This is a genomic window from Chryseolinea sp. T2 (assembly GCF_037203685.1).
GTDB lineage: Bacteria > Bacteroidota > Bacteroidia > Cytophagales > Cyclobacteriaceae > Chryseolinea.
This window is the reverse complement of the sequence record NZ_JBBCAU010000008.1, coordinates 230,686-288,356: the sequence shown is the minus strand read 5'-3', so window position 1 is coordinate 288,356 and position 57,671 is coordinate 230,686. Positions and strand designations below refer to the sequence as shown.

The following is a 57,671-nucleotide window of genomic DNA, read 5'->3' as shown; positions in this document are numbered from 1 at the left end:
ATCATTATCTATCGCGGTTCGCAGCAAAGACGAACGCGTAATTGCTTACGGCGAATGGACACTGGCACGGATGCTTATGGAGCAGGGCTCGTTTCACGAGGCGGGGAAATATTTCAAAAGCACGGAAAAGCGGTGGACAAAGCTGGGTGAATTGAGGTCATTGATACAGACCTATCAGGACCTGGCGGTGCTCTCGCGAAAGACGGGAGATCTTGCATCTGCAGAAAAATATCTGAAGGAAACACTGCGCATGTCGAAGCAGTTGCGTGTGCCCGATCTGCGGGTAACGACCCTGTTAGAATTTGCACGAATAGATTCGACACGTGGTGATTATAAGGGAGCCTTTAGATATTATACTCAGTCTGTACAGCTTAAAGACAGCGTGTATAACCTGCTAAAGTCAGATCAGATCGCTCGGGTACAGGCCATCTTTGAAAGTGAGCGACACGAGAAGGAAAATATTCAATTGCGTACTGAGACATCCTTGAAGGAAGCACAATTGAAATCTCAAAAGATTCTCATTGCCGCCATATTGGTGGGGTTACTGATAGCCGGTATCCAGGTCTACTTCCTTGTCCGACAGCGAAAGAAGATACTTTTGGTGAATCGCGATCTGCAGGAAAAGAATCGCGAGATCCATGATCAAAAGTTAGCTATTGAAAGGCAGGCGGAAGATCTTCAGCAACTCAATGACCGTCTTCAGGATCTGAACAAGTCTTTGGAGCAACGAATTGATGAGCGAACGCAGCAGCTGCGTCTGCAGAATCAAAGGTTAGCAGATTACACTTTCGTTAATGCACATAAATTACGTGCGCCTGTGGCAAGTATCCTGGGACTGATCAGCCTGTTGGAACAGGCCGATCAGCGGGAGCAGGAAGAGATACTCAGGCATCTCAAAACTTGTAGCTTAAGACTCGACGACACCATTCATAAGATCGGAAGAGATCTAGAAAGTGCAATGGTTAGCGATCATGATAGTCCGAAAGGTCCGCGTGATTGAGTCGCGTACCGTCCAAACACAACACATTGTTCGAACGTCAACAATAGAGTCGTACCTCAATTCTCATGACTAAGGACTCAGGACTAAATACTATCTAATCTTCCAGAATTTCTACCTCCACGCGAACATTCTCAGCCGCGCGTGGACTCATCTTATCATGTATGGGTTTCTTTCCACCCCAAGCTTTAATCTCCATGCGCGACGCTGGAATGCCGTTCTTTACGAGATAGTCACGGATAATTGACGCCCGCTCTTCAGAAAGCTGCTTGGCAGAACCAAAGCCCTCTTTAGTATCGGACAGTGCAAAGAAGGCATCGCTTTCTTTGCCCATGCTAATGATCTTACCAGCAGCGTTACCGTTGGTATGGCCATGCAGTCTGATCTTGTACTTGGGATTTTCATTCAGCATGTCGAGCAGACTGTTTACTTCAAATCTGGACTCCGGACGCATAACAGATGCATCTTTGAAGAAATACACATTATACATGATAGCGATGTCGCCCTTCTTTAATCGGGTGAGCTCGAACGGAACAACCACTGCGCCATTGGAATCGCGGATTATGTCACCACCAGATTCAGGATCACTGTAGCTAAGATCGCGCTGTGATTTCCGGTAACCAAACACGTCACAGATTATCGACATGTTTCCCGACTTGCTGGCAGGAGAAGCGACTTTAACAACGGTGTTACCTTTATAAGATCCCATCTTACGTGTACGGTCAACATCGATGATATCGACATCGCCCTGAAGTTTCTTTTGATCAGCCTGTCTTGTGATCTTGAAAAAGAACTTTGTTCCTTCTGTACCGTCATCGACAAAAGCGGTTGAAGCTTCTTCTATAGGAGGTGTGGTCGCAGCAGTTTCCGACGTATTTATTTCTGTCGATGCAGGAGCTGCTGAATTCACTGAAGAACCAGAAGCATCTTGCGGAGTGGCATCTGCAGGCGCCACGTAAGAATCAGTAGCATTAGCAGTAGCGATACCGTTGGAAGCTTGTGGCTGAGAAGAGGAAATTTCAGGCCGATTTGGAACAATCACGATGTCGTGTCCTGCTGAGGTCAGATCGGCGAAAGAACCGACGTACACCCACGTATCGGTAAATTCTGATTCAACGCGCAGACGCTTCGCCTCTTCGATTGCAATCGGTAGGTCGTGTGTGCTGAGCACGTATACATAATAGAGATTTCGCCTTTTGTTCATTTCGAACCTGGCGTCGAGTTTTACATCTCGTTTGGCGTGATTGGTAAAGCGCAAAGCATTTGACTGCTTGGCAAACGCGCCAATCACAACATAATTAGGTGCAGCATTATCGAGTTGTTGTGACTCGTAAGGAGCTGCCGTGGTAGGCTGCAAAAGACAAAGCGTAAAAAATAAGCCTACCAGTGCGAAAAAATTAGGGGTCTTCATACACTGGGTTTTAGATTAACCTCTAAATAAAGGCAAGATAAATAAACGATTAACAATAGTCAACTAAGAAACTACCAGCCAACGTGTTACATACCCGGAAGGGCCTCGAAATCCACCTGCACCGACGCCCCGTTTTCGTCGACCAGCGTCAGCCTGTGGCGTCCGGCGGCTGTATTGACAGGTAAAACGTGTTTAGATTTTGTCGCTCCAACATAAAAACCATCGATGTGCCAGTAGACCGCAACCTCAGGATTTCGATGTGCAAGCTCAAAAACCACCTGCCCCGGACGGCCATCCAGTTCCCGCGGGATGAGGAGTTTGGTGTTGGCCTTGGGGTAAATCAGGCTCATGACGGGCTGATTGTCGGGCACTGCGCAGTCTCGTCTGAACGGCGGCAATGGCTTGAACGAAATGTGTCTGTTGCGATAAAAATGCTCTTCCAGGGGTGGCAGAACAAACCACGTGCGCGAATCGATATCATGTTCAGAGGCGCATGAATTGTGAAGGCGATATCGTTGATCGAGTGAAAGGTGAATGCGCTTATGATAATTGCATGACTTTGATGCCAGGCCTGCCTTTACAACCCATGCATTGTACGCCGATGGGCAAAAGTCGTTACTTCGTTGCCCACTCTGCGAACAAACCTTTACCTGCTGCATTTCAGCTCCTGGTCGCTCAAACCAGGAATGGCCGTTCAACAAGGCAAATACATCAAACATGACGGGCGCTGCGGCATCCGTCCCTGTTAAACCTGGCCTACCCTCGCCATCAGCGTTGCCGACCCAGATTGCAACGACATGGGTAGGCGTAACTCCAACTGCCCATCCATCGCGAAAGCCAAAACTGGTACCGGTTTTCCATGCGATTTTTCTTGAACTGCTAAAGTTTCTCCAACCGGATTCTTCAGCGGGCCTGCTCAGCTCTGTGAGGGCATCGAAGGTTTGATATATGGATGCGGCACTAAGATATGATGAGGGACTGAGTACATGTGTCGTGCTGTCATTAACGGGATTTTCAAGATATCGCGGCGCGCGGAAGTCATTACTCAGATAACGATTGGAACCTGGCGCGTCGTCAAAGTGGTTCAAGGTCCTGGCCATGGAGGCATACATACCTGCAATGTCCCATAACGTCCCTTCGGCACCCCCCAGGATCAGTGATAAACCATAGTGGTCTGCGGGCTGATTGAGAGAGTGCATCCCCATGCCGCGCAGGAGGTTATAAAACTTTTCGTAACGATATGAACGCAGCAGATGTACGGCCGGCACGTTCAATGAACGAACCAATGCTTCATTTGCTGGTACAGCTCCGTCATATTGCCGCGTAAAATTGCGTGGCACAAAACCATTGATCATAGTCGGAACGTCGGGCAATAGAGTGCGCGGAAGAATTTGTCCATCGTCGAGCATTGCCGCATAGAGGAAGGGCTTCAGGATGCTACCTGTACTGCGAGGTGCTGTGATTACGTCGACTTCAGATTCATGGCTGCCAACGCCACCTGGAACATTCCCAACATAGGCAAGCGTGTTCCCGGACTCCACGTCAAGCACCAGTGCAGCCAGATTGTGAATCTCAGCGCCGCGCAGTCGTTGGTGATGATCTTTTACAACTGCCTCCACCTGAAGTTGCAGCTCGCGCTGAATCGTCGACTTCACAACGGTTCCGCTATGCCCATCCTGTTCGCTGCGAACCATAAGATGATGGGCCATTCTCGGCAGCGCCTGAGGAGCATCGGGTATGGTCTCAGCACTTGACAACCTCATTGTTTCATCGTCGATAAGCCCTGCAGCGTTCATCCTTGTCAGCAATCTGTTGCGCTTTAGCTTCAACACGTCACGATTCTTGCCCGGATGAATCATCGACGGAGCATTTGGTAAAACGGCAAGCAACGCAGATTCTCCCCATGATAATTGATTCGACGGCCTTCCAAAATAGCGCCAGCATGCAGCATCAAGACCGACTACATTACCCCCAAAAGGCGCATGACTTGCATAAAGAGATAGGATCTCTTCTTTAGAGTATCGCCACTCGAGCCGCGTAGCAAGAAGCATTTCAATCACCTTCTCCCAGGCTGTACGTGCCTTGCCCTTTCGCGACAGCCTGATCACTTGCATTGAAAGTGTACTTCCTCCGCTCACAATCCTCCGTGCAGCAACATCCTGCTTAAACGCCCGAAACAGAGCAAGAACGTCCACTCCGGGATGGTCATAAAATCGCTGATCTTCATAGGTTACTAACGCCCATGCAAACTTGTCGGGCACGTCGCGACAATCGGGGAAGCGCCATTGGCCATCAGGAGCAATGCTCGCACTTAGCAGTTCGCCCTTGCCATCCTCGAGCACGGTCGAGTATGGATCCCTGAATAATTGCGCAGGCAGGGAAAAGTAATAACCGATGCCCAACACTACAATGCCAGCGAACCAGCGGACACTCCGCCTCGCTCGTCTCGAAGGAGCAACGTCCGATCGGGTTGAAATCCAACGCGACACCACGCCAGGCGGCGACTCTGCCGATGCTCCTTCCTTCTTCAACTCGCAACTATTGGGTTACACGTTTAGTCACTTCAGCAACAAAGCCCTTCTTCCTTGCAAACACGCTTCGATCATACATCGCCTCACAACTGAGTGCCGGGTGATAGTACGAACCAGCATATGCTGCTGTCAGATATAGCTTGAATGTTTTGCGTTGACCCGCGGAAAGGTCAAAGAATGTGTTGACCCGATCGTCGCGAATGTCCTGGTAGTCCGGTTTATCGCCAGACAATTCATAGCTCACTTCGTCGAGTCGCGCATTGCCAATTTCCCATCCACTTGGAAAGATAGTTGTAAGCGCGAGGTTCTTATAGCTTCCACGCTGACCAGGATTCATGACTGATAACGTAGCGACGAACTCCTGACCTTGCTCAAGCTTGGAAGGATCAACTGGATTGCCCTCTGAATCTTCATAGCTTACTGTCAAATGCAAGTTGCTTTCTGCCTCTTCCTCGGCGCCGCGGGCGGGTGTACCCTGACGCACTACGTTCACAAAGAGAGTGCCACCGCTCTTACTTTTCACAGTGAGGGCATGTGCTTTGTCATCCATCAACAATGTAACCTGGGCTATAGGCAGTTCGGTTTGCGCCTGAGCCGTTTTTCCTTTGTATTGATATTCAAAACTCAACGGGCCTTTCTTTTCACCGGCGGCAAATGCGGCCGCGGACTTCAGGCACCACGCAACGGTCTGGGTACTCATCCAATTGTTCGGATTGCTGAGTGCTTCAGAGATGTCTTTCAGTGCCTGTAAACCCTTCGAGCGCTCATTGAGGAGCAATAACGTTTCCAGAATGATCGCTTTGTCGCGAAGATCAGATCCAAAACTGTACGCCATCTCCTGATAGGGCTTAGTTGTTGTGGATGCATTTTCAATCAGTTTGCGTGCCGCTTCCGGTTGTCCCGCTTTCGCATAGGCTGCAGCAAGCATCCACTTCGAAGCCAATGGCATTGATCCACTGCTTTCACGCAACCTGTTCATGGCACCCAGCTCTGCTTCATCTGCCAATGCCAATGCATAGAGACGATAGGCCTGGATGAGCTCGGAGCTATTGCCTTCATCGTTGGCTTTTCTCCATCGCTGCGCGCGCTGGCGCTCGTACTTTTTCCATGATCGTAACATATCGCCTGAAACCAGATAGCCACGTTTCTCTGCTTCAATTAGGAAATGACCAGCATAAGTAGAGGCCCAGCTTTGAGAATCCTCACCTCCGGGCCAGTAGGAGAAACCGCCATCGCGCGTTCTGAATTGAGCGAGGCGCGTAATTGCCGCTTTGATATTTGCGCTCATCGTGGCGCGTTCCGCGTCAGTAGTAACTTTAATAAGATCCACGTAGAGCTGCGGGAAGACTGCCGATACAGTTTGCTCGACGCAACCGTAGGGGTACTGTAAGAGATATTTGAGGCGCTGGTCCAGGTTGATTGGCGGGAGCGTAGACACCTCGAGCGTAGCGCGATTAGTTCCAGGCATGCCAATAGGAGCCACATCATAGTTCCAACTCTTACCTGCCTCAAGCACTACATCCTGAACAGCAGTAACAGGAGGGTTGGCATTTCGAACGTCGATCTCGATAATATCGGATGCAGAATGTTTGCCTGAGGTGGCCTTGACTTCCACTTTGCCTATGCCCAATCGATTCTTGACCGCGATTTCAAAATCGATGGTCATATCACTTCCCTTCATTACTACCTGCTGCACCGAGGACGTGACACCCAGCGGTCCTGTGGCAACGACCTCCACACGCACATCGCGTATCTGGGGATCCATAGTGAATAACGTCACTGGCAATTTCACGTTTTCGTCGGGACCTAACACACGTGGTAGTGTGGCCAGGACCATTAGCGGCTTCCGGACCGGCGTTGCCTTTTCGGCCTTTCCGTATGCACCTTCATGTGCTGCAACGATCATCGTTTTAACGGAACCAACATATTGTGGCATAATGAATCGATGTTCCTTTGTGCCTTTGGTTAATGTGAATGGGCCAAAGTATTTTACGACGGGCACAAAGCGGTTGGCTTTAGGATCATCTTCCTTGCTTTCAGCCTCGCCGTCGCCGCCTATGGCAAGAAGTCTCTCAAGGCGTGCACCAAAGGCTCCTATCACTTCGTCGTAAACATCCCAGGTTTTCACGCCAAGGGCTTCTCTCGCATAAAAACGATTCCATGCGTCGGGTGTCTTGAAACGTGTAAGGTCGAGCAGACCTTCATCTACAACTGCCAGGGTATACGTCATTTCCCGGTTTGACTTTTCAGATACTTTGATTGTCACTTCTTTTCCTGGCTCAAGCACGTCAGGCATGGCGATCTCGGGTTCCAGATGTGTCTTCGGATCTTCTACCGTCAAAGGAATCACTCCATACAATCGCATAGGCAGATCGTTGACGGTCTGAGCATGTGGTTGCACAAGCGTAATGTGAACAAAAACATTCGGCGTCATCTCAGGTGAGATGTCGAAGCTGTATGGTGTATTGCCTTTCGATGTTTCCACCCAGGCGGTATTCAGTACGCTACTGCCATTTTCGATGCTCACCAGTGCTCTTCCCTTGTCACTGCCTGGTATTTGGATGGTGGCTCGTTCGCCAATGGCGTACTTCGGTTTGTCGGAACTGAATGAGAGCATAGTGGCCCCTTCACCGCCCTGCTGCGCGCGGCCCGCCCATCCGGGCCAGTCCACATAAACAACCTTACCCGTAGCGTGCCCTGATACAGGATCATACGCTTTCACAAAGTAACGTCCCCAGTCCGGATACCTGATCTTAAATCCCCAGGTTCCCTTTCCATTCTTTGTATCGGTCTTTCCAGTTAAGATGGGTTCCGCGTAAGAGGCGGACATGAAGCTGGCATTGTCGGCGTCATTGTCCCACCACCAGCGCCAGTCGAGTTTGTAGACCGACATTTCAACGCCATTGCGACTCACGGGCTTTCCATCTGCATCCACGGTGACGACATCTACCCTATGCGTTGTATCCGTTAAGAGCATGCCTCTGGCTTTGTCACCAGGAGGCAACCTGATGCCGGCAAATGAAACAAAAGGGTAATAAGGAAGCGTGAACCTGTCAACACTGAAGTTGCCGCTCTCCTCGAAAGCTTTTCCGCGAAAGACTGCAGTAAGCATTCCCGGGGCGACGTCGGCAGTTTCAAGCGATGCACTTACACGTGCATGGCCATTGTCGTCGGTATAGTCATCAAACACCGGTTGTGCTTCACTATAGAATGGGCGCGACGGGTCGTCAAACGTATAGTCCGGGTATGCAGCGAACTTTGTCTCTGCACGCGTCAGAACCACTTCAAACTCGGCGCGCAGGTTTCGACCAGGCGCACCGTGAAGCCAATTTACCTGCAGGTCGCCGCTAATGTTGTTCTTACCCGCCGTGAGCTTGTCGACACCAAAATCAAGATTGATCTTCAACCGATTTGGTTTCACCGTTTCAATTCTCACAGGCTGCGTGAACTGCGCCCCACCGACCTTTACCGATGCCTTCCAAACTCCTGTAGGTGCATCTGAAGTTGTCGCTGTAGCGAATTTGTAAAACCCATCAACGCCACCAGACCTGACAATCCTGGAAGTTACTCTTCCCTGGGGATCGTTCAGTTCGAAGACAACGGGATGGGTACCTGGCAGAAGTTTGAGTTTATCTTCCAGAAGAAACGTCAGATAAAGGGAATCACCAGGTCGCCATACTCCGCGTTCACCATAGATCAACCCTTTGAGGCCGTTGTCTACACGCTCTCCTCCAACGTCGAAATTGCTGATCGATAAAGACTCTCCATCTGAAACCTTAAGATAGCCTCGCTGAGCACCCTGCTTCGCTACGATCATATAAGGAACCTGCTCGCTCCTTAGTGTTCCTTTGCCGCTGCCATCCGTGCTCACGCTTCCAATAAGTTGCTGCTGGAAATCGTAAACCTCCAGTGTCACTCCTTTAATCGGCTCAGTCGTTTTCAAATCATTGGCAAACATTGTTAGCGTGCCATCTCCGCCCCGCTTTGCCAGCAAGCCAAGGTCCGATGCAAGTATGTTCTTGCTGATGTTCCGGTTGCCTACATAGTAGGAATTATGACAAGGATTATCGCGTTGCTCCCAATCATAATCAGAACCATAATAGTAGTCATCATAAGAGTCCCAACTGCTGTCTTCTCCTTCCTGATCATTCCATTCTTCTTCCGTTGGAGTTGTTTCCGAAACTGCTTCAGCGTCTGGACATGCATAGGCCAGATAGTTACGCTTGAACGCCAGGTGCACCTGATAAATGGCACCGGGCTCAGGGGTTATTAGTTTGGAAAGGTCGAGCGTATACCGGTTCCAGCGACCAAGATCAGTGACGCCCATGTTCTCAAGTGAGATCGTCTTTTGCAGTATCGGACGCCCTACGCGCCGAAGTTCTGCAGCACCGTCGTAATTGTTCACCTGGAAAAATTGCAGCACGTTCTTTTCAAATATTCTGATGATCCGGACATCTACGGCCTTAAGGTTCACCGCTTCAAACGGCATCACCAATCCGTCGGTAGCAGGGAGAATTGATCCCTTGCCTGCAAAGCGTATCGCCGGATCCAGTTTTTCAAATTGTATCGTCAGGGTTGTGTCTGCTGAGAGAGCACGGTCCAGTATGTTTCGGATACCTTTGCTAATTGTCAGCACCTTTTCTCCCGCCTGCCGCACTGAGGGGTAGACATTCAATTCATTGTCGCGGACTTCAAGATCAACAGAGCCTGCTTCCTGGAGATCAACCAGCCCCGTCAGTGACTGCCTGGCAGCCAAAGGATCCGAGAATTGTATCACTATGTGCTGACTGGAGCCCTGATCAACTCTTACATTAACGATTTTGAAATCGCCAAGCCGCGGTATGGATACCGGAACATCATCCTTTTTATCAACCCCGATGCTTTTTCCATTTGCTGTGATCAATACTTCGCTGGCCTTGGCTTTCCGCGTGACTTTTTCTACGGTAAATGAGTGCTCCCTGTTGTCACCGCTATGGGACCATGCAATGGTAAGATCATTCCCCTCCTGCTGCGCTGACAATACCTTTTCCAATTGCTGAGGATCGGCAAAATCGGCCGTGGAAATAACACCTTCAACTTTCACCTTTGTCAATTCGGTGAGCACGTAGGGCTTAACGTTGCTTATAGTGATGTCATAGTTTTGAGGAATCACCTGGAAGCTATACTCAAATGTCTCCAGGCCCTTAGGCATGTCGCGGACTTTCGCAAGGTTAAAGGAAACCTCATATCGCTGACCGGAAATCAGTCTGCTTTCGGGGCGGTATTCGACGGTACGAGAATCAAGCCAGATCGCGTTACCCCGCACGGAAGGACTGAAATCAAATAACTTAACCGAAGTAACGCTACCGACACTGGTAGAGTCGACCATATCCTGAGCGAATGAGATCTTGATGGTAGATCCAGAATTGATTACACCGGACGTGTAGCTGCTTACATATTCAGCAAATGCTGGATTTATACTTAAGACGGGCGGCCGCTTGCCCTTCAAATTGACAGCATAAAAAATACCGGCCACGACGACGACCAGGGCTGCGGCCAGGGCTACAACCTTTGTCCAGGAACGCTTTTGCATAGAAAAGGGGATTTGGCGGGAAATATCAACAAAATAACGGTTCGTTGATACATTCCTTGTGAGGGTACGAGAGATAAAAAATAAAGCCTCTTTACCCAGTCAGAGGCTTTATTTATATCATGCTGCTAACGGTGTTAGGCGTGATGCCATGAGCTCTGCCCATGTTCGAATCATCCGAAGAATATCATCACATAGAACAGGATGACTTCCGAAATATTTAAACCTATTGGAGCCCAAGGTATTCGACATGAACGCAGATATGGACACCACACACTTAACGGCTAAATATAGTGCTGAAAAAATGTCTCATACAAGTACATCAAATAAAACCCCTGAAAACCGGGGGTATAATAGTGTGATAACAAACAAGATCGTCATAACAATTACATAAAAGGATCTTAATAAGTGTGATGTTGAATGTTACTCAATTACATTTGAAACACTCTCTGTATCGTTCAATCAACAAATCACCCGATCAATAAATCAACAATAATTTGAGCGATGTATATTTGATAAACAGCCCCGAAAGTTTCACCGATGTGAAGAAAACCATTTCCGTTCTTGTCGCTGACGATCATCTGTTCATGCGCGAAAGCCTTCGGGGCATGCTCGAGAAAACCAATCTCGTAAAAACCCTGTATGAAGTTGAGAATGGTCAACGCGCAATTGAGACGTTATCCAGTCATGCCGTTGATATTGCATTGCTCGATGTCCGCATGCCCGTTAAGGACGGATTTGAAGTGATTGAATTCATTCACAAACAGAATCTTTCTACGAAGGTAATTGCATTAACGGCATTTGATGAGGAAGCTATGATCTTTAACCTGATGCGGGCAAAGGTATCAGGCATCCTTTTCAAGAAATCGACTCACCAGCAGGAGATACTGTCTGCGATCACCGCCGTAATGGATGACAAGAACTACTACAACGAGAAGGTAAACATTGTTATCCACGCAAACCCCGACGGGATTAATCACCCTCCGAGAATCAAACTATCGGCTAGAGAATTCGAGGTGATCGTTTTGCTGTGTCATGGCTTAAGCACAAAAGACATTGCCGAGAAGTTATACCTGAGCGAACATACCATAGAGGGCTATCGGAAGGACATCATTCGCAAAACCAACACCCGTAATACCAATGAACTAATTCACTATGCATTAAGCAATGGCATAGTTCAGCCCTGACGCATCAGAATCAACTTAAAAGCTTCTCAACTGATAGTGGTAGGGTTGCTTCTCAGCGGGTATGAAACAATGAACAAGGTTCCTTTTGCGATGGGTTCTGTTGTAACCTGTGCCCCTATCAGCTCTGCCCGTTTCTGAATGCCTGGCAGGCCACGACCCTGACCACTTCGTGAACTCTTACTTGTTCTTTCGGTTGTAGCGGCCCGTTCTCTCCCAATTCCATCATCTTTTACTTCTATCTTCAGCTGGGTTTCCGTCCAGTACATTTTCATATTGATATTCCAGGCGAGTGAATGCCTCATGGCGTTGTTTACAATCTCCTGGACGATGCGGAAGATCAGCAACTCATCTGCAGCAGGAAGTCTCTTCGCCTTACCCATCTCCAGAAAATCAATGTAGAACGATCGCAGTTCTTTTAACTGGTCGCACATTTTCCATAGTGCGTGCGACAAGCCCTTATCTGAAAGTTCGGCCGGCGAAAGGTTCCAGATGATATTTTGAATTCTGTTTAAGAGATCATTGAGATCATGGTCAATACGTAACAACAGACTCTTGTTTCGTCCTGACAACGTAGGCTCTAAGCGAAGATTACCCAGGGCCAGTCGCGTTCCCGCGAGCAGTTGTGCAAGATCATCATGCAAATCGTGTCCTATGCGTACGCGCTCCTCCTCCAACAGTTCCTGCTGGTCCTTCATAATTTGTTTGAGCTGGTCGTTTTCTTTCATCAGCTCATCTTCTCTTTGCTGACGACGGGCTGCCTGCGAATAATACATGGACGCCAGCATGCCCATGAAGGCCATCACCGAAACGATCATGATAACGTAGTATCCCATAACTTAATATTCACCCCCTGCTTTCCGGGGTCTGTTTATCAAACAGGCCGTCGAATTTAAGACTATAATGTGCAGACTCAAGCGAAACTCGAATAATGCTTCTGTAACAAAGTTCTATGCTCTAAACGGTTTAACGATACATCGGATAATAAAAAATGATTCATGATTCAAAAATAAAAAAGGTCGCCCGTGAGCGACCTTTTCGAAAGCACTGCTAAACAACAGAATTTTTAAACGCGGGCTTCCGCCTGGTTCATCACCTTTGTCTGAATCTGGATTGATTCCTGGTGGATGAGTTTCAAAAGCTCTGTTGTGAAATCAGGGTTGAGGCCCATGGCCTTGCCCAATGTGATACGGGTCTGAATGATCTCCTCCCAGCGGTTAACCTGCAGAATGGTCACACCATTCTCTTTCTTGTATTGACCGATTTTCTCGGAGATCTTCATACGCTGTGCCATCTTCGACATGATTTCATCATCGAGCTGGTCGATCTGTTCACGCAAAATGCTGAGTGTATCTTTGAATGTCTTGTTATCGGAAGTAACGGTGCGAACAACGAGGCCATCAACGATTTTCGCGAGGACGGCAGGAGTTACCTGTTGTTTTGCATCGCTCCATGCCGCATCGGGGTTGATGTGGCTTTCGATCATCAGACCGGCCATATCGAGGTCAAGTGCTTTCTGGCAAATGAATGATATGAGTTCGCGATTACCAGCGATGTGGCTTGGATCGCAGATGATATCGAGTTCAGGGATGCGGGTTTTTAATTCGATCGCCATGTCCCACATCGGCGCGTTACGGAATGGGCCTTTCTCGAAAGAAGAGAAACCACGGTGAATGGCAGCCATCTTGGTGATACCAGCCTTATTCAGACGCTCCAAAGCGCCAATCCATAATTCGAGATCGGGATTGATAGGGTTTTTCACTATCACAGGAATATCAACACCCTTGAGGGAATCGGCAACTTCCTGAACGGAGAACGGGTTAACCGTTGTACGTGCACCAACCCAGAGGATATCGACACCAGCCTTAAGGGCCGCATCAACGTGAGCGGCATTCGCTACTTCGGTGGTGATTGGGAGGCCTGTTTCCTTCTTAGCAGCTGCGAGCCACTTCAAGCCTTCTTCACCTGCACCTTCGTATTGTCCAGGTCTTGTGCGTGGTTTCCAGATACCCGCTCTAAGTGCGTGTACCCGCCCCGTAGCAGCAAGCTGCTTCGCGGTGGCTATTGTCTGGTCTTCGGTCTCTGCGCTGCAGGGACCGCTGATGATAATCGGCTTACTGGCTGTTGGCAGCCATTTGCTGATTGATTCGAGTTGCAATGCTTTCTTCATATCTGTTGTTTGTTATTTTACGGTACTTGGTTTCGGTTGCTTAAGTTCTATTCCATTCAGAATCTCGCGAATGCGATTGGCCTCTGTCATGATCTTGTGCAGTTCCTTCGCGTCGCGCTTCATGAGATAGTATTGAAATTTCTGCAGGTGCATGATGTATTCAAGCAGCGCCTGGCTTAGGTACTCTGCATTCTGCTCAAATATCGGGGCCCACATGTCGGGCGAGCTCTTAGCAAGACGTACGGTTGAGGCAAAACCGCTGCCCGCGAGATCAAAGATGTTCTTTTCATCGCGCTCTATGTCGAGTACGGTTTGTCCTAACAGGAACGAGCTGACGTGAGACAAATGTGATACGTATGCCACGTGCCTGTCGTGTTCCTCAGGCTCCATGAAGATCGTGTTCATGCCGAGCGCATCGAATACCTTCAATGCGAGTTCAAGTGCTGCCGGGGATGATCGCTCACGCTCACAGATAATGTTCGTCTTGTTTTTGAACAGTCCGCTAAATGCAGCGGAAGGTCCTGAGTTCTCGGTACCCGCGATCGGGTGAGCGGCCACGAATTGTGATCGCTTTGTATGATTCGCCACCGCCTTGCAGATCTGACTCTTGGTCGAACCTGCATCGATCACAACGGTGTGGCTGGGCACCAGGTCCAATACAGCAGGCAATAACTTAACCAACGCACTCACCGGGATTGCCATGATCACGACGTCTGCGTCTTTTATAGCTTCGATTTGCACCACTTCATCAACGAGTCCAAGGCGGGCTGCTTCTTCGGCATGAGCGCTGCAGAGGTCGATACCTGTCACGCGTGAGACAATCCCCGCCTTCTTCAGGTCCAGGGCGATTGATCCGCCAATTAATCCAAGTCCGATAATCGTTGCGTTCATGATTCGTTATGCCTGAATAGATGCCTGTTTAGAAGACCTGCTCTTCACGAATGCGCCGATGCGGTTATGCGCTTCGTCGAGCATGGTTGCCGTGCAACAGAGAGAGATCCGAATATATCTTCTGCCCGCCTCACCGAATATGAAGCCGGGTGTAATGAACACTTTTGTTCCGTACAGGATCTCATCGATCCACTTCTCCACATCCTGAATGGCTGCAGGCGCTTTAGCCCAGACGAAAAGGCCAGACTGACGCGTAGAATAACTGCATCCCAACGTATCGAGTATGCGCATCGCGGCCTGCTTGCGTTCACCGTACATGCCATTGAGCTGAGTGAACCACTCTTCACCATTCTTCAATGCCTCTACTGCTGCGTGTTGCAAACCAAGAAACATTCCCGAATCCATGTTGCTCTTCACTTTAAGCACGGCATCGATGTATGTCTTGTTCCCGGCAACCCATCCAATACGCCAGCCTGCCATGTTGTGTGACTTACTCAATGAATTCAGCTCTAACGCCACCTCGTCTGCACCCTCTATAGAAAGAATGCTCATCGGATTGTCGTTAAGAATGAGGCTGTATGGATTGTCGTTTACAATTAGAAATTGTTTTTCGCGAGCCAGGTCGACAAGCGCTTTTAGCTCTTCGCGGCTTGCTGTTCTTCCTGTTGGCATATGCGGGAAGTTCACCCACATCAGTTTTACGCGCGACAGATCGCTCTTGCGAAGCGCCTCTATATCGATGCCCCAATCGAGGTCTTCGCGAAGGTCGTATGGACGCAGCTTAGCACCTACAAGCGATGCGACAGAGGAATAGGTCGGATATCCCGGGTTTGGAATCAATACTTCGTCGCCTTCGTTAACAAACGCCATGGCGATGTGCATGATGCCCTCCTTCGATCCCATAAGCGGAAGTATCATCGACTCGGCGTCGATACTGACACCATAGATTCGTTGATAGAATGCTGCAATGCCTTGCCTCAGGGCGGGAATGCCTTTGTAATTCTGATAGCCGTGGTTCGCCGGATTTCTGGATGAAGTTACCAGTGCCTCAATGGTACCAGGTGAAGGTGCCTGATCAGGGCTACCAATACCAAGGTTGATAACTCTGAAGTCAGGCGTATCCAGGCCTCTTACTTCTGCCAGCTTACGGCTGAAGTAATATTCTTCAACCTGCGCGATCCTGTTTGCTGTCTTAATCATAACTCGGCGTTCATTGATGTTCGTGCAAAGTGATTACCTGTATTCAATCTTTGCTTTCTTATACTCTCCAAGCACATTGAGGTTCTTCACCTGTTGAAGTACTTTGTGCATGGCCTCTTCATAATTCTTGCGTCTGCGCCATTCCACGTCGATGTGTATGGAATATTCACTGGGTCTTCCGATAATAGGAATTGACTGGATCTTTGTGAGGTTGATGCTGTTGTTCTTGAACGTCATCAACGCGTCGGCCAGGCTGCCCACTTCGTTTGCAACTTCAAAGCAAAGTGATGCCTTATTGTTTGATTCAACCTTTCCATTAGTGCGCTTGGTAAGGATCAGGAAGCGGGTAAAATTCTTCTTATGCGTCTCGATACGCTTTTCAAGGATTTCCAATCCGAAGCGTTTCGCAGCATACTCGTTGGCGATGGCAGCAGTGTTCTTCAGCTTCAATTCCTTAACGCGCTTTGCTGAAAGGGCGGTGTCGTCGCTTTCTCGTATTTCGACGCCATTAAGGCTATGAAGAAATTCCGTGCACTGGCGTATAGCCATTGGGTGAGACTCGATCGAACGTATGTCCGTAATCTTTGTTCCGGGCAATACCAGCAGGTGCATGTGGATGGGCAAGTAGAGCTCCCCTACTATGCTGAAATGATACTCCTGCAGGAGGAAATAATTCGGAAGGATGCTGCCAGCGATGGAGTTCTCTATGGCCATCACCGCGTAGTCCGCTTCGCCACTCTTCAACCGTTCGCACAGGTTATGGAAAGAAAGGCACTCAATCGTGTTGATTGGTTCGGTGAAATACGAGAGTGCCGCCACTTCGTGGAAGCTGGTCGCAATGCCTTGAATTGCTACACTGAGTTTCTTCTTCTTTGCCATTTACCTTAAATGCCTTTAAAACAAAAAGTCCCGGGGTTTCCGGGACTTTCTGAGTTTTGTTATCGTTTTGTCTGCAACACACTCCTCTTAAAGTCCCGTTCGGGTCCTAAAAAAGAAATAGTAAAAGTAAAAAGATGTGTTGCTGATCTTCATGTCTTGTCTGAGTAGCCCAAAGATAAGGTGATTTCTTCATGAGTTGCAACATGGCGTTTGATGTTTGAAGAAATATTTCACAAAAGGGTCATATAATTAGTCGGTATCCTGGGGATGAAGACAAAAAACTAATGATTGTTAGTGCATTTTTTGCCAGTTATCGAAGGTGTAACCCGTAACTATTACCTTTGGCGGAAAATCATCGTCTATGAAAATCAGCCTTCGTTTACTCCTTCTGGTTATTCCTATTGTCTTTTACAGCTGTGGTAAGAAAACAGAAGACCATGCACATCATGAGGAGACTGAAGCGGTATCGACGGATCCTAACAAAGCACTGAACGATAGCGTCATGGCCGTCCACAACGAGGTAATGCCCAAGCTCGACAACATCTTCAGGCTAAGTGAATCTCTTAAAGACAAGATCGCGAAGACACCCGATATGCAGGCCGAAAAGAAGAAAGAGATCGAAGCCGCCATCGATTCCCTGAACAAGGCCAGCGATGGGATGATGATATGGATGCGCAAATTCGTTCCTCCATCACCTACGGCGGACCCTCAGGAGGCACGCACTTATCTTCAAGAGGAGATGGTGAAAGTCCAGCGGGTGAAGTCCGACATCCTAACCTCAATAGAAAGAGGTAAAGCACTGCAATAACCTTGTCCTTTCGTCTTAAACTTAGCTCCCTACTTTAGACTCAAATACCAGATATGGATTCCAAGAAAATACCTTTGAATGATGTACACGTGAAACTGGGAGGCAAGATGGTGCCCTTCGCCGGATTCAACATGCCGGTGAGATATTCTTCCGATATCGAGGAACACATGACAGTACGCAATAGCGTTGGCGTGTTCGACGTTTCACACATGGGTGAGTTCTCACTCAAGGGACCAAACGCCCTCGACCTGATTCAAAGGGTAACTACCAACGACGCTTCAAAACTGATAAACGGACAGGCGCAGTATTCGAGTCTTCCAAACGAAACGGGTGGACTTGTTGACGATCTGATTGTTTATAAGATCGCAGATAATGACTACCTGCTGGTCGTTAATGCAGGTAACATCGACAAGGACTGGAATTGGATCTATAAGTTCAATACCAACAATGTCGACATGAAGAACCTTTCAGATGACATTTCCCTGTTTGCCGTTCAGGGCCCCAAAGCGGCAGGTGTCGTTCAGAAGCTGACTTCTGTTGATCTTACCACCATTAAGTATTACCACTTCGCTGTCGGCGAACTGGCAGGCGTTCCCAATGTGATCATTTCGAATACGGGGTATACCGGCGCTGGTGGATTTGAACTTTACGTTCCTAACGCGTCTGCTGAAAAAGTCTGGAATGCACTGTTTGAAGTTGGGAAGAGTGAAGGCATCAAGCCTATTGGCCTTGGAGCCCGCGACACGCTTCGTCTTGAAATGGGCTTCTGCCTCTATGGCAACGACATCGACGATACAACGTCACCCCTGGAGGCGGGACTTGGATGGATCACTAAATTCACTAAGAACTTTACCAACGCCCCATCCTTAAAAAGTCAGAAGGATGCAGGCGTTGCGCGAAAACTGGTTGGCTTTAAGATGCAGGAGAAGGGCATTCCGCGGCATGACTACGCGATCAAAGACGGAGCTGGCGAGGTGATCGGACGCGTTACTTCGGGCACGATATCTCCGGTTCTTGGCATCGGCATAGGACTCGGCTACGTGAATGCTGAGCATTCAGCGCCAGGTTCTTCAATCTTCATCGACGTGCGTGGCAAGTCACTGAAGGCGGAAGTATCAAAACCCCCGTTTGTTTAGAAGCATCAAACTGATCACAACAACGAAGCATTTAAAACAAGATTTCATTTAATACACGGCCTTGAAAACAATCGACGTCTGCCTCACACCCGACCTGATGCATTTATATTCGGTTGCAGACCGCTCCGTGGTGGTGGTGGATATTTTTCGCGCCACGTCATGTATGGTGACGGCATTGGCCAACGGGGTGGCTAGCATATCCCCATTTGCCAAACTGGATGATTGCCTTGCCATGAAAACGCAGGGCTATGATACGGCGGGCGAACGCGATGGTAAAAAGGTAGATGGCTTTGACCACGGCAATTCGCCGTTTGAATATATGGTGGATGAGATGAAAGGCAAGCGACTCGCCTTTACGACAACCAATGGAACTCAGGCGATAGCGAAATCGCTGGGCGCGCGTGAGATCATCATTGGATCGTTTCTCAATCTCAGCGCCGTTGCTGTCCATTTGAAAGATAGCGGCAATAATATTTTGATTGTTTGTGCTGGCTGGAAGGGAAAGTTTAACCTCGAGGATACATTATTTGCTGGCGCATTGGTAGACTTACTGGAAGGCGACTATGTGCCCGAATGTGATTCTCCTATTGCCGCGAAACACCTCTATCTCTCTGCACGGAACGATATGAAGGCGTTCCTTTCCAATGCGAGTCACGTGAAGCGCCTTGCAAAACTTAATGTCTTTAAGGATATCGAGTTTTGCCTCACCGTGGATGTTTATAACGTGGTACCTATCTTAAGGGACGGTGTATTAACCGCCTGACGGCTCAACACGGTCATCGGTCTCCGGTATCAGTTGTACAACTATATCTGGGGGACGGGAAATCATAGAGTTACCGGGCACTTCAGGAGGGACTCTGGGAAAGTCTGGGGGAGACTGGTAAAAGGCTGGGCGAGACTGGGAGACGACTGGGGCTACACTGGGGCTACACTGGGACTATGCTGGGGTAGCACAGGGCTATGCTGAGACTATTTCGGGCACGACACCCCCTTCTCACTATTGCAACTTCGGATTTTGATGATGTCTATCCTTGTCCCGATCCGTTTTCTTCTTCATATTCTTTTCCAGCGCCTCTGTTAGGTCCACGCCAGTCTGATTGGCCAGACAAATCAGTACCCAGAGAACATCGGCCATTTCTTCACCGAGGTCCTTATTTTTATCGCTTTCCTTTTCCGATTGCTCTCCATAACGACGCGCCATGATGCGCGCGACCTCACCAACCTCCTCCATAAGAATGGTCGTGTTCGTTAGCTCGTTGAAATATCTGACTCCATGCGTCCTGATCCACGAATCGACTAAGTCCTGTGCTTCCTTTATAGTCATGACTTCTTTTCGAGCTTGAGGTTTCGTAATAATGATTCAGGTATGGATGCCACTTTCCGACGGGAATAATCGAAGCAAACTATCCCCGTCTTGGCAATTGCCGCTTCTTTACCTGTGGTCCGATTTGTTACCCTGTAGTACATATCAAACCCCGACCTGCTCCACTCCCCTATGCCGATCTCTATGTACAACACATCACCGAGAAAACACTCAGACTTATACTGTACCGCTGCATCGGCGATGACCTGCCCTACCGGCCCCTCGAAGCTTCGTTCATCACCATAACCAAAAGTTCGATACATCGATACGCGCGCATCCTGAATAAGAGTGAGCATGCGATCATGACCAACATGTGCTCCATAGTTCAAATCAGAGGAGCGCACGTCTATTTCAGTCGCATATATAAATGTTTCAGGTAGCGTTATCTGGACGCGTGCACTCATTCAAAATCCTTTCAAGATAAAGTTAGTGATTTACCAGCTTGGAGATGTGCAGCAACGAAACACTGAACACATCGATCGGCCTGATGGGTCGCTTGTCGACCTCGCGGAGCGTGTCTATAAACGACAGTTTGTATCGGACGTCGTCCAAAGCAAGCAACGCACCGAATGCACCCGAAGCATAAACTGATCCGGACGGCGTGAAGTGATGTATGTCGCTCAGTTGCTCAAGTACGGCGATCGGTTCTTCGGCTCCTCCTTCTTCCAGCAATGGATAATAATCGATACCTGTTATGCGGTGAAGAGGGAATGGCCCAACATGAAGTGTTACACGAGGAGCCGGATGTATGGGTGATGCGCTGGTCAGGATGTGCGTGGTGAACTCCATCGCTCCCAGCAATTGCCTGAAGCCCGCGACCATCTCTGATCCCTTTCTCCAGGTGACTGCCGGTGGAAGAGATGCGTTGGTAAGATGATTGAGTACAGCTTCACCTGTTGGATCGTCTGCGGAAAGATCAAAAGATACAAAATAGAGCACGGGTCTGTCGGTACGATTGACCTGGGTGGTGTTCGAAACTGGTTCTTCTGTTATCGCGGCAATGGGCACATAAACATCTGGATTGATGTTGATGTGACGTTGCTGATTCGGCCAGAGCCCAATGGTGTCGCGCGTACCTCCCGACTTTCGCTGCTGATCGCGCTCAGACATGACACTGATCAGATAAGGCTCTGCGTGTGTTGCCAGGCTTCGCAAATGAGACAGTCCAAAGAGAATTGACGTCTGTAGTCCGAAGAGATCGGCGTGACCTGCGTGTGGTTCCTCCGTTAGATAGGTGACCGGGTATTTGTTTACCAGGCGGAGAAAGCGCTCCGTCCATTGTTCACCTGCAAAGGAAACGCTTGCCGCAAGAAAATCACTTTGACTGAATGGAAGAAACAGGTTCACTTCGCCTCCCAGTTCTTCCAGCGCTTCGGCAAATAGAATATCGCCTCCGTTGGCAAGCGAACAATACCCAATGCGGGCGTTGACTGTATTGAGAGCGCTGGTTATTGCTTGTTTGATCTGGCCTTCAATGTTCGCCGGAAATCTGGGATTCACGCGGTCAGGGTGATCGATCATATGTCCAACAAACGACACTACAACGGGAGGGCTGAATGCTGTCAGCGCCTCGCGTGGAACTGGCAGGTAATGTTTCAGTAGCCACAGTTGATTGTATACCGAGTTGATTTTGCCCCAGTCTGACCCTGCGAGATGTCGCGCCTTGCGGTACGCCTCCTCCGACTTGGAACGTTCCTTCAGCAAGAGCAATGCTTCGGCGCGCGTGACTGCTTCCCAAAAGTCCTGATCCGGGTCCTTCAGCAAGTCTAAGACTTCCTGTGCGAGTTCCTTCCCCCTCCTTGACTGGCCCGCCAGGGTGGACATGGTCGCGGCGTTAATACCCGTATAGAAGTTCTTAGTCCTGACGAAGCTGCGATCGTAAGTGTCGCGTGCAAGTACTGCAAAAGCCGAGTTCTGCTGGTTTCGAAACAGCTCCTTATAGATGCCACCAAGGATCCCATTTGTTTCGGGATCGTCTGGATGGTCTTTGGCAACGCGTTCAAGAAACTCACGTGCGGCCTCCGGCTGCCCTGATTTGGAAAGTGAGAAGGCATACAATTGCTTTGCCCGCAACGAATCCGATTTCGTCAACAGCTCTTCCGCCCGTTTGCGCGCCTGTGCATAGTGGCCCAGGCTAATCAGTTTTTCAAGGTCCTTCGTTTCCATCATTGTGCCTAAAGTCAGTCCGTTGAGCGAGTACGTTAAATGTCCAAGATCCGTTTATAGTTCTTATGAATCAATGGTTCCGGGATACATTTCTGGAATCTATCCTACCGATAGAGCCGATGCGGCCGGTGAGGCCACAGTCGCCTGACAGGTATTCCGTTGCTTTCAATTTCAAGGGCAAAATCGGCCGTCCCACCTTGTTTAACCTCACTTTCAGTCTCCATCATCGCAAGAGCCAGTATCCGTTGCGTCTCATTGTTACTAAACTGGAGTGCGTGCCTAAGCATTTCACGGTTGCAGGCTACGTACGGATCCTCTCCTTCTTTGGAATCAACGATACTTATGGAAACAGCCTGGTCCATTGAACTCGCAAAGCGATGGAGCCATTCGTTCTCATTTTCGTCATGGTGGTTCTTAGCGTATTGGACAGACCGGTCGACAAATTCATCGGGCGGATGAGAGAGGAAAATGTGTAACGGGATTCCAGCCTCGACGATCGCCTCCGCAAACAGGATATCGCCACCCGCTGCCAGGCTGGAAACGGCGATTTGCGATATGTCTGGCGATTGAAATGCCCTGACCTCCTGTGCAATCATTCGCCTTACTTCGCTGATCAGCCTGTACGGAAACCGTGCTGAAATCCGATCAATGGAGTCAAGCAGATGGCCCGTAAAGAGCAAGACGGTAGGGTGCATAGTTGTTAAAAATAGGAAGGAGAATTGAATTAAGAATTAAGAGTTAAGAATTAAGAATTGGCAGTCACGACCTACGGTCGTGGTTGACGGTCACGATCGTAGGTCGTGGCGGCTAATTCTTAACTCTTAATTCTTAATTCTAAGGCAGGCTCTTCCAGAGATATAGCGTCGCATACGCCTCCCAGCCTTTATACTTTTTGAACAGTTTCCTCACTTCTTCAACCGTCGGTTTTCTTTTGCTTTTTTTGAGCAGCCTGATGGAGTTGTGGATGCCCACGTCCTCAGCGGGAAAGGCGTCCTTGTACCGGAAGGTCTTCATGAGCGCATAGTTTGCGGTCCAGTTGCCTACCCCTTTGATTTGCATCAGAGTGTCCCGGGCCGCCTCCAACGGCATAGAGGACAGAGCCTCCTGAGTAATTACCTTTTCGGCAAAAGCCTTTCCGATCTCCACAGTATACTTGCTCTTTTGGCGGGAGAACTGGAGTGGAAGAAGTTCTGCATCCGTTAGTTGGGCGACAACCTCCGGGCCCGGAAATGCATAGTAGTGCTGCCCTTCGAATTCGTAACTCGTTCCGAATTGCTCCACAAACCGTTGTTTCAGGGTATAGGCAAATGCCAGATTGATTTGCTGGCCGAGTACGGCCCAAACCAAGGATTCAAACAGGTCGGGCTGTCCAACAATCCGATAGCCGTGAAACTTTGTGACGAGTTCGCCAAGAAGTTTGTCGGCAGATACCTTCTCGTAAAAGGGCTTAAGGTCTGTATCCAGGTCAAACCATTCACGGACGTACTTTTCAAGTTGAGCTCTTTCCTCGGTATTGATAGTTGTGTTGAGCGCGCGGATCGTGATCCCCCGTTGTGCGGGAGATAAATCCTTTGACTCACAGAGCTCAATGAGGACGGGCCTGTCTTTAAGGTGAAGCAGCTTGCGTACCCGGTCGTTTTCAAACCGATGAAGCAACTCGCGGGGTGAACGCTTCAGAAAGCTGGCACAAAGATCAAAGCTAAATTCCAATGGAGCGGCAACAACAAATTCCATGAGCTAGTTATATCAGTTGAAGCTGTTTCAGTCGTTGATGAGTAATCAATTGTGAACATAAACGCTGTTCACAATTGTACAGTTCATTATAAAAGTATCCAATTCCGGATGGTTGTCGCCAGACTTCATTTTGGCACGTCCATTGGGAAAGATCAACAGCAATAATAAATCATTAAGTCGCGTTATTCGCTCATGGAAAAATTGAAGCGGTTTTTTTGGCTCTGCTCGGGCGTTCACATCCCCTTGCTCACGAAGTGTGAGGTAGACTCGAGTCGTTACGTCGGCATCGGTGCAACGATCTTTTTTACCGGCTTGTTCGCTGCAATTGCAGCGTCGTACGCGCTGTACACCGTTTTCGACAGTGTATGGATTGCTATGGCTTTCGGATCCGTTTGGGGTCTGATGATTTTTAATCTCGACCGATACATTGTGTCGAGCATGCGTAAGGAAGGAAACACGGGCCGCGAGTTTCGAATGGCATTGCCCCGAATCGCCCTTGCCGTACTCATCTCATTGGTTATAGCCAAACCGCTTGAACTGAAAATCTTCGAAAAGGAAATCAAAGGCGAGCTGGTAATCATGGAACAGCAAACCTATACCGCTCAGGAGAATGAAATCCGGGGCCGATTTGCAAATGACCGTGAGACGCTCACTCAGGAAATCGCTTCTTTGAAAACGGAGATCGCTTCCAAAGCCGAAAAGCGCGATGCCATGGTGAAGGCGGCACAGGATGAAGCCGATGGCACCGGTGGAACCAAGCAGCGCAATGCTGGTCCCATTTATAAGATCAAGAAGGCAAATGCCGACCAGGCAGAACTTGAATTGCAGGCTCTCCTTACCAAGAACGATCAATTGATCCACGATAAGACCAGACGAATAGTTGCCCTCGATTCAACACTCCGTGCCGAAATCGTTGCTCTTGGAAAACAAAAGCTTGATGGACCTGCTGCACGTATGGAGGCACTTGATCGTTTAACAAAGCAAAGCGATGCCATCTGGTGGGCGAACTGGTTTATGGTTCTCCTTTTCATTGCTGTTGAAACCGCGCCTGTGTTTGTGAAGCTCATTTCAGGGCAGGGTCCTTACGATCAGCTGCTGAAGGTTGAAGAGCATACGTTTGAAGCAAATAGAATCGAAGCGTTAGCGCGAATAAATGCCGAGATGAAAGACCGCGCAGCGAATCTGCCAAAGACAGAGTCTGGTTATGTTACTTCGAGACTCGATGTAAGGCTGAACGAAAGCGCATAACGATATTACCTAAGCAGTAACTTTTGCAGATATAAGAATGAATCCCTTCGATCACTGCGTATAACGCGCAGGTTGGTCGAAGGGATTCTTCATTTATTAACTACCAGGATCTTCCAATTCAACTGCATCTAACCAAGAGCAACCGCCGCTTGCCGGCGCCGGAACGGTTGCGCCCTCCAATAAGTAAGACTACGCCATACCCACTCACATGGCCCGTATAAGAAGAAACGCATCCAGACGTTGCAGAATATGATTTGAAACACCCATACGGCTATCACGAACAGATAAAGCTGATAACGTTCCAGGTGTCCGTACATACCAAATCCATACCCGTTAAAATAGATGCCGCAGATGAGCGATTGCGATAGATAATTAGTGAGTGCCATCTGGCCCACCGGCTTGAACATTGCAAAGAGCCATTTGAAAATTCCCGATCTGAACATCAACATGATCAATCCAAGTAAACCGATCGACCTGAACGCGCGGTCGATCTGATAGGGATCAATGAACAAGGTTTTGGCTAATTGAATGAAGTCAAAGTTGATTGCCTTCCAGAACATTATCCGCCCATACGCCATCCCAAGCCCAACACCCAGACCAACAATCGTGAACCAAACATATACGCGGATCGGTGCCTCTCCTGTAAGAATTCCAAGTTTGAAGAACGCCATGCCCATCAGCATGAAAAGGAAAACGTCCCAGGCCTGCAGATACAGATACTCGATCAGACCTTCCATATATTCTTCCGAGCGAACCTTGTAGGCATCTGCATATGAGCCACGCATTTTCTTGTTGGCCTCATCCACCTTTTTTAGTTTTTCCTTAGGATCCGAACGTTTTTTCATAGCCTCGAAATCCTCCAGCTGAGTTTTCTGTTCTTCAGTTAATTTAACTTTAGTCGTGTCGATAGCTGCGATCTCTTCGCCCTTGAGAATTACATCCTTCGCGCGTCTGATATCAACTGTATTTCTTGTCACGTTAAACACCAGGCATACAGCGGCGGCAATCAATAATGTTCGGGGAGTGAGGTTCCGGAAAACAAACATGATCATTCCGTAACAAGCGTAATCGAATAGAATGTCCCCACTCCACAACAGAACATAAACATCAAACATCGAGATCACCATGAGCCAGATCTGGCGACGAAAGAAGTAATCGGCGGGTGCGAGTCCTTCGACACGTGTCGACTGTCGTCCCAGAAAAAGAAGAATGCCGGCGCCAAACAGGATTGAAAACAATGCGCGTTGCGTGCCAGCCATCCCACCTTCGACGAACCAAAAGACCCATTCATTAATGGTACCCAGCTCATCGCGAAGACGGAGATCAGCCGACAGCCATGAAGCCATGCCAAAGTACGGAATGTTCATCAGGAGAATGCCCAGGATGGCCATACCTCTGATACTATCGAGAAGTGTGATGCGCTCCGACTGAGCGACGGGTGCAGCATAGGTCAACGTTGTCATGCAGAGAGGGGTTCGTGATTGACACCCATGCCTGGGCCGCAAGGAGTATCGAAATGAAATTAAGCAAAACGCTGATGCGTGCGACAGATTGATAACCAACTTTTTCCGGGGAGATGGAAAGTGAGCAAGAACTGGGTTGAACCCGCGCCTCTCCAGAGCGACCTTTGACTCAACAAAATTCATAGTTTTATGCTTGTGACTGCAAAAGAACCCGATATCAACTACGTACGAATCGAACGCGCCATCCAGTATCTGGAGGAACACTTTCGTCGTCAGCCTTCACTGGATGAAGTAGCCGAACACGTTCACCTGTCGCCGTTTCATTTTCAGCGAATGTTCAGCTCGTGGGCCGGAGTAACTCCCAAACGGTTTCTGCAATTTCTCACGATCGATTTCCTTAAAGACAAACTTGCATCATCGAAGAGTATCCTGGAGGCTACTGAACTGGCAGGGCTATCGAGCCAGTCGCGTGTTTATGATTTGTTCACTACGCTGGAAGGAGTGACGCCACAGGAGTACCGGATGCGTGGCCAGGGTATCCAGGTTTCATACGGAATTCACGCGACTCCTTTTGGAATGGCTTTACTGGGAACAACGGAGCGTGGCATCTGCTGGATATCATTTATCACATCGGATGAAGATCCCAAACATTCGATTGAACAGATGAAAGGGCACTGGCACAATGCACTGTTCCGGGAAGACACATTCATCACAGCATCATTGATTGATCGGATCTTCTATGGCTCACAAAAGGAAGCGGGACCATTGCATTTGTTTGTTAAGGGAACGACGTTTCAATTGAAAGTGTGGGAAGCATTGCTGCGCATTCCTATGGGATCTGTTACCACGTATCAGGGTGTCGCTGAAGCTATCGGACAACCCCGTGCAGTACAGGCCGTTGGAAGCGCTGTTGGGGCGAATCAACTTGCTTACCTCATACCCTGTCACAGGGTTATACGCAAGGATGGCGTTCTTGCGGAATATCGCTGGTCACCGGCACGGAAGAAGGGAATTCTGGGTTGGGAGTTTGGGAAGATTGAGGGGGAAAACTAAAAAACTACTCAGGACTAAGGACTCAGGACTCAAGACTTCTTACCTTCGTGCCATAGCCCACGAGTTATGGAAGATATTCTTGCGGCGCGATTGCAAATGGCTCTTTCGCTGGGCTTTCATATCGTATTCGCCTGCATCGGCATGGTGATGCCTTTCTTCATGGCGGCGAGTCACCTTCTCTGGATAAAAACCGGCAATGATATTTACAAGAATCTCACAAAAGCCTGGAGCAAAGGAGTAGCCATATTCTTTGCAACCGGTGCTGTATCCGGTACCGTGTTATCGTTTGAGCTTGGCCTTCTCTGGCCAACATTTATGAAACATGCGGGACCGATATTCGGAATGGCTTTTTCCCTCGAGGGAACTGCCTTCTTCATTGAAGCAATTGCATTGGGTTTCTTTCTCTATGGATGGAACATTTTCAACAGATGGTTTCACTGGTTTACGGGTGTTGTAGTCGGACTCAGTGGATTAGCGAGTGGGATACTGGTGGTTTCTGCCAATGCATGGATGAATAGTCCAGCCGGTTTTGATTTCGTTAACGGAGAGTATATCAATATTGATCCTATTGCCGCGATGTTCAACGATGCATGGGTTTCACAATCCATCCATATGACGATAGCAGCGTTTGCAGCTACCGGATTTGCCGTCGCGGGTGTCCATGCAGCAATGATCTATCAGCAAAAGAATGTTCGCTTCCATATGAAGGCGTTCAAAATCGCAGGAGTGTTTGCTGCCATCGCTTCCCTGCTGCAGCCTTTGAGTGGTGATCACTCCGCGAAAGACGTAGCCGTAAGACAACCTGCAAAACTCGCGGCGATGGAGGCACACTTCCACACTGAACGTGGAGCTGACCTGATCGTTGGAGGCATTCCAAATGTCCGGGAGAAGACTGTTGATCATGCCATAAAACTACCAGGCATGCTCAGTTGGCTAGCGTTTGGAGATACAGAGGCTGAAGTAAAAGGCCTCAATGATATACCTGAGAATTACCATCCGCCAGTAGCTGTCGTCCACTACGCATTCCAGGTAATGGTTGGAATAGGTGGCATGCTGGCGTTGATATCGCTACTGTTCTTTGTGGCGCTCAAAAAATCGCAGTGGCTGACTCAGAAATGGTTTCTCATCCTCTTTACACTAGCCACGCCGTTAGGATTCATTGCTGTTGAGGCGGGCTGGACGGTCACAGAAGTCGGAAGACAACCCTGGATCATTTATGGTGTCATGAAAACAGCCGATGCTGTAACACCCATGCCAGGTATTGCATGGTCGTTCTACCTCTTTACGACGGTGTATTTGTCGCTGTCGTTTGTCGTTGTATACCTTTTACACCGGCAGATCAAAGTGGTTCCAATCATCTACGATAAAACCGTTGCCCCATGAGTACGATTGTGACTGCCTATCTGTGTCTTTCGGTGTTACTATACTTTCTGCTCGGCGGCGCCGACTTTGGTGCGGGTATTATCGAAATGTTTACGTCCAAAAAGAATGTGACGCGAACACGCAAAACGCTGTATCAGGCAATCGGTCCTATATGGGAAGCCAATCATATGTGGCTCATCATTGCCATAGTAATTCTGTTTGTTGGGTTTCCGTCTATATATAGCCTGCTGTCAATACATCTGCACATTCCATTACTTGTGTTGCTGATGGGAATCATTGCCCGCGGAACGGCATTCGTATTCCGGCATTACGATGCTATCAAGGATGGCATGCAGGATGTTTACAATAAGATCTTTGTAGTCTCGAGTGTAGTCACGCCGTTGTTCCTGGGGATTCTTGCCGGAAGCACGCTTGCTGGTCACATCGATCCGAATGCTAGTAACTTCTTCGATGCTTACATCTATCCATGGTTTAACCTTTTCTCCATATCCATAGGACTATTCACCGTTGCATTGTGTGGATTCCTCGCGGCTGTTTATTTGATTGGAGAAGCGGATAACGAACACGATCGGAAACGTTTTGTGACAAAGGCAAAAATTTCCAACCTGTTGGCCGTCGGGTTCGGACTACTCGTTTTCGCCTCGGCTCATATTGAAAAGGTTCCTCTTACCGAATGGTTGTTTCGAAATCCCGTTGGCCTCACTGCAGTGATGGCTGCGTCGGCATCCCTGGTTGTACTCTGGCAGTGGATCAACAAAAAGCGTCCGGCTATTCTCAGAGTGCTCGTTGCGTTTCAGGTAACGATGATCCTGTTAGCCATCACCTTCGCACATTTTCCGAATGTTATCCTACTGGCGGACGGGACCGCAATCTCGCTTAGCGAATCGGGGGCGCCGGAAAAGACGATGCAGTCACTAGGATGGGCGCTGATTATTGGCAGTGTGTTTATACTTCCCGCATTGTACTACCTGTTCTATTCATTTCAGAAGAGCGAGGACTACGCGCATTAACGCGCCATTCAAGAACAGTCCGGTCTCCGTTCCTGTTTTCCCTACGCGTAACCATTGACCTTAAGCCATTCGTCAAGAATATTTAACTGGTCAGAAAGGGTCGATTAATATCCAGCTATGTGGGTGATAACACAAGAGCCGTAGTTCCTCGTAATTAGAATTACCCAACTCCTCATGCCATGATCCGGAATTATGTCCTCATTGCGCTACGCAATTTTCAGCGCCAGAAGATGTTTGCGTTACTGAACATGTTTGGCCTCGCACTCGGACTTGCCAGTGCGATACTCATCTTTCTATACATCAGCGATGAGCTGCAGTACGACACCATGCATCCGCACGCAAAGAATACGTACCGGATCGGAACAATATTTACGGATCCACAGGGACAGACGAACACGAACACCTTTGCTCCTGGTTATCTGCTTCGTGCATTGCGCGACACACGTCCTGAAGTTCTGGACATCGCGCGTGTGGATTATATCGGATATCCGACGACGGTTCATCATAAGAAAGCAGATAAGATCATTTTGACTGAAGAGATCAAGTGGGCAGAACCAGGATTTGATCGCATCATCGCATTCGAGCTTTTGAAAGGAAATCGCGACAAGATGTTTGAAAACCACAAGTCAATAATACTCAGTGAAAGCGGTGCACAGAGAATCTTTGGTTCAGCAGATCCGCTGGGCGAAATACTCACGATCAAACACAACTTCGCTACCAATGGCCAGGAGATCGACGTGATGGTTACCGGTGTGTACAAAGACTTCCCATCGAATTCACATTTTAAGGCAAAGTACCTCATCAATATCAATGCGTTCAGGGGTGTCGTTGAAGACTTCGATCATTACCTGGAAGGCGCGAATTTCAGGAATGTATCATTTTTTGAATCCTATGTTGTATTGAAACCTGGTGCAGACATTAAACCTCTCGAAGAAGATTTGAAAAAGTATGCTGCAGCAATGGTTGAAAACGATTCGGCAGTTCGCGCACAGGGCTTCAAGATGTCGGCATTTATGACGCCGATGAGTGAACTGCATTTCGATCCTGAAAACCTATGGGAGAATGACAGCACGCGCGGTGACAAAACATACCTCGCCATATTCAGCTCGGTAGCATTTCTCATTCTGCTGATCGCCTGCATTAACTACATGAACCTGGCAACGGCAAGATCAGCACGGCGGGCACGAGAAGTCGGTCTACGCAAGTCGCTCGGAAGCCAACGCTCTCAGATCGCGCGGCAGTTTTTCTATGAATCGTTTCTGATGACTGCCGGCTCGCTCGTGATGGCATTAATTCTCGTCATCATTTTTTTGCAACCATTCAATGATCTTGCCCACAAGAGTTTCACATTTGGTTCTTTACTGGATCCACTAATGATTGCTATTGTCGCGGGAGTATTGATAGCGATGGCGCTGATTAGTGGAAGTTATCCTGCAATCTATCTGTCGGGCTTCCGTCCTGCAGAAGTACTGAAGGGGCAGGTAGTTCGTGGTATTGGTGCCGAACTCTTCCGAAAAAGCCTGGTTACGATTCAGTATGCGGTATCACTGGTGCTCATCATCTCGACGTTTGTTGTGATTCGCCAGATGAGCTTCATGCAAACCAGCAAACTCAATCAGGCTGGAAGTCAGTTGTTATCCATCCGGTATGGAGGCACGGCACCGCAGGGAAAATTTGAAGCATTCCGTCAGGCAGTTTTGCAGAACAAAGACATCGAGCTCGTAACGATGGGAAATCACCTGCCGAGACTTGACTATTTTGGATTCATTGGCGCGCAGGTAAAGTTTCCCGAATTCGAAGACAAGGACCTCAACTGGAAACAACTGAATGTTGACTATTATTTTCCGAAGACATACAGTCTTGAATTCATCGCAGGTCGTGATTTTGAAATCGGCAACCCTGCGGATACATCATCGGTAATATTGAACGAGGCGGCAGTGAAAGCATTGAATCAACCTGTCGAAAAGATTATTGGCTCGACCGTGAGTGAGCGCTATTTCAATCCGGCATTGCGAGCACCTGATTACCGATCGATGAAAGTGATCGGCATTGTGAAAGACTTTCCGTATGAGTCGATGCATCGCGCGATTGATCCGCTTATGCTGAATCCTCATATACATTTCGTCGATCGCATCGCATATGTGAAACTCCCTGCGGGGAATTTCCAAAAAAACATCGCTGCCATCGAAAAGAACTGGAAGGAAATATTTCCGGGTGTTGGGTTTGATTACTGGTTCGTCAGCGATGAGTTTAACCGAATGTATCTGTCGGAGAATCGTGTTGCATCTCTGGCAAAAGCCTTCGCAGTACTTGCTATACTGATAACGGTACTTGGTGTTTTTGGACTTGCATCTTACACTGCGGAACAGAAAACAAAAGAAGTGGGCATTCGTAAAGTTTTAGGTGCCAACGTCGGACAAGTCGTATCAATGTTCGTCTGGTTGTTTTTGAAGATCTTTATTATCGCCAGTGTGATAGCGCTTCCACTTGCATATTTCCTCGCCGACAACTGGCTCGAGGGATTTGTGTATCGATCTGAAATCAGCATGCAGATGTTTATGATCAGTCTCCTCGGCCTGTTGCTTGTTACTTTGATCACAGTGAGCTATGAGACGTGGAAGGCAGCCAGGGTAAACCCTGTACATTCATTGAGGAGTGAATAAAGTGGATGTTTCAGCTTTCGCAGGGTCTGACAGACCCCGATAGCTCATACTGACGAGGAAATCAAAATCATTGAGGGTAATAATATACCATCGTCGGGTGCTATTGCCACCTATTTTATCATTCATATGGTCGTAGTGCATGCTTTGATTCACGCGCCGACTACATCTGCATAGTTCCACTCATTGAAAAGGTCAGAAATCAAGGAACGTTCATGCTCAGCAATCGTTTACTTGAGCAACTATTTTACTTTTTAAGCCATGAAAAAATCATTGATCGTAGCATTGTTTGCATTGTTTGTATTCGGAGGAACAGCCTTTGCTCAGAAGTCATCATTTGACAAGAGTAAGAAGGTGACTGAAAGTGAAGTACCGGTGGCCGTTGTGAAGGCATTTCAGCAAGAGCACAGTGATTTGAAGGACCAGGGATACTGGAAGCTTTTCTACACTGAGAAGACAGAAAATGGAAGAACTACTTTCACTCCTCAGCGCTACACATACAACGCTAAGAAAGACGGAGAGAAGGTAGTCCTAACTTATTCGGTGGATGGAGTGCTTGAAAGCACAACAAATGCCGCTGGTAAGAGATAAGATCTGCATCCTTTCAAATTGAGATTGTAAAAGAAAAGCCGTCCCCTGGGGCGGCTTTCTTCTTTCAAGTGGATTGGTTCTTTATCCGAATACAATCAAAAATATCGTAATTTGATTTTTCAGACAATCCCCTGAAGTCAGGGGTTCTACTATGAATCGTATCATTCTTTTATCAATTATCGCGTTTGTCGCATTAGGGTGTACTAAAAAGTCAACGGAGGATAGTACATCGAATCTTTCAAAAGCTGATTCCACCGCCGATGGTTGGATCCAGTTGTTCAATGGCAAAGACATTAACGATTGGACAGTTAAGATCCATCATCATGATACAGGTGTAAATTTTGGAAACACGTTCCGTGTTGAAGACGGCATAATCAAAGTGCGCTACGATCAATACGGCGACTTCAATGATCAGTTTGCACACTTGTACTATAACACGCCGTACAGCCGCTTTCATTTGAAGCTCGAATATCACTTCACAGGTGAATTACAGCCTGGTGCTCCCGAGTATACGCTGTTGAACAGTGGCGTGATGTATCATTCACAGGACCCGCGCACGATGTTGAAAGAACAGGATTGGCCGATCTCAGTAGAGATGCAATTCTTAGCAGGTCTTGGAGATGGAAAGCCGCGTCCGACCGGTAACATGTGCTCGCCCGGAACTGATATTGTGTATGAAGACAAACTGTATGACGGACATTGTTTGAATTCTACTTCGCCCACGCTGGATAAGAATGAGTGGGTAAAGGCTGAGCTGATTGTATATGGTGATTCATTGATCATGCACGTCATCAATGGAGATACGGTGCTGCAGTATTCGAAGCCTACGATGGGTGGAGGAGTTGCCAACCGTTATGATACATCACTGTGGCGCCCGGGAAAGCCGTTGGCGTCAGGATACATTGCATTGCAGAGTGAAGGCCAGCCGGTGGACTTTCGCAATGTGCAGTTAAAGGTTCTGGAATGAGCATCAGCTGACTAAACGTCACTTTTTCAATGCAACTCAGCTTCGCAACGATGTTTCGGCCATGCTTTTTTCAAAGTGTAGGTTTCATTGACCTTCGGTCAAGGGTTTATTAAGGTTCGGTCAAGGATATTTCAGAGCTAAAATATGTCATTCTGGCATAGGAACGAGGGTTTTAAGCTTAAATTACCAATTCCAGAAGACTGACTTATATCTGATCTATGTCGTGCGTTGCGTGTCGTGAGCACGGGTATTTCTGATTAAACGTTCCTTCGACACGCTCCATAAGATCATTCATCTGCTAATGATCAATGATCCCTAACGGGATCCAAATGCAGTTGCTAACGGGATCGGAATCTGCTTGCCCAAAAAGAAAAAGACCCCTAAAAAGGGGTCTAAAAAATTATCAATTGTCAATTGTCAATTATCAATTCTCAAAGCTCTCTCAGCCAAATGTTCCTGAAGCTGATTGCCTTGCTTGGGTCGCCATGGTCCTGCAACGAGATAGGTGCCTTGCCATGGGGAGCGAAATATTTTGGATGGCCAATGTATGCAGTGTGGCCGCGGATGGCGAAGTTGTTTTGAACCAATACGCCGTTGTGATAAACTGTAACCCGCGCAGGTGAGAACAGCTGGCCGTCTTCGTTCCAGCGGGGAGCGGTGTATGTGATATCATAAACATTCCACTCGCCTGGTTTACGCATCGCATTCGCCAGAGGAGGATTTTGTTTGTAGATACTACCTGCTTGTCCATTTACATAGGTAGCATTGTTAAAGTTGTCCAAAACCTGAACTTCGTACCAGTATCCATCGATCTTCAGATCGTCGCTCATGTCCTGGAGGAATATTCCACTGTTGCCGCGAGCCTGGCTTTCGCCCTGAATATCTTCTGGAATTTTCCATTCGATGTGGAGCTGATAGTCACCGAACTTCTGCTTTGTTGTGATATCGCCAGTACCTTTCACAACAGTGAATGCGCCGTTATCAATTTTCCATTTTGCCTCGCTACCGTCACGGCTCTTCCATTTGGAAAGATCTTTGCCATCGAAGAGAACGACTGCATCCGACGGAGGCGGCACCATTCCGGGATAAGGACCGGGCGTTACGATTTTTGGTACGGGTTCCCAATATTCAGTCATGCCGGGACGCATGCGCGGAGTAATGCGGATCGCTTGTCCTTCGGGCACGCGTGACAAAGTACCTTTGGTTTCTTTGCCCTGAATAACCGCGCCGAGCTCAAGGTTCTCGCCATTAAGTGTGCCGGTAAAAGGCATAGTCACACCGTTGGTAGAGTACGTAAATGTGATGGTGTTTCCACTAACCTTACCGTTGCTGATCGGCCCATCGCCATCCGGAGTGTATATTGTTCCGGTTAGTTTTTTGCTTTCTACTTTGAGGTTTAAGGCCAGCTCGCTATTGCCGAGCTTACCAAGCCAGCGTCCGCTTACATCGGCAGCAGTAGTCATCGTAGCTGCCAGCAGCATCAGGGCTGTGGAAAAAAGAAATTCGATTTTCATCTTCTATTAACTGTTATTTTATTTGATAGTCTTGTGCGCAGATGCATCACTCAACTGATTACAGCCGTCCAAGTTACGGGTTATTGAATATAAGTCAAGCCAAATAGGAGCCAGTACACTGGCCTCTTTGCAGGCGGCCGATTAGTTCTTTATCCCCGCAAGATCAAGTATGAAGGCGTATTCCTGAGCGGTTTCACGATGCACCTTAAAGCGACCGGTGGCGCCGCCATGTCCCGTCTCCATGTTTGTCCGCAACAACAAAGTATTGTTATCGGTTTTCAGCTCCCGAAGTTTTGCAACCCACTTGGCTGGTTCCCAGTACTGGACCTGCGAGTCATGGAGCCCGGTGGTGACCATCATGTTCGGGTAGGCCTGCGCCTTAACCTGATCGTAGGGCGAATACTCCAGCATGTACATGTATGATTCCATGTTCTTCGGATCACCCCACTCATCGAACTCACCGGTGGTAAGAGGAATATCCTCATCGAGCATGGTTGTAACCACATCGACGAACGGAACGTCGGCGATGATGCCTTTGAACAGATCGGGGCGCATGTTAACGACGGCGCCCATAAGAAGGCCGCCTGCGCTTCCACCGCTTGCGAACAGTTTCTCCGGTTTTGTAAAGCCAGCTTCAATGAGATATTCGGCGCAATCGATGAAATCGGTAAACGTGTTCTTCTTCTTGAACATCTTGCCGTCGTCGTACCATTGACGACCCATCTCCTGACCACCGCGGATGTGGGCAATTGCGTAGATGAAGCCACGATCGAGCAGGCTCAACCGAACCGATGAGAAGGTTGGGCTCATGCTCGCACCGTAAGAGCCGTAGCCATACAGCATGGTATTGTTATCTCCATTCTTTACCATGCCTTTCTTATAAACTATTGACATAGGGACTTTGGTACCATCCTTCGCAGTTGCCCACAGCCTCTCTGTTTGATACTCAGATGAATTATATCCACCGACAACTTCCTGCTGTTTGAGCAACGTGCGCTTCCGCGTCTGCATGTCGTAGTCATAGGTCGAGTTTGGAGTGGTCATTGAAGTGTAACCATACCGAAGGATTTTGGAATCCATATCCATATTTACCGAACCATAGACGGTGTAAGCCTGCTCTCCAAAATCAAGATAGTGGCGTTCGTCGGAATTGAGATTGATGACCTGCATCATTGTATTGGCATTGGCGCGCTCACTGAGCACGAGATAGTCATTGAACACTTCGACGCCCTGCAGCAAAGTATCTTTCCGATGAGGAATCTTTTCCTTCCAGTGCTCCCGCGATGTTTGGTTATCGGGAGTTTCCATCAGTCTGAAGTTCACAGCATCGAGATTCGTTACCACATAAAACACTGAGCCCCGATGATCGATATTATATTCAATGCCTTTCTCCCGCGGACTGAATTCGCGGAAGGTTCCCATTGGCTCGTCGGCTTCGAGAATTTGATAATGATTGGTAAGCGTACTGCCCGCCCAGATCACGAGAAACTTCTTTGACTTGGTTTTGTAAATACCTGTGTAGAATGTTTCGTCCTTCTCCTCTGATACAATCTTATCTGTAGATGGATCGGTACCTACCACATGGCGCATGATCCATCGTGAGCGCAGGGTCACGGAGTCCTTTCGTGAATAGAAAAAAGTCTTGTTGTCGTTGGCCCAGGTAATATCGCCCTCGGTATTCAGGATCGGTTCACCAATCAGCCTGCCCGTTGTAAGGTCCTTGACATAGATCGTGTAGCGACGACGGGCAACTGTGTCTTCGGAGTATGCAATGAGCTTGTTATTCTCGCTCACTGAGAAGCCTCCCTCGTCATAGAACTCGTGCCCTTCTGCGAGCTCGTTTATGTTCAGAATGATTTCTTCGGCCGCATCCATCGAGCCCTTCTTTCGACAGTAGATTGGATACTCCTGCCCTTCCTGAAATCTTGTATAGTACCAAAAACCGTTATCACGATAGGGAACTGATTCATCAGTTTGTTTGATTCTGCCAATAATCTCCTGGTATAACTTCTCCTGCAGGCCCTCAGTGTGTTTCATTTTTGTTTCGAGGTACCGGTTCTCCCGGGTGAGGTAGTCCACTACTTTACGCGTCTGTTCATCAACGGTGTCTTCCTTTTGCTCCTCCGACAGCTTCATCCAGTAGTAGTTGTCGACACGCGTGTTTCCGTTTGCAGTAATCTCGTGCGGAATTCTTTCCGCTTTTGGAGCGAGGGCCTCTTCTGACATCTTCATTTCGTTTTTGCGGGGGTTGCAGCTGACCGACGACAGGGCGATGAGCGCTGCAATGATAAGGCGGATATTCCGAATATTCATAGTCAACAATCTCAGGTAAATAGGTTATCTGGAGGTAAATGGGGTTTTGAACAATTGATATGGTTGCTACGAAGACTGATCGTCCAGATTGCGATACATAATGTAAGTATTTGTTAAGCCATTCGTAGTGTGCTTAAAAGCATTGGGTATTTCGGCCATGATCTCGAACCCGAGGCTTTGCCAAAGTGCAACGGCCCGGGTATTGCTCTTTACAACGAAATTGAACTGCATGGCCATGTAGCCGAGTTGTTTTGCGGCCTTCAGTGAATGCATTCCCATCGCCCGTCCTACGCCGTTCTTTCTGAACCTTGAAGAGGTCATAAAAGCACCGTTGGCAATATGAGAGCCTAAGCCAGGTTGATTGTTTCGAATCACATAAGTGCCCGCGATTTTATCATCAATCATGGCAACAAATGGATGCGCGCCATTGGCAAACCAATAGCCCAGCATATCAGACTTTGATGTATCTGGCGCGAACGCATATGTGTCACCGCTTGATATGACTTCGTGTATGATTTCCCAAATGGATTGCGAGTCGGCCTCCGTGGCCTCTCTGATGAACAATGTTGACGTTGTCATGATCAGTAATATCTAAAATCGCAAAGAAGAGACCATTGCCCCACGCCAAAAATTTTGTTACCTGATTTCAGGGAGAATTTATGTTATCACTTCGAACCTTACGCGAATCAACGTCGTTACCTTTGTCCCGACCAACACGACATGGCCAATCCCTATATTTCATTAATGCGTACCGCCTGGCACTATGCCAGACATGAGAAGAAGCAGTATGTGCTTACGTATTCTCTTTTTATTCTCGCCAGCGGAACGTTCGCCATGTTCCCTTTACTTTATGGATGGTTCATCAATCACATTCAAAAAGACGGTTTTGAGCACATGCACTATGCCTGGATTTATGGAGGGGCTTATCTCGGTCTCAAATTAACGGAGTGGACATTCCATGGACCAGCACGCGTGCTCGAGAGGAAGCTCGCCTTCAACCTGAGCCGGAACTTTCTGCAGGAGTTGTATCATCAGACATTGCACCTGCCTGTGCGCTGGCATCAGGACCATCACAGTGGTGCTACCATCAACCGCATCCGAAAAGCCTATGAAGCATTGAAAGAATTCTTTCAAAATGGCTTCCTGTACATGTACGCCATTTCTAAGTTCTCGTTCTCTTTTGTTGCCATGATTGTTTTCTCTCCATTGTTTGGCGCTATCGGTGTGGCTATGGGCGTGCTGACAGTGCTGATCATCTTCCGATTCGACAAACCATTTATCAAGGCACTTGACGAAACGAATGAAAGGGAACACGTAGTATCGAGTACGCTGTTCGACAGTCTGTCGAACATTATCACTGTGATCACCCTTCGTCTGGAGAAACGCATGGAAAACAGCCTGTTGAAAAAGGTGATGGAAGTCTTTCCCTCTTTTATGCGCACGGTGAAGATCAACGAATGGAAGTGGTTTGTAGCGGACATGATGGTTGCCAGCATATACGTGATCACTCTAGTTGGTTATGTGTATCAGCATTGGGTACCTGGCGAGGTGTTCCTTGTGGGGAACCTTGTTGCCCTGCTTGGATTTGTTAACCAGTTCACGAGTGTATTTCACGATGTGGCATGGCAGTATACACAGATCGTTCAATACAACACAGATGTGCAGACGGCCCGCTCGATTTTCGAGGCATACCGTGAGAAGCATCTTCCGGATGAAGTCCGCCCGTTGCCGGAAGGCTGGAAAGACATTGCTATTTCGGGACTTAACTTTTCGCATAAGGAATTGTATTCGACGACTGAAGTGGCCCATAGCCTCCACGATATTTCCATAGACTTAACGAAGGGCAGGCGCATTGCGTTGATCGGCTCCAGTGGCAGTGGAAAGAGTACATTAATGGCCCTTATGCGCGGACTTTACGAACCTCAGCCGGGAGTTCGCATTTCAGTCGATAAAGACAACAACTTTACCATGGGAAGTCTTGCCAGCTCGATAACGTTGTTTCCCCAGGAGCCTGAGATCTTTGAAAACACAATAGAGAACAACATAACGCTTGGGCTTCCCTTTGAATCGTCGCAGATCATGGAGGTCTGTGAAACAGCCAGGTTCGATGATGTCGTTGCCCAGCTTCCTAAAGGACTTCAGTCGAACATACAGGAGAAGGGTGTTAATCTTTCCGGAGGACAGAAGCAACGTCTTGCTCTCGCCCGCGGCATCCTGGCGGCAAAGTCGAGCGATATTATTCTGCTTGACGAACCGACAAGCAGTGTAGATCCGAAAACTGAAGTTGAGATTTACGAGAAACTTTTTAAGGAATGCGAGGGCAAGGTTGTTGTGTCAAGCCTTCACCGGTTGTACCTGCTCAAGTACTTCGATTATGTCTATGTTCTCAGAAACGGGCGCGTGATTGACGAAGGAACGTTTGAGGCGCTTCGGATTCAAAGTCCTGCGTTTCAGGAGTTGTGGCGCCACCAGGAAAGGGAGCAAAAAATTAAGAATTAAGAATAGCCGCCAGCCTAGGGGCTGATTGCTCGCCACGACCGTAGGTCGTGATAGCTAATTCTTAACTCTTAATTCTTAATTCTTAATTTCTATTCTGCTCTCAGCACTTTCACCGGATTTGTCCGTGCCGCATTGATGGATTGATATCCTATTGTGATGAATGCTATAGCGGCGATGGCGGCCATAGCAATCAGGAATGTGAGGGGGCCGATATCGATGCGGTAGGCGAAGCTATCGAGCCAGCGGTCGAAGAAGTAATAGGCCAAGGGACTGGCTATGACAAATGCGACCACAATCAGTATGATGAACTCTTTGTACAGCAATAGAACCAGACCGGTTTCCGAGGCACCCAGAACCTTCCTTACGCCGATTTCCTTTAGTCGTTGCTCGGCACTGAACGAAGCCAGCGCAAATAATCCGAGGCAGGCAACAAAGATTGCCAATGCGCAGAAATAGGTAAACACGTCTGCCAGCCGCTCCTCGGTCTCATAAGTTTTATCGAGAGCATCATTCAGCAGTGTATGAGCAAATGGCACCTCAGGGAACATTGCTGTCCAGGCATCTGTGATGTCGGCAATGGATTGTTGATAGCTGCCAGCGTTGGTCTTAACGGCTATGTTTCCCTGCGCGGGCGAGAAGGCAATAACGAGCGGCCCTACTTTTGTTCGCAATGGATCAAAGTTGAAGTCGTTCACCACGCCGATCACTTCGCTGTTCTCATTGCCACCGACGCCAAAAGAGATCTTGCGACCGATGGGCTCGCCCCAATTAAGGCCTTTTGCTGCAGATTCGTTTATCACAAATGCGAGCGTGCTGTCGGAAGGATTCTGAATATTAAAAAAGCGTCCCCGGCTCATTGATATTCCGAACGTCTCGAGGAAGTCGTAGCCCACGTACATAATTGGCAACATCTGTTCATCCTGCATTCCCTCTACTTTCATTGGGAAATAGGGAAGCGCCTCCTGGCCAATGTCGTGAGAGATGGTTGTTACCGACTTGACGGAAGACAATGCGCTCAGCTTGTTTTTGAAGGTTGGGTAGTCACGTCGCATAGTCGACACGCGGCCCACTGGGATCGTCACAATCTGTTCTTTATCAAAGCCCATGCTCTTGTTTCGCATGAATCCGAGTTGCTCAGATATTACCAACGTGCCCATGAGTAAAATCAGTGACACGGCAAACTGACCTACCACGAGAACTTTGCGCAGGTTTACCTTTGAACCCACCGACTTATGAAGACCCTTTAACACACGTACAGGCTGAAATGCCGCCATCACAAATGCAGGGTATAAACCAGCCAGCGTCCCTGTTCCCACCATGATTGCAACGGCTGCTGCAAGCGTCGGAGCATTCAGCAACTCAATCGCGCCCAATTGAACACCGGCAAGGTCGTTAAATACTGGCACGGCGAGCAATACGAGGAGAATGGAGAACACACCGGCTATAAGCGCGACAAGAATTGACTCGCCTAAAAACTGCATCACGAGGTTTTGTTTCTCAGCACCCATTACTTTCCGAACGCCCACCTCCTTGCCGCGGTTGGAATATCTCGCGATGGACAGATTCATGAAATTCACACAAGCGATCAGCAGCACCAGCACTGCGATGGAACCCAATGTATACACGTATCCTATGTTCCCGTTGACTGACATATCGGCGACGGTAAAGTCGGAATACAAATGAATGTCCCGAATGTTTTGAATTGTAAGTCGCGCATTGTTCTCCGTGTATCGCGGTGGATAATACTTCCTGACGAAGGCAGGGAGTTTGGATACCAATGCTGCTGGCGAACTTCCCTCACGCAACACCACATAGCTGTAATACCAAAGTCCGAGGTAGGCATGGTCGACCCGGAATCCGATGAGTTGATTTAGCATCAGTTTCGAATGAGCGAGGAAGTCGAAGTCCAGGTGCGTCTTTCCATGAGGTTTCAGAACCCCTGTAACCTTGAATGCTGTTGTATCCTGAAACTGAATCATTTTACCCATAGGGTTTTCGTCGCCGAAATATTTGCGGGCAGTTTCTTCAGTCAGCACAACGGAGTAGCTATTATCGAATGCGTGTTCCGGTGTTCCATATTTGAATTCAAAATTGAAAACTGAAAAGAAACTGGAATCCGCCAGGTAGAATTTCTCTTCCTCAAAGACCTCATCGCCATAACGGATCTTTGGCAGCACATTGGAAAGATAGAACGCACGATACAGAGTTGTTGCATTGACGACCTCAGGATAATCATCGACCATGTCGAACGCAGCGGGATAATGTGCCGCCGGATAGTGATTGGAAATGCCATTTACATCGACGTGCGTATTGATGCGATAGATCTTTGAAGCATTTGCAAACTCCGTGTCGTAGCCAGTTTCGTGCCTGACATAGATGGCAATCAGGATAAAGCAGGCTATTCCTATTGAGAGACCGGCTACATTGATAAATGTATAGACCTTGTTTTTGATGAGGCTACGAAAGCCAATCTTGAAATAGCTGCGAAACATCGAAGTGGGTTCTGAATTTAGAGGTGTGTTCTGAACTTAAAAGTTAATCATTCCGGTGATAGGGCCGGCAACTGAATTTGTATCGAAGTACAGATAAATCGAAGTTGTTTTATAGGAAAGGTGTAAATGATGTGGTGATTTACAGGTGATACCCTCACAGCTACCGCAGCTCGGGTGAGAGAATATCATGACGGATGAGCATTGGTTGGCTTGACGATGAATCAGAACTGATAGTGAAGATCGGCAGCAAACGAAAGAGGCCGCCGTGTGGCAGCCTCCCTGGATATGATGGGAAATGATAGCGTGATCAGTCGCGGTGAGGATGGTGTAAATCTCCGGCATCCATGATTTCACGATAGCGTTTCGCGTCAGAAGATTTTATCTTCTTGCCATTGATCTCCATTGAGTCGTTGTTGATATTGATGGAGTTGATCTTCTCGTCCTTCTTTAAATATCCGTCCCTGATCGCTTCCTTCTGAACCTTTACCTGAGATTCCTGTAATCGACGTTCCATTTCTTTCAGGGACTGATCGAGGCGCTTCATCTCGTTGTCAAGATCTTTCAATTCGACCATCCGTGCTCTGTCGATCTTGGCCTGCACGCGTGCCAGGTCTGCACCATGTCGGGCTTCGTCAATCTTCAAGCTTTGAAGATGCATATCATCGCCACGACGTGCGAGGTCTATTGCAGCGCGTGACCATTCACGTTCGCGAACGCGAGCCTCCTCCTTACGAAATTCAGCTTCACCCATTCTTCTGAAGGACTCATCGTCAAAACGATCTTCGAATTCCTTCATCATTTGCTTCATGTCAGATTCATGCTCCTTGTAGAAGTCTTCAAATCGTTCTTTGAAAGTCTCTTCGAACTCGTGGCTAAATTCTTCCCATGAGCCATTGTGCATGGAAGGGATCGTGTCAAAGAACGCCATGTTGAATGCAGGAGGAACGGGCATTTCAAATTGCATGGGTACCAATGGCTGAGGGATGTAGGCAACTACTGGACCAGGCCCAATCGGAACAGAGGGAACCATGACAGGACTAGTAAACTGATCCATCTGAACAATTATGGGTTCGATCGGTTCAACCGGCGCGATCGGTGCAATAGGATCCAGGTCCGGCATGTTTGGCATACCAGCGACTGCATCGCGAGGATCGCCGTTTTCGGAGTACCCCTCAACAACGTGAGTGTCTTCCTTGCCATCTTTATCAACAGTGGTGACACTGTAATGATAGTAGGCTCCTGATTTTTGTTTGACAGTAGTATCGCCATTTGAAACGAGAGCGATGCCCGCTTCCTGAATCTTATCTGATTCCAGGATGGCAGCTTTGCGATCCCGTGATTGAATTGTGAGCCATGATGCGCACATGAGGCCGATCACCAGCAAGATAGCGGGCACAAAGCGATCGCGGCTGGAATAGTTGTGTACAGACTTTTCCATAATGCGTTTGATTCGATGTAGTAATTGATTTTTGTCTTCGGCGAGAGATAGTGCCACTCCTGTTCTTGAAAGTCTTACTTCTTCCAGCATAGCGAGAGCGCGGACGTATGCTATTGCATTGCCCTGATTCATCACGACGCCGTCGTCGCAGCAGTGTTCTCTCTCACGGCGGATGTTTGCCGATAATATCCAGGCAAAAGGATTAAAGAAGTAGATAGCCTCGAGAATAGTTTGAATAAGGTTGACCACATAGTCCCTTCTGCGGATGTGCATGAGCTCGTGAACGAAAATGGCCTCCAGCTGATCCGTTGTGAGCCCTGAGAACATACCCACGGGAACCATGATGACTGGTTTGATATAACCCAAAACCATGGGAGTATTGATCAATCCGGATTGTGCAACCTCCACGAAGCGGTCAATGTTCAGCTTGCCGGCCAGTTCATTTACCTGGTCCTGCCACGATGATCCAAGCGGTTGTGCGCTGCGCCGGATAAATCCGATATACCAATAGCCACTGATAATACGAAGCATAAAAGCAACAGCGCCGATAAGCCAAATTGCGGATACCAATCCCATCTGTCGTCCGACCACTTCACTCATTCGTGAAATAATTGCCTGAAGCGAAGACGTCGCAACCGGGGCTATTACGGTTTGGCTATACGCGACTGGAGAAGTTACGAATGCGGTTTTTGAAACTGCAGAAACTTCCGGAGTATACACAACAATGAAGGTGATTGCTGAGCTGATCAGCATCAACGACATCACTGCCACGGAAGCAGCATAGCGGGCTTCTGAGCGTTTCGTTGGAATTGAGCGAAGTATGGCTATGCCTAAGAGATAACAGAGTGCACCCTGCCATAACGAGTTGAGCAATGTCCAGCCCATCGCGTGGGCTGTGGGACCATTTAACATTTCAACGATTGTCTCCATCCTGCACGAGTTTTTCGAGGTAAGCTTTAATCTCGTCCAATTCCTGTTTTGAAGATGTGTTGTTTCCCAGGGCACTCATTACCAACTGCGCTGCCGATCCCTGAAACACGGTGTTGATCATCTTGTCGAGGAGCTGCTGGCGTGTGTTTTCCAGCGAGGGCACAGCACTATATAAGTGGAGCTTGCCGCTTTTCTCCCGCTTCACGAGGCCTTTCTCGTGCATGATTTGCATAAACTTCAGGATGGTTGTATATCCGTTTGCGTCGTCCCCACCCATGGCCTCGTGGATGTCTTTCACGGAGGCGGAGCCCTTTTCCCACACGATTTGAAGGATTTCGAGCTCTTTTTCGGTCGTCTTTATTGGTTTCTCGCTCATACTTACGAATGATTTCGTATTACAATGGTAGTCACTGCAACCGAACGGCGCAAGAATTTATACGAATATTTTCGTATGAAGTTTACCAGGGTCTCAAAATCAGCTCTCATTCGAATCTAAAGACGGTGTGAGGCGTGGCTTAGTTTTAAAATCCAGGGCTGAAGTAGCGTTTTCCGTTTGCGAGTTTCAAGCGGAGGTGCATTGTTCTAAGCGGTTAAGGGCCGCCGCGAATAAAAATGAAGGGTCGGGAGGAAAGGGAGGTCAGGAGTTCGTTTCAGATCTGTAGGCCAGGCGTCCAGAGCCACCTCGAATAAAAGGGCCCTTTAATCCGGCGCCGCGAAGCGCGCCGACACCTGATCACCAAATCCCAATATCAGCAAATCTCCAAATAAAAAAAGCCGGCGCCGTTAAGCGCCGACTTCAAACCAAACCCCTCAACCAATCTATTTCCCGCTATTAAGTGAGCGGGAGTCACCAATCCTTAAACCATTTACCTACTCAACAATTTCCGCCGCCTCAAGGTTCTCGAATATGAATTCATTTTCATTTTTCAGGTCCACGAAGATTATTGAATCCTTGTGCACCTTTCCTGCAAGTATCTGCTTCGAGAGTTCATTCAGAATCTCACGTTGCATCACGCGTTTCAGAGGTCTTGCTCCAAACTGAGGATCGAATCCAAGTTTAGCAAGCCTGTTGCGTGCAGCCTCTCCGATATCAAGTTTAACACCAGCTTCTTCAAGACGTTTGCGCACCTGGTCGACCTGTATATCAACTATCTTACGGATATCGTTCTGACTTAGCGGCCTGAACATGATAATCTCGTCGATGCGGTTGACAAACTCTGGTCGTACTGTTTTGCGTAGTAACGTCATCACTTCGTCTTTCGTACTTTCCAGCACATCGAAATAATTTTCAGGAGTGATCTTCTCGAAATTCTCCTGGATCAAATGCGATCCGATGTTGGTCGTCATAATGATGATGGTGTTCTTGAAGTTGGCGACACGACCTTTGTTATCGGTGAGTCTTCCATCATCCAAAACCTGCAACAATATGTTGAACACGTCCGGGTGTGCCTTCTCGATTTCATCGAGCAGAATTACAGAATAAGGTTTGCGCCTTACTGCTTCTGTTAGCTGCCCGCCTTCATCATAGCCAACGTATCCTGGGGGTGCACCGATCAGCCTGCTTACGCTATGGCGTTCCTGGTACTCGCTCATGTCGATACGAACCATGGCTGTCTCATCATTAAACAAATAGTCTGCCAAAGCTTTCGACAATTCTGTTTTTCCAACACCAGTCGTTCCCATAAATATGAACGAACCGATTGGACGCTTTGGATCCTGAAGTCCTGCTCTGCTTCTCCGAACTGCATCACTCAACGCACGAATCGCTTCTTCCTGACCAGCCACACGTTTGCTGAGCTCTTCTTCAAGATTCAAAAGTTTCTCACGCTCAGTTTGCAACATGCGTGAAACCGGAATGCCAGTCCACTTGGCAACGACTTCGGCAATGTCTTCGCTGTCGACTTCCTCTTTCAGCAAAGATTTCTCGCCCTGCATCTCCTTCATCTTTTGATGATAAGAGTTAAGACGTGCTTCCGCCTCAGTTATTTTACCGTAACGGATTTCGGCAACCTTTCCGTAATCGCCGGCCTTCTCTGCCTGTTCGGCTTCGGACTTCAGCTTATCAATATTTTCTTTCTCCTTTTGAATACCATGAACCACTTCCTTTTCACTCTCCCACTTTGCCTTCAATGAATTGCGGGATTCTGAAAGATCCGCGATATCGCGGGTGAGGATGGTTTCCTTTTCTCTATCCTTTTCCCTGCGAATTGCTTCACGTTCAATCTCCAGTTGCATGATGCGGCGGTTAAGCTCATCAAGTTCTTCCGGAAGCGAATCCATTTCCAGGCGAAGTTTTGATGCAGCTTCGTCCATGAGGTCGATTGCCTTGTCGGGAAGAAAACGGTCGCTTATATAGCGATTCGACAACTCAACAGAGGCGATTACTGCATCGTCTTTGATGCGAACGCCGTGGTGCAATTCGTATTTATCTTTTATACCACGCAGTATGGAGATAGAATCTTCAACAGAAGGTTCATCAACCATTACCGACTGGAAGCGGCGTTCAAGCGCTTTATCTTTCTCTATATACTTCTGATACTCTTTTAAAGTAGTGGCCCCAATCGCATGAAGCTCACCCCGTGCCAGTGCAGGCTTTAAAAGATTCGCGGCGTCCATTGCTCCTTCTCCACCACCGCCTGCGCCAATCAACGTATGGATCTCGTCGATGAAAAGGATAATCTCTCCATTTGAATCCGTTACTTCTTTGATGACAGCTTTGAGTCTCTCTTCAAACTCACCTTTGTATTTCGCACCGGCAACGAGCAGGCCCATATCGAGTGATATCAGCACTTTTGTTTTCAGGTTCTCCGGCACGTCACCATCGACAATTCGCTGGGCCATTCCCTCGACGATCGCTGTTTTACCTACACCAGGTTCTCCCAACAGAATTGGATTGTTCTTGGTACGGCGACTGAGAATTTGTAATACACGACGAATCTCTTCATCACGGCCGATTACCGGATCTATCCTGCCTGCTTTGGCAAGCTCGTTCAGATTCTTAGAATAACGCTCGAGTGATTTGTATTTTGATTCAGCATTCTGATCCGTCACTTTGGAACCACCGCGAAGTTCTTTGATGGCTTTAATCAAAGCGGAACGATCGACGCCAGCATCTTTCAACAGGCCCGACGCTTTATCCTTTGAAGAAAGCACTGCCAGCAAAAGATGTTCAACAGCGATGAACTCATCCTTGAATTCCTTCAGTTCTTTCTCGGCTTGCTGCAGTATGCTGTTCGCTGCAGACGACAAATAAGGTTGTTGCCCTGAAACGTGTGGATAGGACTTTATTAGGTCATCGAGTTTTGTTTCAAGCAGGCCAACGTTTACATTCAGTTTTTTGAAAAGGTAACTGGAAACATTCTCGTCAATTTCAAGAATGCCCTTTAGCAGGTGCCCTGGTTCAATAGCCTGTTGCTGATTGTTCATGGCAATCTCAGCAGACTTCTGCAGTGCTTCCTGTGATTTTATTGTGTATTTCTCGAAGTTCATATGTTTAGTCTCAGGTCCGTTTGATCAAAAAATAATCCAGTAAAAGCAGAGACCTAATTTCAGAAATTTTGACATTTGAAATGACGCGAAAAGGACCTAAAACGGCCATTCTGGCTTAAAAGATGCCAAAACGATCGTCTGATGTTAAGAACAAGTTCCCCCAGGCTTGTATTGTAGAAATTGCCTGGGAGGTATGTAACCAGGTTGGCGGAATTTATACTGTTATCCGATCGAAGGCCCCTGCCATGGTGAGGCATGCCAGCGGACCTTTTTGCATGATCGGCCCCTATATGGGGCGTGGCATACAGGCCGAGCTGGAGCCGCTTGACGATGCGGAGGACATTTTCGGACAGGCAGCCGCCACGTTGCGAAAGCGCGGTTTTGACGTTCACTATGCAGAGTGGCTTGTGCCGGGTAAGCCACGCGTTGTCCTGTTGAATCCCAATGTTGTTCAGGATAAGGCACTCAATGTTGTTAAATATCTGCTTTGGAAGAATCATGGAATCAGCACGCCAAACGACAATCCACTCATTAATCAGGTAGTCGCATTCGGATACCTCACCAAGCTATTCTTTGATGAGCTTGTTAAACTGACCGATCTGCCAATCATCGCGCACTTTCACGAGTGGATGGCCTGCCTTCCAATACTGGACATCAGGAAAGAAGAGATGCCGGTTAAGACGGTATTCACGACGCACGCGACTCAACTGGGAAGGCATCTCGCAATCAATTCACCTATGTTCTATGCTCATCTTCCTTTTTTCAAGTGGGAAGAAGAAGCGAGGAGGTTTGGAATTCAAACAGAAGCCTCAATTGAATATGCCTGTGCCCAGCGTACTCATCTCTTTACAACCGTAAGTGACGTGACCGCGCGCGAATGCAAGCATCTCCTTAAGCGCAAACCAGAGGTTATACTGCCAAACGGATTAAGTATTGAGCGTTTCGAAGCGCTGCATGAATTTCAAAATAAGCACGTCGAATATAAAGAAGAGATCCACCATTTTGTGATGGCGCACTTCTTTCAGTCTTATTCTTTTGATCTCGACAAAACGATGTATTTCTTCACATCAGGCAGGTATGAATTCAAGAATAAGGGATATGATCTTACCATTGAAGCGTTGTCGAGGCTCAATCAACGATTGAAGAAAGAAGGTTCTGATGTTACGGTCGTTATGTTCGTGGTAACGAGGCAGGACTATCATAGCATCTATCCCGAAGTGCTTCAATCCATGGCCATGATGCAGGAGATCCTGCAAACGACCAGGGCTATTCAGGAGCAGGTGGGCAAGCGGCTTTTCTATCGGAGCACGTCACAGGAGGATCATCATTTACCTGATCTTAATTCGTTTGTAGATGAATACTGGAAGCTCCGCTATCGACGGACACTGCAGGCCTGGAGGTCGAAGAAGAATCCACTGGTGGTAACGCACAGGCTGGTGCATGAATCAAGCGACGAGATCCTGGCGGCAATTCACAGCAGAAAGCTGAACAACGGACCCGATGACCCGGTAAAAATCGTTTACCACCCGGATTTCATCAACGCAAGCAATCCCCTGTTCGGAATGGACTACAATCAGTTTGTGAGAGGATGCCACCTGGGCATTTTCCCCAGCTACTATGAGCCATGGGGATACACGCCCCTGGAATGTATGGCCAGCGGCATCCCCTCTGTGACCAGCGACCTATCGGGATTTGGTGACTATGTGATACATCATATTAACGATCATGAAAAGTACGGCTTGTTTGTTATCGAGCGTGGCAAGCGGACGTTTGACTGGTCGGCGAACCAGCTTACTGACGTCCTGTATGACTTCCTTCAACAGAACATGCGGCAGCGGATTATGCAGCGCAACAATGTGGAGAGTCATTCGGAAATATTTGATTGGCAAAACCTTATTAAGCACTACGCAGATGCGTATGAGGAAGTAATTAAGAATTAAGGAACACCTTGCGGTTTTGCAGGTTGTTTCCAGTGCTGTTTATATGGAATCTGGGATGTGATCAGGCTTAATCGCGCGCTCATCACAAAGGTTGAGGCCTGATGTGCAAAATTGACCATATTTGATATATTCGGAATGCCGTGTGGGCGGTTCTCGTGCTAAAATCGAGGGATGAGCACCGGTTTCGATAAAGCTGACTTCAACCACCAATATTTAAATCTACATCAGATGAGTTCAAGAAGAGATTTCATGAGAAAAGGTGCACTTGGTTTACTGGGCACCACGGCATGGCTAACCGCACCAAAAGCCAGTGCGGCGGCGACCGGTGAATTAATGGGTTTGCAACTGTACTCTGTGCGCGACGATATGAAGAAAGACCCCATGGGGACTCTAAAGCAGTTGTCGGCAATGGGCTACAAGAACGTAGAGCATGCAAACTATGTTGAAAGAAAGTTTTACGGTTATGCTCCGAAGGAATTCAGAAAAATATTAGATGACCTCGGCCTGAAGATGCCGAGTGGCCACACCGTTATGGGCAAACAGCATTGGGACGAGGCGACAAAAGATTTCACCGATTTGTGGAAGTATACGGTAGAAGACGCCGCCGTGGTGGGTCAGCAGTATGTAATTTCACCTTCCCTGGACAAGACACTTCGCAGCACTGCCAGCAGCCTTAAGCATTACATGGAGATCTTCAACAAGTCGGGCGAGCTCTGCAAGAAGTCGGGAATGAAGTTTGGCTACCACAACCACGATTTCGAATTCAGCGAAAAGCTGGATGGTCAGACTATGTATGACATCATGCTTACGGAAACAGACCCGAACCTTGTTGTTCAGCAACTCGATATTGGCAACCTGTACAACGGTGGTGCTAAAGCAATCGACATTGTGAAAAAATGGCCGGGCCGATTCGTGTCCATGCACGTCAAGGATGAGATCAAGGCATCAGGGGGTGGCAATCACGAATACGAAAGCTGCGTGCTGGGCAAAGGCATCGTGAATCCAAAAGAGGTTATCGATCTCGGACGCAAGTCGGGTGGCACGAAGCACTTCATCATTGAGCAGGAATCTTACCAGGGAAAAACGCCACTTGATGCCATGAAAGAGAATTACGGCATCATGAAGAAGTGGGGTTACTGAGGCCAATTAAGAATTAAGAGTTAAGAATTAAGAATTGAATTTAGAATTAGATAATCTATGAAGAAGGGACTGTTCATTCTTTCGTTATGTACACTACTTGCTATGGCAACAACTGATACACATGCTCAATCGAAAAAGGGTAAAGTACTGCGACACGTGGTGCTGTTTGCTTTTAAAAGCACTGCAACGCCAGAGGATATAAAGAAGGTGGAGCAAGCCTTCATTGCCCTGCCAGGGAAAATTAAAACGATCAAGGATTTTGAGTGGGGAACCAACAGCAGTCCCGAAGGAGTGAACCAGGGCCTGACCCATTGCTTCTTTTTGACATTCTCCAGCGACAAAGACAGAGACGATTACCTGGTGCATCCCGATCACAAAGCATTTGGTGCCATAGTCGGACCGGTTCTGGAAAAAGTAACGGTAGTTGACTACTGGACAAATTGAAATTAAGAATTAAGAGTTAAGAATTATGAATTAGCCGCCGGCCTGTTGGCTGATTGCCCGCCACGACCGTAGGTCGTGATAGCTAATTCATAATTCTTAACTCTTAATTCTTAATTCCCCCGACGGAGTGCTAAATCCTCTCTACCCCCAGCCCCGGTTTGTCCGAGCACGACATCATTCCGTCTTTCAGAATAAATCCTCCCTTTACCACGTCGCGGGCAAGGTCAAGGCTTCCATCAAGGTCGATGTATTTTGTATTCTCGCAGGCAAAGGCCGCGTGGAGAGCGGCTGTTATACTAACAATGCTTTCATCGTTGCATCCCCAGAAAAGGTCCACGCCCTCGGCCTGAGCGATATCGGCAATCTTCAATGCCTGGCTCACACCGCCACACTTCATCAGTTTGATGTTGAAGATATCAGCTGCCTTTGGTGGCTTGATAAGTTCGATTGCATCCTCCGGCGTGATCAGTGATTCGTCGGCTGCCAATACCTCGCGAACTTCTTTTGGAAGCGCCTTCATCTCTGCAATCTCGTTGGCTGGCAACGGCTGCTCTATCAGTTCAATATCCAGGTCATAGCAACGACCATAGAATTGAATGGTCTGCTCACGGGTATACCCCTGGTTGGCGTCGACTCTGATACCGATGCTGCTTCCAAACTTCTCACGAAGTTTCATCACGCGTTCAACATCTTCTTCAAGGTCGCGGCCCAGCTTTACTTTGATCACTTTAAAGCCACGCTTCTTATACTCCTCAGCCTCTTTCAATGTTTCCTCCACGTTCTTTATTCCGATGGTGTTTGAGGTTGGAAGCTTCTTGATCTTCTGACCTAGAAATTTCACGAGAGGAACATCCAGGAACTTGGTGAACACATCATGCAGCGCAATATCAATTGCCGCCCGTGCCGATGGATTTTCCGGAAATCTCTTCCATACCTCGTAGGTGAGGTAATTAAATTCACGGATGTCCTTCCCAATGAGAAACTCGAGATTTTTTTCTTTCAATGCATCGAGGCATTGTTCAAAGGACTCCCCTACCACATACTCACTTGGATTGCCAGCTCCTATACCAGTGATGCCGTTCTCGAGTGTGATTTCGACAAATGCATTGCGTACTTCGTCGACAGTCTTAAAGGCTATAGTGTAAGGCTTGGTGTTTCCAAGGTCTGCACTCCAGGATTTTACTTCTTTAATTTTCATATCGTGTAGGCCACGGTAAAGTGTAATGACGGCTTGTTTTATAAAGTTCAGACTTTAGCAACACTCTTTGCTATGAGTTTTTCAAATACCGGCACCAGTGCCTTCAATCCGTCTTCCAACGGTAAGACTACCGGCATTCCTAGTTCCTTTTCATATCTGGCGGCTGCTGCCCGTGCATCGCTTTCAGCCATTTTTGAAGTATTCAAGGTAATGGCTACAGTAGGCGCACCGTACATTTTGATCAATGCTACCTCATCGCGAAGTTCAGGGAGATACGCGGGGTAATATTCCATGTCCTTATACTGCTTCCTTGCAGGATGGTGTTGAAGCACGACAGCGTCGGCATCGGCAGAAACGATCCACTCAGCGCCAGCAGGGCCACTTGGATTCCGTAACGCCGACTGGCCTTCAATGAAAATAATATCGGGCTTTGCTTCTTCGTAACATTTCACGACCGCGTGTTCCATTTCACCGGAGATAAAGTCGTTCAATGTTGAGTCGAATACAAAACCATATTTGGCACCCTGCATCCATCCGGTCTGCCCGGTGTAAATCATTTCGGCTTTAAAACCAGCTTCACGCATAGTCTCGACCAGGAACCTGGTGGTGGTACGCTTACCGAGGGCGCAGTCGGTTCCAAGTACAGCAATCTTGGGACATTTCACTTCTTTTATCTGACCTGACCAGAAGTGAAGTTCTGTTGCCTTCTTCGGTTTACGAACATCGATAATCTCCAATCCCTTTTCCTTAGCGAGGGAAGCGAGCTCTGGAATATCGCTGATGTATTCGTGCAAGCCATTCACAAGGCTGAATCCGTTCTCGAGTGCTTCTTTCAAAAGCACGCGTAATGATTCAGGAATAACTCCACCTTTGGTAGCAACTCCAATCACGCAATACTTTGCGCGCTGGCCGGTCTTCAGAAAGTCGGCTACAGTTGCATAAACGGGGATACTCCGGTTCTTACCGTCGAGTACTTCGCCGGCGTCCCGGCCGGCAGACTTGTCGTCCACAAATCCCAGTATTTTAAACCTATCGGTGCCTCGGATAAGTCCGTGGGCAGTTTTTGCGTTGCTCGAGGCAAGATATCCGCCTGTGAGCACGATCGCGGTGCTTTTCTCCATGGATTAGAATTGAAGGGCTAAAATTTCGCTCAATAAAGCGAGTTTTCAAAAGAATGGGCAGCGTGAGATATCCAATTAGTTTTCACGATCACGCGAACGATGATTCTTGGGTCTGTGATTTATGATGCTCACAGTCAGAAGGCTGGTTTGCACTAAATCAATCCCTTTTAACCGGCTCAATTTTTGAGTAAATTTGGTTAATGACCATCAGGTCAAGGCACGTTCATGAAAAAGCTTATTTTATTGTTGGCTTTAACCGGGTATACCCTGTTAGGCCAGGCACAATCGATTGTCGGTCGCTGGCAACTTGTTAAGCAGAGCAGCTGTGTTGAAGATGAATTAGGAGGAGATGATGATGACGCGCAGGCACTTGTAGACGACATGAAGTCAATGTCGGGGTCTACGCCCCAGGTTCTTGAACTCAAAGACAACAACACCGGTCAGGAGAGCACCAAGATCATCAGCAAAAAGAAGTCGTATAACTCCAAGTCTTTCATGTATCGTTACAATGAGAACGGTCTGTACTTTCTGGATAAGAAGTCAAAGACCATTATAGAAGGATACACGGTCGAAAAGCTGGAAGGAGACTCGCTCATCATCAGCAACGCATCACGCGTTTGCGAGACCAGGATTTTTGTGCGTATTAAATAGGCAGTTGGCGTAAGTGCCGGCGAACTCGCCAATTAATCTTCTTTCGCTACCTTTGCAGGATGCATTGACGCGAAACCGCGTTAAATGCCTGCACAGGCGCAATTTCAGTCATGGTTGAAACGTCCAGACGCGACATCCGAAAACTAAAGCTTGACGAGCTCAAACAATTTTTTGTTGAGCACGGCGAGAAGCCTTTTCGCGCCCAGCAGGTATATGAATGGCTTTGGAACAAGTCTGCGAAGGACTTTGATCAAATGACCAATCTTTCAGTTGGGTTGCGTGAGATGCTAAAACAGAACTTCGCGATCAATCACATCAATGTCGATCGCATGCAACGCAGTTCTGATGGAACGATCAAGAACGCGGTAACGCTTTACGACGGCATGGTGGTAGAATCCGTGCTGATTCCAACTGAGAAGCGGATTACTGCGTGTGTTTCATCGCAGGTAGGGTGCAGTCTGGCCTGTAAGTTCTGTGCTACTGCGCGACTTAAGCGTCAGCGAAATCTGAGCCCTGATGAGATCTATGATCAGGTGGTTGCTATCAAGGAGCAGGCCCAGCTTTATTATGGGCGGCCGTTGACGAATATTGTTTTCATGGGTATGGGCGAGCCTCTGCTCAACTATGCTAACGTGATGTCTGCCATTGAGAAGATAACTTCTCAGAAGGGACTGAACATGGCCAACAAACGGATTACGGTTTCGACCGTAGGTGTGGCCAAGATGATTGTGAAGATGGCAGACGATAATGTGAAGTTCAATCTTGCCGTGTCGTTACACGCTGCATTGGACAAGACCCGCTCTGCAATCATGCCTATTAACGACACCAATCCATTGTCGGAGCTCGGTGACGCGCTGAAGTACTGGTATCAGAAAACTAAGCGTAAGGTGACTTACGAGTATGTCGTGTGGAAAGGCATTAATGATACTGAAGAGCACGCTCAGGCGTTGCTCAAATTCTGTAAGATTATTCCTTCGAAAGTGAATCTGATAGAGTACAACCCGATCGACGAAGGCGAGTTTCAGCAGGCGAGCGAGGCGGCGTTGAATATGTATATGGATATCCTTGAGAGGAACGGCATAACTACACGCATTCGAAAAAGCCGTGGCAAGGATATTGATGCGGCATGCGGGCAGCTTGCCAATAAAACTTAATTGACCCGGCATTCATCCTATTGATGGGGGATGGGCCCTTGACTGAATGCGTAAATGAAGCGCTGGGAACTAACTTTTTGTCTTTTTTTATTTGTGTCGTTGCCATTATGCGCTCAGAAGCTGACGCATGGCATCGTTGTTGATTCCGCCACACTGAAGGCACTGCCTGGCGTACACGTACGCGTAAAGGGTAAGGATGTTTTTGCTGTGACGGGAAGTCTCGGAGCCTTCCAGATACGCTCAGCCAATACCGACACACTTGTCTTAACGATGGTCGGTTACACAACCACCCTGGTGCCGTTACTTCTCGAGGAAGAAGATCTGATGATCCGAATGGGTGAACGCTATCAGCTATTGCAGGAAGTAACGATATCTGGCAACAGGCTGTTTGAAAGCGATATTGTCAGGACTCAGCGAACGGCTCCAAGAAAGATGACAACAGCGGAGGCTTTTTCTTCGCCCTGGACTTACTTCTCGCGAGACCAGAAGGAGAGGCGAAAAGTAGTAAAGCTGATCAATGAAAACGACCGCATCAAAACCTATATCCAGGTGATCAACGATCAGGAAACCAGAGAAGACATCATGTTTGATCACGACATCTCCGAAACAGAATACTATAGCGCGCTGGCACTGTTTAATCAACAGAGTCAGGATGTGCTTTACTCAACAAATCCGAACGAGATTATCGAATCGCTGCGTGACTTTTTTGATCGCAAGTATAGCAGGCGCAAGTAATCGTCGCGTCGCTAACGTGCAATGGTGAACTCGCTATAGCCTTTAATGGTTCCTTCCTGCACATCAATGCGACTTACGGTTGCGCGCGGTGGTCCTTCAAGACACCATGAATAAAACTTATTGATTACTTCCTGTTCGCCTTCGACCTCGATCTGCACACTACCATCCGGAAGGTTCCATACGGAACCTGTGAGTCCGA

At 48.0% G+C, this 57,671-nt stretch carries 43 protein-coding genes (2 of these 43 only partly in view); 19 read left to right on the top strand and 24 right to left on the bottom strand.

Annotation, left to right across the window (positions count from 1 at the left end):
• Positions 1–1,000, top strand: partial view of a tetratricopeptide repeat protein gene (locus WBG78_RS24360; protein WP_337329122.1) — the 3' portion only. It extends 545 nt beyond the left edge of the window; only the last 1,000 of its 1,545 coding nucleotides appear in the window; its start codon lies off the left edge, out of view; its stop codon occupies positions 998–1,000.
• A 94-nt stretch (positions 1,001–1,094) separates the two neighbouring features.
• Here the strand turns inward: WBG78_RS24360 and WBG78_RS24355 are convergent, their stop codons facing one another.
• From WBG78_RS24355 to WBG78_RS24345, 3 genes are all read right to left on the bottom strand, one after another.
• Positions 1,095–2,408: an OmpA family protein gene (locus WBG78_RS24355; RefSeq protein WP_337329121.1), complete on the bottom strand. Its 1,314-nt coding sequence runs from the start codon at positions 2,406–2,408 to the stop codon at positions 1,095–1,097.
• Positions 2,409–2,494: 86 nt separating this feature from the next.
• A complete protein-coding gene (pbpC, locus tag WBG78_RS24350; protein WP_337329120.1) occupies positions 2,495–4,939 on the bottom strand; it encodes a penicillin-binding protein 1C in 2,445 nt (814 codons plus the stop codon).
• Positions 4,940–4,946: 7 nt separating this feature from the next.
• Positions 4,947–10,511 (bottom strand): alpha-2-macroglobulin family protein, encoded by a 5,565-nt coding sequence (locus WBG78_RS24345; RefSeq protein ID WP_337329119.1) that lies wholly within the window; start codon positions 10,509–10,511, stop codon positions 4,947–4,949.
• 494 nt (positions 10,512–11,005) lie between these two features.
• Between WBG78_RS24345 and WBG78_RS24340 the strand changes: the two genes are divergently transcribed.
• Positions 11,006–11,695, top strand: a complete 690-nt coding sequence (locus tag WBG78_RS24340; protein ID WP_337329118.1) for a response regulator transcription factor — start codon at positions 11,006–11,008, stop codon at positions 11,693–11,695.
• Between the two features lie 26 nt (positions 11,696–11,721).
• Here the strand turns inward: WBG78_RS24340 and WBG78_RS24335 are convergent, their stop codons facing one another.
• From WBG78_RS24335 to WBG78_RS24315, 5 genes are all read right to left on the bottom strand, one after another.
• A complete protein-coding gene (locus tag WBG78_RS24335) occupies positions 11,722–12,528 on the bottom strand; it encodes a sensor histidine kinase (protein WP_337329117.1) in 807 nt (268 codons plus the stop codon).
• Between the two features lie 230 nt (positions 12,529–12,758).
• Positions 12,759–13,862: a chorismate mutase gene (locus tag WBG78_RS24330; RefSeq protein ID WP_337329116.1), complete on the bottom strand. Its 1,104-nt coding sequence runs from the start codon at positions 13,860–13,862 to the stop codon at positions 12,759–12,761.
• A 12-nt stretch (positions 13,863–13,874) separates the two neighbouring features.
• Positions 13,875–14,753: a prephenate dehydrogenase gene (locus WBG78_RS24325; RefSeq protein WP_337329115.1), complete on the bottom strand. Its 879-nt coding sequence runs from the start codon at positions 14,751–14,753 to the stop codon at positions 13,875–13,877.
• Positions 14,754–14,759: 6 nt separating this feature from the next.
• On the bottom strand, positions 14,760–15,953 hold the full coding sequence (locus tag WBG78_RS24320) for a pyridoxal phosphate-dependent aminotransferase (protein WP_337329114.1): 1,194 nt from the start codon (positions 15,951–15,953) through the stop codon (positions 14,760–14,762).
• Between the two features lie 33 nt (positions 15,954–15,986).
• Positions 15,987–16,832, bottom strand: coding sequence for a prephenate dehydratase (locus WBG78_RS24315; RefSeq protein ID WP_337329113.1), 846 nt, complete (start codon positions 16,830–16,832; stop codon positions 15,987–15,989).
• A 361-nt stretch (positions 16,833–17,193) separates the two neighbouring features.
• On the opposite strand from WBG78_RS24315, the gene WBG78_RS24310 reads away from it, so the two are divergent.
• From WBG78_RS24310 to WBG78_RS24300, 3 genes are all read left to right on the top strand, one after another.
• Positions 17,194–17,640: a hypothetical protein gene (locus WBG78_RS24310; RefSeq protein ID WP_337329112.1), complete on the top strand. Its 447-nt coding sequence runs from the start codon at positions 17,194–17,196 to the stop codon at positions 17,638–17,640.
• 53 nt (positions 17,641–17,693) lie between these two features.
• Complete coding sequence (gcvT, locus tag WBG78_RS24305; RefSeq protein ID WP_337329111.1) at positions 17,694–18,776, top strand: glycine cleavage system aminomethyltransferase GcvT; 1,083 nt, start codon at positions 17,694–17,696, stop codon at positions 18,774–18,776.
• A 61-nt stretch (positions 18,777–18,837) separates the two neighbouring features.
• Positions 18,838–19,539 (top strand): 2-phosphosulfolactate phosphatase, encoded by a 702-nt coding sequence (locus WBG78_RS24300; protein WP_337329110.1) that lies wholly within the window; start codon positions 18,838–18,840, stop codon positions 19,537–19,539.
• Positions 19,540–19,773: 234 nt separating this feature from the next.
• Here the strand turns inward: WBG78_RS24300 and WBG78_RS24295 are convergent, their stop codons facing one another.
• From WBG78_RS24295 to WBG78_RS24275, 5 genes are all read right to left on the bottom strand, one after another.
• Positions 19,774–20,100, bottom strand: coding sequence for a nucleotide pyrophosphohydrolase (locus WBG78_RS24295; protein ID WP_337329109.1), 327 nt, complete (start codon positions 20,098–20,100; stop codon positions 19,774–19,776).
• Positions 20,097–20,543 carry an acyl-CoA thioesterase gene (locus tag WBG78_RS24290; protein WP_337329108.1) on the bottom strand — a complete coding sequence of 149 codons (447 nt, stop codon included), beginning with the start codon at positions 20,541–20,543 and terminating at the stop codon, positions 20,097–20,099. The genes WBG78_RS24295 and WBG78_RS24290 overlap by 4 nt, the downstream gene beginning before the upstream one ends.
• Positions 20,544–20,565: 22 nt before the next feature.
• The gene (locus WBG78_RS24285; protein ID WP_337329107.1) at positions 20,566–22,308 is read right to left on the bottom strand and encodes a tetratricopeptide repeat protein; all 1,743 of its coding nucleotides are present in this window, start codon (positions 22,306–22,308) and stop codon (positions 20,566–20,568) included.
• Between the two features lie 101 nt (positions 22,309–22,409).
• A complete protein-coding gene (locus tag WBG78_RS24280; protein WP_337329106.1) occupies positions 22,410–23,000 on the bottom strand; it encodes a hypothetical protein in 591 nt (196 codons plus the stop codon).
• Between the two features lie 139 nt (positions 23,001–23,139).
• Entirely contained in the window at positions 23,140–24,039 is a 900-nt protein-coding gene (locus WBG78_RS24275) for a DNA-3-methyladenine glycosylase family protein (RefSeq protein ID WP_337329105.1), read from the bottom strand.
• 192 nt (positions 24,040–24,231) lie between these two features.
• On the opposite strand from WBG78_RS24275, the gene WBG78_RS24270 reads away from it, so the two are divergent.
• A complete protein-coding gene (locus tag WBG78_RS24270; protein ID WP_337329104.1) occupies positions 24,232–25,287 on the top strand; it encodes a DUF4407 domain-containing protein in 1,056 nt (351 codons plus the stop codon).
• 128 nt (positions 25,288–25,415) lie between these two features.
• Here WBG78_RS24270 and WBG78_RS24265 read toward each other — a convergent pair whose 3' ends face one another.
• Positions 25,416–26,750: a DUF418 domain-containing protein gene (locus WBG78_RS24265; protein WP_337329103.1), complete on the bottom strand. Its 1,335-nt coding sequence runs from the start codon at positions 26,748–26,750 to the stop codon at positions 25,416–25,418.
• Positions 26,751–26,939: 189 nt separating this feature from the next.
• Between WBG78_RS24265 and WBG78_RS24260 the strand changes: the two genes are divergently transcribed.
• The 6 genes from WBG78_RS24260 (at position 26,940) to WBG78_RS24235 (ending at position 34,414) form a co-directional block, all read left to right on the top strand.
• On the top strand, positions 26,940–27,803 hold the full coding sequence (locus WBG78_RS24260) for a bifunctional transcriptional activator/DNA repair enzyme AdaA (RefSeq protein ID WP_337329102.1): 864 nt from the start codon (positions 26,940–26,942) through the stop codon (positions 27,801–27,803).
• Positions 27,804–27,869: 66 nt separating this feature from the next.
• Positions 27,870–29,186, top strand: coding sequence for a cytochrome ubiquinol oxidase subunit I (locus WBG78_RS24255; RefSeq protein ID WP_337329101.1), 1,317 nt, complete (start codon positions 27,870–27,872; stop codon positions 29,184–29,186).
• Positions 29,183–30,196, top strand: coding sequence for a cytochrome d ubiquinol oxidase subunit II (locus WBG78_RS24250; protein WP_337329100.1), 1,014 nt, complete (start codon positions 29,183–29,185; stop codon positions 30,194–30,196). The genes WBG78_RS24255 and WBG78_RS24250 overlap by 4 nt, the downstream gene beginning before the upstream one ends.
• Before the next feature lie 179 nt (positions 30,197–30,375).
• Positions 30,376–32,859 (top strand): ABC transporter permease, encoded by a 2,484-nt coding sequence (locus WBG78_RS24245; protein WP_337329099.1) that lies wholly within the window; start codon positions 30,376–30,378, stop codon positions 32,857–32,859.
• A gap of 258 nt (positions 32,860–33,117) precedes the next feature.
• Positions 33,118–33,447, top strand: a complete 330-nt coding sequence (locus tag WBG78_RS24240) for a hypothetical protein (RefSeq protein ID WP_337329098.1) — start codon at positions 33,118–33,120, stop codon at positions 33,445–33,447.
• Positions 33,448–33,598: 151 nt separating this feature from the next.
• On the top strand, positions 33,599–34,414 hold the full coding sequence (locus tag WBG78_RS24235) for a 3-keto-disaccharide hydrolase (RefSeq protein WP_337329097.1): 816 nt from the start codon (positions 33,599–33,601) through the stop codon (positions 34,412–34,414).
• A 431-nt stretch (positions 34,415–34,845) separates the two neighbouring features.
• Here the strand turns inward: WBG78_RS24235 and WBG78_RS24230 are convergent, their stop codons facing one another.
• The 3 genes from WBG78_RS24230 to WBG78_RS24220 form a co-directional block, all read right to left on the bottom strand.
• Complete coding sequence (locus tag WBG78_RS24230) at positions 34,846–35,928, bottom strand: 3-keto-disaccharide hydrolase (protein WP_337329096.1); 1,083 nt, start codon at positions 35,926–35,928, stop codon at positions 34,846–34,848.
• A 141-nt stretch (positions 35,929–36,069) separates the two neighbouring features.
• Positions 36,070–38,241, bottom strand: a complete 2,172-nt coding sequence (locus WBG78_RS24225) for a S9 family peptidase (protein WP_337329095.1) — start codon at positions 38,239–38,241, stop codon at positions 36,070–36,072.
• Between the two features lie 66 nt (positions 38,242–38,307).
• Positions 38,308–38,820, bottom strand: coding sequence for a GNAT family N-acetyltransferase (locus tag WBG78_RS24220; protein WP_337329094.1), 513 nt, complete (start codon positions 38,818–38,820; stop codon positions 38,308–38,310).
• A gap of 141 nt (positions 38,821–38,961) precedes the next feature.
• Between WBG78_RS24220 and WBG78_RS24215 the strand changes: the two genes are divergently transcribed.
• Positions 38,962–40,740, top strand: coding sequence for an ABC transporter ATP-binding protein (locus WBG78_RS24215; protein ID WP_337329093.1), 1,779 nt, complete (start codon positions 38,962–38,964; stop codon positions 40,738–40,740).
• Positions 40,741–40,829: 89 nt separating this feature from the next.
• Here the strand turns inward: WBG78_RS24215 and WBG78_RS24210 are convergent, their stop codons facing one another.
• The 4 genes from WBG78_RS24210 to clpB all read right to left on the bottom strand — a co-directional run bounded on the left by WBG78_RS24210 (position 40,830) and on the right by clpB (position 49,089).
• On the bottom strand, positions 40,830–43,232 hold the full coding sequence (locus WBG78_RS24210; protein WP_337329092.1) for an ABC transporter permease: 2,403 nt from the start codon (positions 43,230–43,232) through the stop codon (positions 40,830–40,832).
• Positions 43,233–43,539: 307 nt separating this feature from the next.
• Positions 43,540–45,600 carry a M56 family metallopeptidase gene (locus WBG78_RS24205; RefSeq protein WP_337329091.1) on the bottom strand — a complete coding sequence of 687 codons (2,061 nt, stop codon included), beginning with the start codon at positions 45,598–45,600 and terminating at the stop codon, positions 43,540–43,542.
• Positions 45,584–45,976, bottom strand: a complete 393-nt coding sequence (locus WBG78_RS24200; protein ID WP_337329090.1) for a BlaI/MecI/CopY family transcriptional regulator — start codon at positions 45,974–45,976, stop codon at positions 45,584–45,586. Before WBG78_RS24200 ends, WBG78_RS24205 begins: the two co-directional genes overlap by 17 nt.
• Before the next feature lie 494 nt (positions 45,977–46,470).
• Positions 46,471–49,089, bottom strand: coding sequence for an ATP-dependent chaperone ClpB (gene clpB, locus WBG78_RS24195; protein ID WP_337329089.1), 2,619 nt, complete (start codon positions 49,087–49,089; stop codon positions 46,471–46,473).
• Between the two features lie 122 nt (positions 49,090–49,211).
• Here clpB and WBG78_RS24190 point away from each other — a divergent pair, with 122 nt between their 5' ends.
• The 3 genes from WBG78_RS24190 (at position 49,212) to WBG78_RS24180 (ending at position 52,613) form a co-directional block, all read left to right on the top strand.
• Positions 49,212–51,029 carry a glycosyltransferase gene (locus tag WBG78_RS24190; protein ID WP_337329088.1) on the top strand — a complete coding sequence of 606 codons (1,818 nt, stop codon included), beginning with the start codon at positions 49,212–49,214 and terminating at the stop codon, positions 51,027–51,029.
• A gap of 228 nt (positions 51,030–51,257) precedes the next feature.
• The gene (locus tag WBG78_RS24185) at positions 51,258–52,169 is read left to right on the top strand and encodes a sugar phosphate isomerase/epimerase family protein (protein WP_337329087.1); all 912 of its coding nucleotides are present in this window, start codon (positions 51,258–51,260) and stop codon (positions 52,167–52,169) included.
• Between the two features lie 102 nt (positions 52,170–52,271).
• On the top strand, positions 52,272–52,613 hold the full coding sequence (locus WBG78_RS24180) for a Dabb family protein (RefSeq protein ID WP_443092802.1): 342 nt from the start codon (positions 52,272–52,274) through the stop codon (positions 52,611–52,613).
• A 130-nt stretch (positions 52,614–52,743) separates the two neighbouring features.
• Here WBG78_RS24180 and WBG78_RS24175 read toward each other — a convergent pair whose 3' ends face one another.
• Both WBG78_RS24175 and WBG78_RS24170 read right to left on the bottom strand, forming a co-directional pair.
• Positions 52,744–53,811, bottom strand: coding sequence for a mandelate racemase/muconate lactonizing enzyme family protein (locus WBG78_RS24175; protein ID WP_337329085.1), 1,068 nt, complete (start codon positions 53,809–53,811; stop codon positions 52,744–52,746).
• A gap of 47 nt (positions 53,812–53,858) precedes the next feature.
• Entirely contained in the window at positions 53,859–54,932 is a 1,074-nt protein-coding gene (locus WBG78_RS24170; protein ID WP_337329084.1) for a DUF1611 domain-containing protein, read from the bottom strand.
• Between the two features lie 225 nt (positions 54,933–55,157).
• On the opposite strand from WBG78_RS24170, the gene WBG78_RS24165 reads away from it, so the two are divergent.
• The 3 genes from WBG78_RS24165 (at position 55,158) to WBG78_RS24155 (ending at position 57,472) form a co-directional block, all read left to right on the top strand.
• Positions 55,158–55,583 (top strand): hypothetical protein, encoded by a 426-nt coding sequence (locus WBG78_RS24165; RefSeq protein WP_337329083.1) that lies wholly within the window; start codon positions 55,158–55,160, stop codon positions 55,581–55,583.
• Positions 55,584–55,693: 110 nt separating this feature from the next.
• Positions 55,694–56,737 carry a 23S rRNA (adenine(2503)-C(2))-methyltransferase RlmN gene (gene rlmN / locus WBG78_RS24160; protein ID WP_337329082.1) on the top strand — a complete coding sequence of 348 codons (1,044 nt, stop codon included), beginning with the start codon at positions 55,694–55,696 and terminating at the stop codon, positions 56,735–56,737.
• A 54-nt stretch (positions 56,738–56,791) separates the two neighbouring features.
• Entirely contained in the window at positions 56,792–57,472 is a 681-nt protein-coding gene (locus tag WBG78_RS24155) for a carboxypeptidase-like regulatory domain-containing protein (RefSeq protein WP_337329081.1), read from the top strand.
• 11 nt (positions 57,473–57,483) lie between these two features.
• Here WBG78_RS24155 and WBG78_RS24150 read toward each other — a convergent pair whose 3' ends face one another.
• Positions 57,484–57,671 carry the 3' portion of an acylphosphatase gene (locus tag WBG78_RS24150; protein ID WP_337329080.1) on the bottom strand. 85 nt of this gene lie beyond the right edge of the window, so 188 of the gene's 273 nt are visible here — the last part of the coding sequence; the start codon falls outside the window, past its right edge — the gene reads right to left on this strand; it ends in the stop codon at positions 57,484–57,486.

Bases quoted from the DNA above. Each gene is read 5' to 3' on its own strand.
- WBG78_RS24355 (WP_337329121.1), bottom strand. From the start codon at position 2,408: ATGAAGACCCCTAATTTTTTCGCACTGGTAGGCTTATTTTTTACGCTT.
- WBG78_RS24345 (WP_337329119.1), bottom strand. From the start codon at position 10,511: ATGCAAAAGCGTTCCTGGACAAAGGTTGTAGCCCTGGCCGCAGCCCTG.
- WBG78_RS24335 (WP_337329117.1), bottom strand. From the start codon at position 12,528: ATGGGATACTACGTTATCATGATCGTTTCGGTGATGGCCTTCATGGGC.
- WBG78_RS24330 (WP_337329116.1), bottom strand. From the start codon at position 13,862: ATGAAGAAAGCATTGCAACTCGAATCAATCAGCAAATGGCTGCCAACA.
- WBG78_RS24325 (WP_337329115.1), bottom strand. From the start codon at position 14,753: ATGAACGCAACGATTATCGGACTTGGATTAATTGGCGGATCAATCGCC.
- WBG78_RS24320 (WP_337329114.1), bottom strand. From the start codon at position 15,953: ATGATTAAGACAGCAAACAGGATCGCGCAGGTTGAAGAATATTACTTC.
- WBG78_RS24315 (WP_337329113.1), bottom strand. From the start codon at position 16,832: ATGGCAAAGAAGAAGAAACTCAGTGTAGCAATTCAAGGCATTGCGACC.
- WBG78_RS24310 (WP_337329112.1), top strand. From the start codon at position 17,194: ATGAAAATCAGCCTTCGTTTACTCCTTCTGGTTATTCCTATTGTCTTT.
- gcvT (WP_337329111.1), top strand. From the start codon at position 17,694: ATGGATTCCAAGAAAATACCTTTGAATGATGTACACGTGAAACTGGGA.
- WBG78_RS24295 (WP_337329109.1), bottom strand. From the start codon at position 20,100: ATGACTATAAAGGAAGCACAGGACTTAGTCGATTCGTGGATCAGGACG.
- WBG78_RS24290 (WP_337329108.1), bottom strand. From the start codon at position 20,543: ATGAGTGCACGCGTCCAGATAACGCTACCTGAAACATTTATATATGCG.
- WBG78_RS24285 (WP_337329107.1), bottom strand. From the start codon at position 22,308: ATGATGGAAACGAAGGACCTTGAAAAACTGATTAGCCTGGGCCACTAT.
- WBG78_RS24280 (WP_337329106.1), bottom strand. From the start codon at position 23,000: ATGCACCCTACCGTCTTGCTCTTTACGGGCCATCTGCTTGACTCCATT.
- WBG78_RS24275 (WP_337329105.1), bottom strand. From the start codon at position 24,039: ATGGAATTTGTTGTTGCCGCTCCATTGGAATTTAGCTTTGATCTTTGT.
- WBG78_RS24270 (WP_337329104.1), top strand. From the start codon at position 24,232: ATGGAAAAATTGAAGCGGTTTTTTTGGCTCTGCTCGGGCGTTCACATC.
- WBG78_RS24265 (WP_337329103.1), bottom strand. From the start codon at position 26,750: ATGACAACGTTGACCTATGCTGCACCCGTCGCTCAGTCGGAGCGCATC.
- WBG78_RS24260 (WP_337329102.1), top strand. From the start codon at position 26,940: ATGCTTGTGACTGCAAAAGAACCCGATATCAACTACGTACGAATCGAA.
- WBG78_RS24255 (WP_337329101.1), top strand. From the start codon at position 27,870: ATGGAAGATATTCTTGCGGCGCGATTGCAAATGGCTCTTTCGCTGGGC.
- WBG78_RS24250 (WP_337329100.1), top strand. From the start codon at position 29,183: ATGAGTACGATTGTGACTGCCTATCTGTGTCTTTCGGTGTTACTATAC.
- WBG78_RS24245 (WP_337329099.1), top strand. From the start codon at position 30,376: ATGATCCGGAATTATGTCCTCATTGCGCTACGCAATTTTCAGCGCCAG.
- WBG78_RS24240 (WP_337329098.1), top strand. From the start codon at position 33,118: ATGAAAAAATCATTGATCGTAGCATTGTTTGCATTGTTTGTATTCGGA.
- WBG78_RS24235 (WP_337329097.1), top strand. From the start codon at position 33,599: ATGAATCGTATCATTCTTTTATCAATTATCGCGTTTGTCGCATTAGGG.
- WBG78_RS24230 (WP_337329096.1), bottom strand. From the start codon at position 35,928: ATGAAAATCGAATTTCTTTTTTCCACAGCCCTGATGCTGCTGGCAGCT.
- WBG78_RS24225 (WP_337329095.1), bottom strand. From the start codon at position 38,241: ATGAATATTCGGAATATCCGCCTTATCATTGCAGCGCTCATCGCCCTG.
- WBG78_RS24220 (WP_337329094.1), bottom strand. From the start codon at position 38,820: ATGACAACGTCAACATTGTTCATCAGAGAGGCCACGGAGGCCGACTCG.
- WBG78_RS24215 (WP_337329093.1), top strand. From the start codon at position 38,962: ATGGCCAATCCCTATATTTCATTAATGCGTACCGCCTGGCACTATGCC.
- WBG78_RS24210 (WP_337329092.1), bottom strand. From the start codon at position 43,232: ATGTTTCGCAGCTATTTCAAGATTGGCTTTCGTAGCCTCATCAAAAAC.
- WBG78_RS24205 (WP_337329091.1), bottom strand. From the start codon at position 45,600: ATGGAGACAATCGTTGAAATGTTAAATGGTCCCACAGCCCACGCGATG.
- WBG78_RS24200 (WP_337329090.1), bottom strand. From the start codon at position 45,976: ATGAGCGAGAAACCAATAAAGACGACCGAAAAAGAGCTCGAAATCCTT.
- clpB (WP_337329089.1), bottom strand. From the start codon at position 49,089: ATGAACTTCGAGAAATACACAATAAAATCACAGGAAGCACTGCAGAAG.
- WBG78_RS24190 (WP_337329088.1), top strand. From the start codon at position 49,212: ATGCCAAAACGATCGTCTGATGTTAAGAACAAGTTCCCCCAGGCTTGT.
- WBG78_RS24185 (WP_337329087.1), top strand. From the start codon at position 51,258: ATGAGTTCAAGAAGAGATTTCATGAGAAAAGGTGCACTTGGTTTACTG.
- WBG78_RS24180 (WP_443092802.1), top strand. From the start codon at position 52,272: ATGGCAACAACTGATACACATGCTCAATCGAAAAAGGGTAAAGTACTG.
- WBG78_RS24175 (WP_337329085.1), bottom strand. From the start codon at position 53,811: ATGAAAATTAAAGAAGTAAAATCCTGGAGTGCAGACCTTGGAAACACC.
- WBG78_RS24170 (WP_337329084.1), bottom strand. From the start codon at position 54,932: ATGGAGAAAAGCACCGCGATCGTGCTCACAGGCGGATATCTTGCCTCG.
- WBG78_RS24165 (WP_337329083.1), top strand. From the start codon at position 55,158: ATGAAAAAGCTTATTTTATTGTTGGCTTTAACCGGGTATACCCTGTTA.
- rlmN (WP_337329082.1), top strand. From the start codon at position 55,694: ATGGTTGAAACGTCCAGACGCGACATCCGAAAACTAAAGCTTGACGAG.
- WBG78_RS24155 (WP_337329081.1), top strand. From the start codon at position 56,792: ATGAAGCGCTGGGAACTAACTTTTTGTCTTTTTTTATTTGTGTCGTTG.